Source organism: Stygiolobus sp. CP859M, assembly GCF_037389975.1.
In the GTDB taxonomy this organism is placed as follows: domain Archaea; phylum Thermoproteota; class Thermoprotei_A; order Sulfolobales; family Sulfolobaceae; genus Stygiolobus.
In genome coordinates, this window is record NZ_JBBHKS010000016.1 from 1 (window position 1) to 44007 (window position 44007).

Genomic DNA, 44007 nt, shown 5'->3' on the forward strand with positions numbered 1-44007 from the left:
TGCAGAGGCTACGGTCTCCCTAGAGTAAAACCTCGGGCTAAGGTTAATATACTCCATTAAAATTAGTATAATTTGGGTGAGCACGGGAACCTTCCACCTAGTTCCCGTAATCTCACCTCCAGGTAATACCTCCCGTGCTCACCCTAAAAAAGTATTATCATCAACGTTCTATTAATAAAGCACAAACAATTCAAATAATTCATTTTAGATTAACAAAATTGTTGTCCACACTCAGATAGCGTCGTCGTTAAGTTATTTATATTTGTATAATGAGTATTACTTATGGGTAGGAAGCCTATATTTAGGCAAGACGTTTCTTGTCCCTCTTGTGGTAGTCATCATGTTGTTAAGTGTGATAAGCCTTTGGGTAGGCAGAAGTTTTTGTGTAGGGATTGTGGTAAGTACTTCTTGGGTGATATTATTTACCATTCTAGGAAGTTAAGGGAGGAGGCTTTGAAAATGCTAATGGTATGAGTATGAGGGCTATTTCTAGGGTGCTTAACGTACCTCTTGGTACTGTTTTCACTTGGATTAAGCGTTATGGTAGGAAAAAGTATGAGAAGTTGGTTGAGTTGTGGGGTAGGGCTAAGGATTCAGTTAAGGGTAAGGTTGTTGCTAAGGTTGTTGATGAGATGTGGACTTACTTGTACAAGAATGCTAGGGCTTTTTACAAGTGGGTTTTCACTTGTTACGTGTACACGAAGCTGGGAGTATACCTCATTTACTCTGTGGGGGATAGGGATGAGAGAACTTTCCGTGAGGTCAAAAAGTATTTGCCTGAAGAGGGGGTGAGCGATGATTATAACTTGTACTTCTGGTTGAAAGACCACACGGTTGTCTCGCCGGTTAACCCGAACGAGTCCTTCCATTCCTCATTAAGGGATAGGCTAATTAGATTCAAGAGAGCAACGAAGGCAGTAAATAGGAGCATTTGTAGCATGATGTACTCCATAGCCCTAGTCTTATGGGAGAGAAGGTTAATCCCAGAATTTGTAGCTTAACGACGACACTATCTCCACACTCATAATCTCCATTAGATAATGGAGGGTTTAATAAAATACTTTCTATGTAAGCTATTGTTAGTATTTCTTTTAATATTTAATTTATAAGCTATAGGAATGGAAATTAAATTACCTAGACTACCTAAAAGAAGAATATACTCCCATCCTACATAATAGTATAATAAACCACCCAGTATAGGCCCTATGACCCAACCTAAATTAATTCCAGCTCTAAACCTGGAAAAAGATAATAAAAGATCTTTTACAGAGCAAGAACTCAGAGCACCAATGGCCGTAGAAGATGAAGTAATATATAAGAAATTAAGGAATGCTTGAATACTTAGTATTATTATCCCTTCTATGCCACTAGTTAAAAAGAAGCCTAAAAATAATACTGTGGAAGTTGAAAATAATGAGATTATAATAGTATTTCTTGACCTGATACTGTCAGTTAAATGACCGGCTAAAATGTAGGATATTACTAATATGGGATAACCAAGAGAGTAAAAATATAATAACTAATAGTGTTGATAAATGATAAAAATCATAAAGAGCTATTCCAGTATAAGTCCATATTGCTGTTAGAGATGAAAATCTTATAACATTTAAGGAAAAAATAATCTTATCTTTCTTAAAAGTTCATCTAATGGATGATTTATAAATCCACCAAAAATTTTCACTAATATATAGTTGAGCGTGATCTTGAGTAGACATATTCTAGACATTAATCGATCTCTATTTATTTGTAGGTAGGAGGCGTATTACATCAATGTTTACCAATTTTAAGTACTCACCGCTACATTCCGTGAGCGTATTAAAAATCAATAAGAAAATTTTCAACTGATAGTAAATGTTTCTGATATTTCAATTTACCCAAGTTATGGAGGTCATTTGGCTCACCGTGTGTGATGGTTCCAACGGTGGTTTTATGTTGAATAGGATTCGCGAGACTTACTAAAACTCCTCATAAACGTCTATGAATTTCTCGTACCAGTTCCTATATTCACTTTTTGTTACTATGTGGAATTCGAATGGATCTCCTATGTCTAATTCTCTCTCGATAATGACCTCAATGTTTACTTTATCCCATACGCTTTTAGCCCTATCAGTGATTATTAGTACGTCTACATCACTATCATCTCTATAATCCCCCCTTGCAACAGAGCCGAAAAGTATTACCCTACACTCGGGATCCACCTTTTTAACGCAGACCTCTTTAATTAACTTCACGTAACGCCTAGCGTTATCAAGGAATTCTTTCCTCTTATCCCACTTCCTTTTAAGATATTCCCAGCTCATTAAATATCACCTCTACAACGTTTAACGCTTTTTCAACAGCCTCTTTATCGTAATTAGTAGGTAAATATCTTGAGGCAATATAAGCTTGTTTTAACAAATCTAAGGTAGAGATTTCTGCGTTTAAGACCTCTTTAAGCTTCTTGTTCTCCGTAAGCTCTATAATTCTCTTCAATAAGTCTACTATGTCATGCGTTTTTGGGAAAGAACCCGTTAATTTGGAAATGTAGTATTTTAGACCTAGCTGTAACGCCTGCTCTAATGAAAATAATGCCAAATTATACCTACCATCACGTAGTAGAAGCTTGGCGTAATTTAAGAAATCCAGTGCATTATTTTTTAAGAACTCCATAATTTATAAAACTGTATAGGACTTATAAATCATTATCCTATTTAGGATGTGGATAACAATTCTTTATAAATCATATGAAATTTGTTTTTAACTTGTCGTTAGGTTCATGCGAGAAATCCTCTAAATCACAAGAGTTTTCTGAATTCGATACTTGTAACCCATTACTTCTCGTTTAAAACCCTCTTAGCCTCTTCCAACATTTCCTTAACTCTATTTAGATATGAGGTGATATCAGAAGTCGTTAACTTAACTCCATGAAAGCTCCACACGTGGAGGAAATACGCGCTACTCTACCCGTCCAATACTCAAATACCTAGCTTGGTTGATAAAGTACTTGAAGCCTTACCGAGCGTATAAATATACCACCTACCCTCCTTAACGGCTCGCTGATACTCAGATAAATTAAACTTCTCTGAAAGGGCCTTAACTACCTCTTCTGCTGCTTTATAAGCCTTTTCAGAAGCTTGAACCGCATCACCCTTATCTAAATACTTAAAGGCTTCAGCCATATACTTCTCAGCCAACTCAATTCTGAACTTTATGCTCTCTTTAAGGTCAACACGGGACAAAGCTGAAAGTATTAACTCCTCGACGTCAATGCCCTTTTCCTCAGCCCTCTTTATTAACTCCTCCATAAGTTAAAATCTCCCAAAGAGATTAAAAAACTACAGAATGTCAAACTTACAGAGGAAGGGTTAATAAAGCGGAAAGTCTAAAAGTATAACCAGATCCATGCCTCTTGGTCACCTAGCCCTTATTTGGCAAACTATGGGCAACGTTATAGTTAACCAGAATTATGATGCTATTAATAAATCTCTCTAGATAATGAAGTGATGCCTTTCCTCTTTTTTCGAAAAGGTTTATAAAAACCCAGAGTTACTTGCCTTTATGCGTAAAACAATTATAGCGTTAATTGCTTTAACTCTTGTAATTTTAGCTTCTCTATTCTTTTTTTTTTATATAGGTATTAAGACGGAAAAGAGTATACAGAAGAGTTTAAGTACTACTACAACTGCGAAGGCTACGGAAACACAGCCCTTAGTAATTACTTGTAATGGAATAGAGGAGAAAGTGTCCTTGGGGTTTGACGGAGAATACTATGTCTTCGTAAACTTTACTAACGTTGGTCAAAAACCCATTGTAATACATACTATCAGCCTGTTTTCACCTAATTCCACAATTACTGGATCCTCCCTCCTGGCAGTTCCATTCACAATAAAAATATTAGACTTAAACAACGGAAAAACTTACGCGTTGTTTCCTTCAGGGCTATGGTCGTTATTCGTTAAAGTCATAAACTTCACGTTTTTCCCTGGTGAGACGATTTGGTTTAAGTATATGATATATTACGTTTGCAACACGAACTTCTCTATATTTTCTCCCTTGCATACTCACATTTAGTAGTATTACCGCTAGGAGAACATAAACTCTTAATTAATTCCTCTCTTACAAACACTACAATATGCTTACCTTTTAATGTTAGTATACCTTTAGGAGATTATGTTTTTGGCAAAAATAATACAATTTACGCAATATTACCACCTAACGTATCACAAGTTGAAATAAACGGAATCATTTCGAAAGTTGTTTTTCTAGGTAATTTCACCTATGAAGTGGTAAATTCGCAAGAGATATTGAATAACCTTGGATTGAATAGCACTGGAAATTCCACCGCGGTGGTACCAATGGAGATAAACGTATGGATTAACGGTAAGGAGTACAGCCTGTATGTTATAGGTATTTCGTATACTCCTAGACTTATTTAACCGATTAAGAAGTTATGCCTTTTCAACTCATAATTCTTTTATTAATCCGATAAAACACACAATATCCTTTGAAGGGTAAACCAGTGTAGCTATAGTATCACCTATATACAGTCGCCAATTTCCGTAGACCTTTAATGAATCGTAGAGTTCTAAGCCTAGATAACGCTACGAGATACTCTCTAAAAGAACGTAAAATGTTGGGAATGCAGATGAGTTAAGAAAGGAATACTGCTAAACCGGTGACTCCTAACCCTATCGTCTGTTGCATCCCAAAAGGGATTGAAAGGTATAGTTAACGGCGTAAAAGTGGTGTAAGCTATTATGTGTTGCATCCCGCCTACTGTAAAGCTCGTAATTTTTGTAAGAAAATCGAAGATTCCGTAAGTAGTTTTTAGATGTTTTGTGGATTACTCATTAATTTCCATTAAAATTAAGCGTGAATTTAAAAGCAGTGTAATTTCTAGACAATAAACTACTCATGTTTTCGTATATATCCTTTCATCATTAGCTTTGATAAAGAGACCTGCAAAACCCTTCGGGTAAAACTTATATTAGTGGGTATCACCTAGGGTAATTATGAAGAAGGAGTTTATACTAAAGATTGACGATAGAGGTAGAATAACGATACCTAAAGAGGTTAGAGAATTATTAAAAAGCAAGAGACTTAAGTTAAAAATAGAAGATGGAAAAATAATACTGGAGCCCGTGGTATTAGATGTTAACAAGTATTATGGTATATTTAAGAAGGATATAGGAAATGAAGACATAGATGAGATATTGAATAAAGCACTAGCAGAGGTATTATTAAATGACAAACAAGGGAAAATATTTTGACGTAAATGTGTTTGTATATTACCTTACTGGGGATAAAACTTACGGCGAAAGAGCAAAAAATTGGTTAAGCATGGAAGACTATAAATATACTTCTGTTGTGACTCCATTTTTATTGACCGTCGTATTAGGTAAAATACTTGGTAGGCCATTAAAGGATTACGATTTTATCAAAACAATAAATGAAGCACTGGAGAGCCTAGGAATAGAATACTTAGAACTGCCAGAATGGAGTAAAATTGTGGATAACGTTAAAAGATATGATATAGATCTAGAAGATTCGATACATGTTACGACTGCGTTAAAAACGGGCTCGAAATCATATCTGATGATAGCGAGTTAAAAAAGAAAGTAAAGGCTGAATTTTAGTCAATGAAGATTCTTAATTTATAAAAATGATATAGAGTGTTAAACGTGCTGAGAATTAATGAAAGGAAGAAAAGGTTAATCAAAGGCTTACATAATAGACACATGTCACCCTACAGCGCTGGGCTGTGGCCAAATTAGTCTTTAGACACGTTCACCAGGTTTTCCCATTCTTTTTCCAATTCTTCATTCCAAAAATCATTAAAATATTTCTTAGCATTGTCAATGACAAACTGTACTACGTTTTTTATATCCTTCTCAACCTCTTCTTTATCTTTATAGTTAACTAAATTGGGGTCAAAACCGTTATATGAAAAAGAATGTAAAGATAGGGCTATTCTTACTACTAAACTTACGTTATAGCCTAATTTTTCAAGATCATATGAAACTCCTATAAGACCCGTTGTTGGGACAGAATAACCTATTCTCTCATACCATTCTTTTTCCTTTTCAGGCTTGTTCTGAATTATTTTATCAAAATCCTTTACAATTAATGCACTTATAAATGACTTTAAGGAGATAAAAGCCTTAGACGACGCGTTAGTTAAAAGCCCTCTTTTCAACATTTCTAACGCCGACCTACTTTCGACTAAACTTTCCATAACTTTCATGTGGATATAAGATTTGGGATTTTCTTTGTAATCTGATACCTCGTACACAATATCATTATTCTGAATCTCCTAATAATACGTTTTACTGACGTTTATGACCAGAGACTTTTAGTTATTTTTGCCTAGATGCTCAAAATAATAAAAAACGATCTAAATGAAACTCAACTTTCATATTAACATATAATTTCTTTTAGACTTTGAGTATAGTCTATTGAAAGAGACTTCAGCAGGTGTGAATTAGGAGTCCTACATTCCCTTTCGTTTTCCGGGATAAGCCATGATAGATCTATTTAAGTGACTGTACCTTCTTCATGGCTAGTTATTTCTACATCTTTAATCATAAAGAAGGAGGAGTTTGATGAAGGAATGGAGAAATTAGATGAAAAAATATCTGAACAGAAAAATTCTTAGGTTAACCTTATTATTTTTTATATAAGCTTCTCTGCTTTCTGCGTACAGCTAACTAAAGCATTCCTTAAGTCTAAACTACTACCACAAGGAAGGTAGAGACGAGAAGTGGTCTATTCTAATCTCTTGATAATCATCCTTTTTGTCTTAATAAAAACATCCATATGGGGATGAACTTTACTCCCCCTATCTCGTCTTCGTAGTCCCAAGTTATAACGACTTTTTCCCTCGCCTTTACCTTAATCAACCCCTCAATTTCCCTCTTAGGTATTTCGTCCCTCCCAGAAGCGTAAGTAACTTGAATAGCTTTATCCCCCGTCACAAAGTCTATTTCATAATTATCACCCTTCAAATAAAACAGCTTTACACCGTTCCTTACCAAATGAATTGCTACTAAGTTCTCCATTATCCTACCCGTTGAGTTATCCAACGCTAACGCAGATATGAAACCTGGGTCAACTACGTAAACCTTTTTTGGTGAAGTCATCCCCTCTCTGGGCTTTGTGGTAAACCTCTCTGAGGTGAGTATCACGTAAGCGTTGATGAGACCGTTAAACCACTCCTCAACGGTATTGTTGCTCAGCTTCAACGTTTTAGACAGTCTCGACAGCGAAATCTCATTAGAGTAGTACTTTATGACATTTACCGCGAAAGCTTTGAACATTTCTACCCTCTTAATTTTCAACCTCTGGACGACGTCCTTGTAGACTATATCTGAGAAAATAGAAAAGACAAGGTCCTCAGAGATCTTTAACACTTCCGGAAACCCGCCCACTTTGATGTATTTCTCTAATTCCCTCTTTATCAAACCCTCTGAGGGAGTCGTAAATACTCCTCCGATTTCCTCAATTTTAACACCCTTAAACCTCAAGTACTCAGAAAAAGAGAACGGGAATAATGTAAAGTCAGTATGCCTCCCTGTTAAGGCAGTTGACAGTTCGCCAGAAAGCATCTTGGAATTACTCCCGGTTACGATTACCTTTTTCCCATCCTCCCTTAACCTGTTCACGAATAGTTCCCACCCCTCGACGTTGTGTATTTCATCAAAGAGGAAGTAATTCACATCTCCGAAGAGTTCATATACGGTTTTCTCCAGCTTGTGTAAATCTTCAGTCTTTATCCCTGCTAACCTATCGTCGTCAAAGTTAACGTAACCGAAGTCCTCGTTCCTCAAGAGCATTTCAGCCAGTGTAGATTTCCCGCTCCTCCTAACGCCAAGGATAGCTAAAATGTTCGGATGGTTGAGGTACTTTTTTAAGTCCGGTACGTCCCTCTCTATTATTCTCTCCCTTTCAAATTTTCTTTCCAGCCTAACTTTTTGGTCTACTAGGACTTGTTTTATCTCGCTCATCCCGTGTATATTCTCACCCTACTTTATATAAACTTATGCAGTATAGTGAATAAGCTTAAGGCTTTACTTATGCAGTATAGCGAACAAGAAAAATTGAATAAAAGCCGTGCATATCGATTATAATACAAAAAGTGTTGAAGGTATCAGAATCCAATTTACCAATCTTACGTCGCACGTACGGAAGGCTTATCTGGAGAGGTAAATGGGTTAAGACTTGGTAGCAGATCATTGCAGGATTAACGAAATGGGACAGTTAACATCATTGGCTATGAATTAATGACAATGTAAGGAGAGAGGCACAATTTATCTTCTGTTCTAAGGGGACTCTCACACTTCGTTTCTCCGGAAAAAAGATTTGGAAAAGGCCACGGAAAATATCACCGAAGGAGTAATGATTCTCCCAGCCTCAGAATACTCCCTCAAATATAGAGAACCTACTCCATGACCATTCATTAAGGTACCGTGCGATAATAGTTGGTTTCGTAGTTGCGTCATTTGAGCACTCAGATTCTCATCAATTTTTATAGATTTTTAAAGTAATGACTGTTATTTTAGTTAACATGTAAACACTGTTCAGATTGAAAACGAAACTCGATCCTAATCTATTTATACAATTTGTACTTAATTGGCGAAATTATCACCAGTACTCCCTTATCGAATAAGGGGACTGGATATAGACAAAGCATATATTTCACCTTTTCAAAATATTAATTATGAAAGCCCCGCTAATGTTGGGGATACACACTAAGAAAGGAGATAAGTTATCCCTCTACATACAGATTATCTTTTGGCTAGGGTACGTTTTGGTTGATGTCGGGATTTTCTTGAACAAAATACTTTTATTTGGTGTATTAGCTGCAGCTTTGATGTCAATCTCAATTATCTTAGCCGTAAAGTCATACCCCTATCTACACTTCAGAATAACACCAGAACGGGTTGAGGTAGGTAAGTTGAAGATACCTTTAGACAGAGTAAGAGAGATAAGAGTATTAAGGATTAATGAATCTACAGCGGATTTGAGTATAGTTTATGAAGGAGGAGAGAGGACTATTGAGGATGTGAAAAACTGGAAAGAAGTCTTAGAGACTTTTAAAAGATATAAAGAGAGTGTGATCTGAAGTTCAGGAGGTAATTAAAATATTAACTACAACACCTTGACTTAGCTCAGAGGTACTTCCGATTAATAACGAAAGTTGGATTTTTTAACAAGCAAGGGAACGTCGAATAACTATTATGTTTGTCAACCTAGTTTATTTATCCGTCTATTGCCCTAAATGAGATTATCGAGGTTTCTCGTAGTAAGCTTAAGTGTTTATGCTGATATAAAACGACCGTGATGGTATTAAAGTGGTTAATCTAAATGAGATAAAGTCTCTGACCTTCTCCACTTTTCCTATGATAAGAAATTAGGAGTCCATCGTTAAAGAAACACTCACAGCCGGGTTGGAAGTCAGTTCCTCTTAGTTTACAATCAATAATTCTAACCTTGTAGAAATAAAAGTGAATCTTGAGGAACTATATCACTAACAGAGCCATCACTAAACTTGTTGCTAAGGTCTCGAACACAGTCAAGAGAGAGGTGGAAAAGTATATTTAGTAGAAAAGTATACTTTATCTCGTGGTAACTACAATAAAAGTCAAAGACAAGACAAAGCTCGACCTTGAAAATTTAAGGGCTGAGATTTTGCTGAAGTCAAATACTAAGCTGACTTTGGAAGAACTGCAAGACTACCTTATATCCTTTGCAATTGATAATAAGGAGTCATTTTTTGAGTATGTGATGAAAAATTTCAAAAGGAAAAATTATGAGAAAATGAAGGAAGCTATAAAGGATTGGGGTATTGATACTAGTAATATTGACGTCGACAGTGTGATATATGATAATCCTTGACACGAGTTTCCTAATAGCTTTTTACAATAAGAGGGATTCCAGACATAGAGAGGCCCTGAAGATCTTCGACGAGATAGCCAACGATAAGCTAGTTATTTCAAATTATATCTTCGACGAGGTAGTCACCTTTTTAAGGGCTAAGGTGCCATGGATAGCTCAAGAGGTAGGTGAGAATATTTTGGAGAACTTGGACGTGATAAGAGTTAATGATGAGGACTTTAAAACAGCGTGGGAACTGTTTAACAAGTTTGATGAATTAAGTTTTACTGACTGTACCACTTTGTCCCTCTCGAAGAGGCTAAAAATTAAGAGGGTAGTGACCTTTGATCAATCGCTAACAAGAGCATTTGAAAAGATTAATAAGAAATAGCTGAGTTCGAGAAAAGGCACTTTAACTTAAGACGGCGATTCGATACTGCTTCTGAAAAGGCATATAAGGTCGTTAAGGAAGTTATTAAAGCCTTATCAGAGAAGTTTGATTTGCCCCTCTTCAATTACTCCCGTCCTTAGCCATATATTTCCTAGCGAGGGTAAGTCTAAGCTTAATTCCCTCTTTAGGGTCTTTCCTTGACATCGCTGTAATTATTAAATCCTCGGCATCAATCCCCATCTCTTCAGCTCTTTTTATCAACTCTTCCATCATATAAATTACGTAGTTAAGGTCTAAAATACACCTAACCGATTTGCACAACAAGAGTTTCACGATTCATTACGTCGGCTACAAAAACTTCTCACGATTATCGTTTAGGCTATGTCCCTCGGAGTTTCCGTGAACATTGACTCTTAAGCTTTTCTAGGTCAAATGGTTTTTAATTATTGTTAACTAGTATTTCTTATGGAGGAGTTGATAAAGAAGGCAGAAGATATGGGAATTAACGTTGAAGATATACTGATAAGCTTGATTAGTAAGAACGACCCTAAAGAGGAAATAAAGCTTAGGCTTGACCTAGCCAAAAGGTATATGAGGGAATGTGAGGAGTACTTAAGTAAGGGTAACGCAATTCAGGCTTCTGAGAAGGCTTATAAAGTCGCGGAAGAGTTGATAAAAGCTTTAGCCGAGAAGTTCAACCTGGAGGAATACCAAAAGACCTTAAGGGAGGGTAGGTGGTATACATATCTCCTTGTGTCGGCTTCTAGTAAGCTCTCCCAGAAATTGGGGGACTGGGTATTGTCGGGCTGGGATGCTGGTTACTCACTTCATGTATGGGGTTTTCATGAGGCGAAGCTTACAGTAAGTGATATAATACCGAGAGTGGAAAAGGTTAGAAAAATGCTAGAGGAAAGCGAAAAAATACTTACCAACAATTAGTCTTTGACCACCTAAGTCGGGCATACCCAAAGGATGTATCTCCTTGAAGTATATGGGATTAAATCCTGATTTCTTCAAGTATTGGTAAGATTAACGTGATTCGCACCAGCTTAAGGTTAATTTTTCGTAACGTCATGAAAATGTACTTGGTAGGGTTGCTGAAATACTATGTTGGAATTTCACGTAGTTTCGTTGCTTAAACACCTAGTATTCATACATCATTATATGCCTGGATACAATTACTCTAGCTGAAACTGCATTAGAAGACCATAATCCCTAAGATTATCCGTGAGTACCTAAGTACCCATTAACTAGTGCTTATGTTTACGAAGTTTAAGGTAATAATAGTACATGATTGGAAGATGAGCCTAAAGGTGCTGTAAATACCTTAAATTTAGTAAACTTGTCTAAAAGTTAAAAAAAAATAAAGGAAATGAAATGGGATAGGATAAAGATCAACGGTTGTGTACTTTAAAATCAATATACCTAACCTATTAGCCTCCTTATTTTTATTATGGAGAGAGCAAAACACTCATATCATGATAAAAGTTAAGAGAGTTTACGATCCTTTAGAAAAGGATGATGGAATAAGGATTTTAGTAGACAGGTTGTGGCCTAGAGGTATCAGGAGAAGCCAAATAGACGTTTGGCTCAAGGACGTAGCCCCTAGTGATGAACTAAGGAGATGGTATAATCACGAACCTGATAAATGGGAGGAGTTTAAAAGGAGGTACTTTGAGGAACTCAGTAGAAATCCTAAGGTTGAAATACTCTTACAGTTAATTAAAAAGGGGAATAATGTAACCTTACTTTATGCCTCGAAATCTCCCTACAATAATGCGGTGGCGTTAAGAGAGTATTTAGAGAAGGTATTAAAGGTTTGAACTCCATTCTATAGGTCATGTATAGAACCCCCTTTGAAGTAACATTACTAGTAGAGGATCACCCTTGTGAAGTAATGAATGTAATATCATTAACGGGACTTAAGGCGAGTGTGGAGAACGTTAAGTTAGGAGAACAGACTACGGATCATATAGTTAGTTTCGAAAAGGAGATAGGGAAGAATGAAGTCCTAAAATTAAAGTCAAATAGCGTTAAAGTGCTAAAAACTCAGTGAAACTAAAGTATGGGTGAGAACTAGTGGATGTGCGGTATGCAGGATACTTTATACTTCTGATGTAGTTGTAGAAAAAATAAAAGTACTAAAAGAAAGGACTTTACTCTACACTTTACTTGTACCTGCTAGCTCATCATTTAAAGAATTTTTAACCAAATTATCGAAAGAAGGAGTAAAAGTAACAGTCTTGAACGTCTCGGAGATATCTGGCGCAGAACTAACTAAGAGGCAGATGGAAATTCTCCAATTAGCATACAAGCTAGGCTATTTTAATGACGAAAGGGGTATTACATTATCTCAGTTAGCGGATAAGTTGGGAATAAGTGCTCCGACTTTGGAGGAGATATTAAGGAGAGCTCTTAGAAAAGTTGTAAAGTATTATTTGGATAAACACTGATATAATTGAAAAATGATGACATTAACTAAAAAATCATCTATTACTATACGTACTTAACAATCCTTTCCTAACATGACCATGTAAATTACTCAGGTCTCTATTACGAGAAATAGTTCTACAGGCTGAACAAGTGACAGAATTACTATGGGAAGGAGGCAAAGAAGAAATCGTATCAAGGAAGTTATGGGGAGTTTTATTGGCTAAGTATACGAGGAATTTTGAAGCCCTCTGAACATTATGTAAACATCTGGGGACTTTACTAAGGGGGTATTCGAGAGTCTACATGCGTTTTATGGCTAAAATTTTATGGTGTCTAGGAGTTGATTGAAATGCTATGTATAACTCCCGACTATTTAAGGTCTGGATAGCCTAAAACGTTAGGTGTGTTTTATTAAAATGCCCCCGTTATAAAGGATGTTGTATGGAAGTCATCACAGTTGTATCCGTGTGCGATTCGATATCTGGCGATGAACTCGTCCCATCAGTTATTAATGCTCTTCAGAAGAGGGTCTTAATTAGACCTCCTCATGCTTCGTGTTTGATATTAAATTTAGAACAGTTGGTAAAAGTCTACATACGTTCACGGATTATCACTACCGGTTTTCCTATTATCTACATCTTTCCAAGGTATGGGATTCTATTGTTTTATACTTACTTAAAGCAGGTGATTAAATGAAAATGAGAGTGAGAAATCACGCCTTATACTTCATAGGAATCTTGTCTTATGTAGTTTCGTTAATTCCATTCTTTGGAGTTAACGTAACCAGAGCTCTACTGTTGATCCCAGTAATAGCATATACTCTGCCTATACTTGAGCACTTACAACCTAAAATCATGACTTTAAAGATTGACTATAAGGATATACTGTTAATACTTTTAGCTGCAATTCCCTATATTTTTGTGGAAATTAATAATGTAATAATGTATATAATTGTACCAATAGTGTTATTAATAGTAACATTGACTTTCTATTTTAATAAAAATACGTTGTGGGGAAACGTTCTTGGCACGACATTTGTAGCCTCATTATCCCTAGTTTGGGCTTTATTTGAGGGCAACCAGTTTCTTATACCCGATATTTATTGGATATTATATATATTCGCAGGGGCCCTATACGTAGAATATAAGATACCTTATAGGAGACTCGATAAATCAATAGTCCAAGCATCTTGGATATTATCGTTAGTAATACTTACTTTGATTAGCTTAAACACTCCCCTATTACTTGTGTCGTTGATAGAACCTTCAACGAGGTTTTTAAGACCCGGAGAAAAGTTAAAATCACCTAAAGAAATAACACTTCTCGGCTGGAAGAATTCTAAAAGGGATGTGATCTTTGTGGTCTTATTAATATTATTGTCCTTGTTATCACTTCTCCACTATTAATTAGTAATCACGAATATTGTAATACCATTCGAATACGTGAAATAGGTACCTTTCTACCCTTAAAACAGTTAAAGACAAAATAGATGATGCACAAAACATGTGAGAATCTCCTCTCCGTAAAACAAGGGAATTAGTCCCAAGTTAATCCATAATAAATATTGACACGGTAGAAATAAAAATACTTTATCTCAATATTTTTATAATGTTGAAACAATGACATAATTAAATCAAAGGAAAATTAAACATTGAGCACTTGTATTATAGTTAAAACTAACAACGATAAGAATGATAGATTAAAAGGAGAGGTGGTAACTGGTTGACGACAAGGAGTTTTACCCTTAAAGATTTTATAAGACTATATATTACTTTATATACTTTATATACTTTTCATCAAAGAATTTATAAGCTACGACAGCTAATATTTGTCGTGACAGTCATTAGCGTAGACTTAGGGGACACATTAGTCGCCTTCACGCCGAGGAGGTATGAACTTATATATGAAATCCTTAAGGACCACGGTTATACATTCTCGCTGAGGAAAGTCTATAGAGCTTATGTAAAAGTAATGGCTAAACACAATTTTCCCGACGAGAACGGAGTTAACCCCTTCGATGTAAGGGATTTCCTCTACGAACTGGGCATAAAGCCCACTGATGAAAAACTGATAATGGAAATTAATGGGATTAAGAGAGGAGACGAATATTTCCTCTTAGAGGACGCGGAGGATTTCTTAGAGTGGGCTAAGAGTAAGGGATACAAAATTGTTCTGGTGTCTAACGCTACGCCTAGGGCTAAAAAAGTAGTCGAAGAATTGGGTTTGAACAAGTACTTTACTCAAACAATCTTTTCTTTTGAAGTGGGGTTAGTGAAACCAAACCCTAAGATATTCAGTATAGTTACTAGCAGAGTAGGAATCCCGATATACCATGTGGGTGATATAATGGAAATGGATTATGCGGGGGCTGAGAGGAGCGGACTCAGAGGGGTCTTGCTAAACAGATTTGGTTTTTACGATTTCGGGGTAAAAAGCTTAAAGGATTTAACAAAAGACTAAGGTAATTTCTCTACGTATGCACGTCAGATAAATGCCAATTAAACAAGCTTGCTCAGAAATTTTATGTCTAACTATGTGCTATTATAGAATTCCTTTTTCTGATTTATACTTTACTTCTCTGAGCTCAAAACCTTAATTCTCCTATATCTTCTCCTAGAATTATCTACTAGCTCTATCGATATTCTACGTTCAATAGTTATATACTTCTAGTCTTCTTTTAAACGCTTCTTTAAAATTTAACTATAAGATTGTAGAATTTATTATTTTTACCAATACTTGAAAAGCAGACTGGAAATTAAAAATTAAAATACTAATTACTCTCCTTCTACAATGAAATCTATATCTTTCTCGGTTTCAGTGCTAACGTCTTTCATTCTCTAAAAACAGCTACCTCTTATACTTAGGATCGTCGTAAATTATTATATCCTTTAACTTATCAACGTTCTCTTTCGTCATTCTTTCAATTTTCTCCTTAAGGTTTAATCCGTCGTATAAGATCCTATAACCATAATAAAACATGTGAGTTAACTTCAGATTACGATCATTAACTTCCTCTGGTTTCATTACCACAATATCTACTGGGAAGTAGGGTCTAGTAGTTTGGTAAATTTCGATACTCTTATGCAAAGGGTTTTCACAGCTCACAAATACTATTATATCAAAATCACTGTTAGGCCTATTCTTTCCCCCTAGCTCTACTACCGAATAATACTATGGTTGAATCAGGGTAAGCACTTATTAATTTTTGGAGGAAATCGCTGAACTCCCTTTCGTATTCCTCGTTTATTCTCCTCATAAGATCTTCAACCATTCAAAATCGCCTCAGCTTTTTTCTTACAATTTAAAGCATCATTTCTGGAGTAAAAGGACAGTAAGGAATACCTAGAAGAAATGCAATGGGGGTTCATTGTACAAGTTAAAATATCGTCTGGAGGATTAAAATATTTTAATAGCTCCACCAGGTTGTGAGTATAAGGATGCTCGTTCCTAGTTATCTCTAGGAGACCTTTAATTGCTAACTCGACGGCTTGATGAAAAAGAAAGCAGGCTAACCAATAATATCCCTTATTTATTGCGTCCTCCGCTGTAGTAAAGCTTTGCTTTCCCTTTTCTATTAGCTCGCTCATGAATGAATATTTACGACTGAGTTTAAATTAATAACATCTTAATAACACCTTTATCAATACAGCAATTTTCTTGACACCTCAGCTGAAATATGGTTCTTCATTTTACTATTGTATTCACGCACTATCTTATAGAATTTTCCTACTTTACTAATAATGGGAAGGTAGGTAAAGGGATCATTTGAAGTAGAAGCTTAACATCACCATATTCGGGTGAAGCATATGTTATTAATGACGAGATTTTATTTCCAGTAGACGGTTTCGATATTATTGTAAATTCGTTAGCTAATCAAGGTTTAGCAGTGCTTTCACAAGTATACCAAAAGGTATCTTATCCCACCGGGATAAACTCATCGATAAGTACTCTATTAATTTCAATAATATCAATTATAGACAACGCCTCCTTTAATTGTTCCTGAGTCATGTTGATACACACTTACAGACTGTTGCAAAGGAATTACAGTAGCACCCATCGTACTCCCTGGAAAAGTTCCAGACCTCAATGAATCAATTACTCCTCCAAGTCCGAGTTATAACACAATGAAACCTATAGTAGTGATGTTTCCCTCGACTAGCCCCAATGAATTAAGGGTAACTGTATATGATTCCTTAAGAGAGGTGTCCGTGGCGGAATTAAAAGTAATTAAAAGTAAGGAAAAGTTACGCCACGGGTAAACACTTATGATGGCAAAAAATGTCTGACTAAAAACCTAAAGCCCACTTCCACACCTTGACTATTCTCACCCCGTTTTCCTCCACTCTCTCTTCATCATCAAAGGTAATAACATACGCTCTCACCTTTTTTCTCTTCATCACCTCCCTTATCCCTTTCATTTCCCTTTCATCGTTTAGCGTATAAGTTACTTGATAAGCTTCCGTCACCTCGTTTTGCTGTAATATTAAAAAGTCCACTTCGTTTTTGCCGTGATAATAGTAAATGGCGTCACCACCGTAACGCCTCCTCAACTCAAGATAGACCAGATTCTCAAGTAGTGAGCCCAAGTTTTGGTTCAGTCTGTAACCTACTACATTCGAGAGCCCGGTGTCAACGCTATACACCTTCCTCTCTCCCCTTACCATCTGGGATAAGGAAGGGGAAAGAGGTCTAACAAAGTGTATTAACATCGAGCTTTCAATGCAAGCCGTAAACCTCTCTACAGTCCTCAGGGGGATTTCCAAAGAGCGTGATACCCTCCTGAGGGAGATTCGGTTACCTACGTTCGAGACGTAAAACAGTGCTAAAGACTTCAGTTTATCTGACCTTTTAATTTTACACTCCTCTATTACGTCTTTGCTGATTATGTCGTCGTAGAGTTGTAACAGTAATTTCTCCTTTACGTCACTGTTAACCACCATGGGGAATCCGCCAAATTTAAGGTATTCCTGAAAAAGGGACTTTATCTCACTGCTTCTGGCTATCACGTCTAATTGTCTCTCCACTTTCACTCCCTTAAAGCTGAGGAATTCCTTAAAAGAGAGCGGTAATACTTCTAGAGAGATGTGTCTGCCCGCTAACACCTCTTTCACTCTACCTTTGTTCACTTTGGACGTTGAGCCTGAGACAGAGATAAAGGCTTCTTTTCTATCTATTAAAGACCTCACAAACCCTTCCCATCCCTTTACCCTTTGAACTTCGTCTAAGAAAATGTAAGGCTTACCTTTTACTCCGGTTTCTTCCTTGTATACGCTAAGCAGATCAAAAAGCTTTCCCCCCTCGTCAATTTCTGCCAACCTCGGATCTTCAAAGTTTATAATAAGAGTGAGAAAAGGGTTTACGCCCTTCTCTTCTACCAGTTTCTTAACCACTTGGTTAAAGATAGTGGACTTCCCGGCTCTTTTTACTCCCACTAGGTCACAAACTATACCTTCATTTAGTACTTGGATCACTTTATCAGTGTAATCTCTGGGAACACCGGTAAATTGAGATTTGTACCAGAAGTTCCAGTCTATCAATGCTTGTATTATTTTCTCTCTATTCACATGTAAAAATAAGGAGAAGAGTATTAAAAGTGAATCACTTGTGAGTCAAAAATAGCGAGAAAGTGAATCACTTGTGAGTCAAAAATAGCGAGAAAGTGAATCACTTGTGAGTCAAAAATAGCGACTTTTTTTCCCTCTTATCACGAGATACAATTAGGTAACGAAACTTCAAATAATAAATGACACGAGAGTTAAGTTATCAGAATGAGGAATACGCTAATTTATGCTTTAAAAATGAGAGTCACCTATATATATATGTACCCAGATACACCCGTCATCGACAGAAACTATCGCAAGAAAGATTGAAAATTTTATTACCTGATCTAAAAGTTACGCGTTGTTTTTACCACACTAAATCAGGATAATGGGTTTTTGACTCATCACTCTAATATTTCCCTTAATTAATCTGTATATTATTCTACTTCCCTTGCAGGAACGATTCCAGTAATTCTTATTAAAGTCTCATATAACGTATATGATGTGAATAAGTCAGTATATATAATAAACTTGGTGTTAGTCACATTATTGTACGTGTGGATAGTGTCTCTTTACCCATTTCCAAACTCATATTTCCTGCTCTATGCCGTTACAAGCGTAATTTTTCTAATAGTTTACGGTAAGAGGAGTAGACTTTCACCATTTATCCCTCTATTCACCTTCTTGTACCCCTTTCTTTATGTAATTACACAAGTAAATAACGTCGCTTACATCCACAATCTGATAACAAGTGAAGCCTATCTTTCTCTGGTTGGTCTCATATCAGGTTTATTAATTGTTTATAAGGGCAATGGAAATAGCGGAATAATTGTCAACGTGATTGGAATTTTCATAGCCTATCTTTACGCAATGATAAACATATTTATTTTTATTTACCCTCCTAATAGCCCTCTACCGTCATATATAATAGAGGCGTTCTTTATAGACCCGTTATTTATAACGGCAACTTTCTCTACAGCTAGAGCCCTCGGTTACGGCATACCGAGAAGGAAAAGTGGTAATTACCAAAATCAACCTCCTCAACCTACCCCTCAAAGTAACCCGCAGACGCCCTATCAACCTATAAACCCTAGCCCTAATCAACCTCCTCAACCTACCCCTCAAAGTAACCCGCAGACGCCCTATCAACCTATAAACCCTAGCCCTCCACCACCCGTGATATTTATCTTTAGAGGACTACCACCTAACTGCTTACCCCTGATTTATGTAAACGGAAGTAAGTATTATCCTAGCGATTACAATCGAGGTGACTATATACTTTACTACCCCTTTGACTGCAATTGGAGAGCAAGCAGGGTAAGTTGCAGTAACATAACTTACATTCCCGATAGGAGAAGTGGTAACGCTACTGTGGGGACTTCAGTAATAATAACTTACAGACCGATAGTCCAACCACAAACCTCACATCAAGGAACTCCATGGTCGTCATCTCAAAATCTGCCCCAAACACCTTCTAAACCGTTAATGGGCAGGAGTTTGAGTAATTGGGATCCTAATGTGTGGATAAACCGCACTCTTTCGGTCTACAAGATAGAGAAGGTGATAGGAGAAGGCGGGAACGGTTACGTATTGAAGGGTGAGTATTCTGGCAAACCTCTGGCTATAAAAGTGCTAAAATTGTACGGAGGTAATCCAGAAGAATTTTTTAGGGATTTAGCTACTGAAGCCTCTAACTTGGTCAATCTTAGCAACCATAAGAACATCGTGAAAATCTATGCTGTTAACGTTGATACATTTGTCATTGATGGTATACTGAAAGGAAGGACTGACTTATATGTGAAAAACCCACCGATGATAGTCATGGAGTACATGGGCGGGGGTACACTAAAGGACTTGTTAGACGAGGACTTGTTCTATTACAGCTCTAAGTGGCAACGGAATGTGTTAAGAGCTATATGCGGAGTTGCAGAAGCCTTGGGTTACATACACTCTCAGGGTTTCGTCCATATGGACGTCAAACCCCAAAACATCTTTCTGAGCGAGAGACCTAAAGACCCGTCTGAACTGAACAAAGTGACATTTAAGCTAGGTGACCTCGGGAGTGCTGTAAGGATTAACGGTAAAGTCAAGCAAATCACTCCTGAGTATTCTCCACCTGAAGTCTTTCTGGAGCCGGCAAGACCTTACTTTGATATTTACGCGTTGGGAATGACAGCTTACGTACTACTTACAAGAAAAATAGATAGACCTGACCTGAACGAGATGAAAAATGCTACAGACTGTTACATAAAGAGAGACACCAACTGTGTGAGGAGCGAGGTTGAAAACGCGAGGATGAAATTAATGTATTGGAATGTAAATGTAGACCCGAAAATAGACCCGCTCCTGAAGTCCATGCTCTCAATAGAATCCCTGAGAAGGCCTACAGCCAGAGAAGTAATTGACATGATAAAAAAGATAGATCCTACCATTTGTTCCTAGTCAATTCTAATATAAAACATTCTAGACGTGAAGACACACTCTAGAGTACAAATTGTTAACTAGGAAGGTCTGGTGAGAAAACGTAGAGTCAAGGCGAACTAGAACTCCTGCAATTGAAATAATCTTTTTAGATGATATTCTTCTCTCTCTACAAAGCTGACAATGAAGAAAATATGGATTATTTAATAGATGAAAATAGTATTAACAAGGTAAAATATTTGCTAAATATAAGTAATATACTACAATCTGATTCCTATCAATTTAAAACTTTAAATGGCTAAAGTGGATCGAGTAGGCTGAATATGATCCGCTCAGAGATCAAGGAGAGGTATATGCTAATAAACTAGCCAAAAACGGAGTCGAGACAGTTTCCACAAGATTCAACGGTATGGTCTATGGATTTCTAACTGTACCCGACATAGTAAGTCTGCTATAAGGATAATTGGCTCAACTTTAAAGGATGCTCTCTATAGTTAAGTGTGGAATGATTAAAGTTATTCTGTTTTTAGTGTTGTTTTTTAAACCCATACGTGAAACATGTAGGTTAACAAGTAACTAAAGAAATGTTAAAATCTTCATCCCTATACCAAATTTATTATCTAAAATTTCAGTAATGCCAGACAATATACATACATTTTCTACCTATAACTCAAGTGTTAACGCTTAAAGTTAATATTGTTTATGAAATCTTAATAATCTTCTCTCCTCTCTACCCTTTTTTCTTTGTCTCTTCGGTATATTAAAGAACATCTCTACCTGTTATATATTTAGCGCGTAGTATTCAGCAAAGGTATTTGGTCTTCACACAAAAGTCACGAGAACCCTAACAAAATTTTTTATCTGATATGAATTTTAAAACTTTTAATGAAGATAAAAATAATCTCACTGGACTTAGGCGACACTTTAATATACAACAGACCGTGGGGTTACGAAGTAATATCACAAGCACTCAAGGACTTAGGCTACGATATACCTGCAAAAAAGCTCTTCAGAGTTTCAGCTAAGATAAGAGGCAAAAAATTAGAACCTAACCCTAACGGAAATAACACACCTTCGTTAAGGGAGATATTTAACGAATTAGGGCTTAAACTGAGTGACAAAGACATAGAGAAAATTGAGGAAGCGAGGAAGAACGCTGAAAAAGAAGTTCTGATGTACGATGATGTTATAGAGTTTTTAGAGGCCGTTAAGTCTTTAGGGTTAAAGACCGTACTCATAAGCAATGCTGCAAATAACGGCAAGGCTAAGAAATACCTAGAGACGTTCGGTCTAAGGAAATACTTTGACAAGGCAGTCTTTTCCTTTGAAGTAGGAAAAGTAAAACCTAATCCTGATATATTCAAGCTAGCCATACCTGAGGGTAGAGGCAGAGCTCTTCATTTAGGAGACATTTATGAAGTGGATGTGATAGGAGCGATTAATGCGGGACTTCGAGGTGCTCTATTAGATAGAAGAGACGCCTACGATGAAATTAGTGAAAAGTACTCTAACTTAAGGAAAGTCCTTAAGGAAATAGAAAAAGAGAGTGTCTTGGTAGAGAAAGAAAGATGAATAGACTTTACATGTAGATAACATTGTCAAAGTCCTAAAGAAAAAGGTCTTAAAACTATGCAATCCGTGATCATACCGTATCTGACTCCTCACTACCTTGGAAGAGCAGGGGTTCCCCTCTCATCGTTCCTATCATTGATTCGGGTTTACATTTGGTGGGCAGTCGAGATAGCCATAACTCCCCCACATGAAAAGAGGGATCTTATCCATAACGTCCAGTACCTCAAAGAGATACTAAATGCCCCTCTCACAGTCTCATTAAGCCCTAACTGAGGAGCTTCCGGTATAAAAACTTTCCTTAAAAATTGAGCATAGTCTACACTACTTACGCCATGAAACCTGCTTTACTCACTAGCGTTAAACTGCTTATTTTAGTACAACTAATTTATCTTTTGATACGTCTATTCCCGAACTGGGGGCCTCCACTTACACTCACCCTTATGTTTTATTCGGGCTTTTTGCCCAACTTCCGGTCCGAGTTGGAGGCGGCCAAGCTCCCCATCGGGCTTTAAGCCCAAGGAGCGTCACGGCCTGAACCCCAGTCAGATCTGTATTACCCAGATCTGACTAATATGTTTTATATAAGGAGTGTCGTTAGCGTCACCGAGAGAAATTCTGACAAAAAAGTATTTAAACTTTCTATAAGGGTACTATCTGTCCCCTTGGTGAGGCCTTCCTCCCCCTTAACCCCTTTCTTAGTAAGGCTTTTATACGCTGTGGCAAGGCTCTAGTCCGCATCTTAGTGTACTCTCTATTCGCCTGAACAAGAAAATTTTGTGATAATTAATTTTCGTTTCAAGTTAAAAAACTGTATATCTAATAAACTTTACATGATTTTTAATATTATGTACATAAATTTTTACTTATGATAAAGTCTTATCTAAGGAGAGGAAATATAGTAAGTCTGATTGCCTCCCTTATAATTCTAGCTGGATTAGTACTATTAGACTTAAACGGAATTACCTACGCCTTATCCTTACCTTTCTTAGTAATCATGTGGATAGTATGGTTTTTAGCAATACCTTCTTTCCTCTCGTATCATAAATCGCAGTTAGAAAAGCCAAAATTGATGGACTACTTCGCAATCCCAGCAATAATTATTACCTTTTTAGGGTTAATATTGGCTTCTCTGGGTAAATTCCTCGGTATAGAGATAATCCTGGCAGGATATACGTTAGAGCCTATAGCTGGAATCTCCATATACCTCACTACTAAGAAGTTCAATTACGGCTACTCTTCATTGTTCTTTTGGGGAGCTGTGATATTTACTGCGGGTTTACCGTTATATCTTGTGAATCTAGGAATAGTGGCAATATTGGGAGACGTGGTGAAAATGGTAGGAATAGTAGGGCTTCTAATGAACGCTAATCTATTAGGAGATACAAAGTCACTAAATATTCGATGATGGTGTAAGAAACTTAAGTTAAGTAACATGATAGTTCATAAAGAAATTTCCTATACAAATGATTGTTTTATGCTAGCTCACAATAACTTGATACTATTTTGGAAAATTGACTAAAAGAAGGGTAAAATATCAAGAATTTCTGGTAATTCTTAAACAATAAGTTACTGATGTAATTTCAGTAATATAGCTGAGTATTCTTTAATCCTAATGTAAAACTACGTACATAAAAATAATTTAGTATCGTCATATCTTAACAAGTGAGTAGCTTATAAATGGAAAAAGAAATGACTAACCTTGACCCCATTTTTTGTAAAACCTCTGAAAAGAGGGCTCTTCATTATCACGTCGTTGAGTTAAAGTACAAAAACCATCTATACAATTCATAACCCAATTTAGCATTTCCCTGAGGGTCATTGTTAAATTCCATGCCAACTTGTATAGCGTTTAGATAGTATTGACTTGAGGAAAGAGAAGGAAAGACTTTGCTAGCAAAGTTAACAGACTGCTATATCAAGTAAGATAACGGTAAGGATATGTTGCCCTCTAGCTCCTTTTGTGACACATAGTATACGCCTATCCATCCGTTAGCAGAACCTGTATGAGGTAAAACGTATAGAGTAAAAGTCTCATTTTCAAGACTACCGTTAATAAAGGCTGTACCAGTCACATTCCTTCTCTGATAAAATATGAACTAGAAATGTTCTCCTTATGATACATCTAGATCATGACCTCTATACGGGGATATTGTAAGACGGTCACGTCAGGATTTTGAGTTAACCAAATATCGTAAGAGAAGTCGTCTATTCCTTGAAGAACCTCTCATCCTAACTGAAGAATAAAGAAGTGTAAACGAAACAACCACTTGTAAATAGCCCTAGTATAAGTAAGTCCACATCTCATCAACAACCTTAGCCTAACCCCCAAAACTCAACCTACTTCTTCCTACCATAACGCTGTGAACATAACACCTAGACATATTAAGAACAATAGAAATAGTTTGGCATACTCTACAAATCCTACTAAAATGTTTTGTATAAGGAGTCAATATCGCGAAAATGTATAGCTTAAGACCTAAGAAGCTCTACCAAATCAAGGATCTGATAACTTTTAATCTCACCCCATAAACTAAGTTTAGATGATACCGAGAAAGTATAAGGAGTTTGCCAAGGCTTATTTCTCAATCGCTATTAAGGATAACCAAAGGGCTAAACAAGCCCTTTCGTTGAAAGATTACCCAGAGTGCTTCTTTTACTCTCAACAATCTGTGGAAAAAAGCATTAAAGCAATGCTTGAGGTTAAGCTAGTGTATAAGAAGGAACACGATTTAATTGCTGATGCCTCCAACAATTTACAAGAATTAGGAAAAGATTTAGACATAGTCCTTGAAGCTTTGGATTATTTGTCGGGTGGTTGGAGTATATCTAGGTATCCCGTAATAAACGGGCAAGATATAAAAACACCGGAAGAAATAATTACTGAGGAGATGTGCAGACAAGGGATAGATTACTCAGAAAAGGTGTTAAAAATTGCTGAATCTTTCCTTAGAAAATATGGAATTATTTAACTTAGCAAGGGAGAAGATAATACGAGACGACGTTTTAGCCATAATATTCTTCGGCAGTAGGGTAATAGGGAAGTACAGAAAAGATTCCGACGTAGACGTGCTAATAGTGGTTAGGAAGGGCGGTAATAAGGACTTTTCTAAGGAGAGACTTTCATTCCTCAAAGAGACTGGAGTAAGGCTAGATACAACAGTTTTTGATGAAGAGGAGTTCAAGGAGAACTTAACTTTAGGCACAGTAATGATGGGTGTTAGTATTGCGTATTGCATAGCTTATGACAGAATGGGGGTCAAGGAATTACTGGAGAAGTATTGTGAGGAAGTCAAACCTTACAACGCCATACTAATATTACCTCATGGTAAATTTACAGTAGGTAGGACTATAAGGAAATGTGTGATGGAGTGAGATAGTCCTTAAAAGTATTCGAGAGTGAGAGGAGATAGGACTTTCGGTGATAGAAGCTTTTGTGCATCACCTAAGGGAGGACTTCTTTGATGGGCTGAATCCTTTTTCACGTTGATAGGAATCTTTTTGTATTTGGTTGAAACAAACATTTGTTAATTAATGATGATCTCTCACACCGATGTGGGCTATGCCCAAAAGGGTGGGAGAGATTACGGAGATGTGAGCCCCGTGCCATTGGGCTCAAAGGAGTCCCATGACCCACCTGTGGTTAAGGGCTAAGTCCCTACACTCGATCATGAATGAACATAAAATGATTGAAATGATAGTGTAGGGACAAACGGAGGTTGAGCTGGAAAGATTGCTATCCTTGAGAACGGGCATGAGAGGATGTAGTTAAGCGTTTAAATTACATTTACAACTAGGGTACATATATTCGTTATATGATTTGAAAGAAGGAAGTAATCTTTAAATTAACCCATAAGGCTATTACTAAAAAGCGTTTGTCATTAGGACATCAGCTGGTCTATATATTTCACCTTCTTTTATTAAAAATGAAGAATCGACCAGGTTTTTTATTAAATTAGTTACCTCTTTATCGTCAACGCTAATTCCCTCCTTAGCCTCAATAGCTCTTTTAACATCACTCCATCTACAACCCCTCTTACAAACCTGCATTATCATATAATATCTTTCCCTTGCCTCCTTCCTATTAGAGAGGAAGTTATTAAATTCCTCCTTAATTAACTCTACTGTAGCCGAAATAGTCTTCTCTAAAGCACTTTTATGATCCTTAAACTGCAAATAGTAAAACCCGTAATAAGTGAGCCAACCTGGAATACCTCCTAAATTATTATAAGCTTCTTCTAGCTCTTCCTCACTTACCTTTACATTAGCCTCCTTAAACCCCCTCCTTAGAAACTCTATGGCAAGGTCTTTATTAAATGGGTTTACGTAAACTTCTGTCATAGCTCTACCATATAAGGGTGACTTAGCATCGCCCAGTTTTAAAAACTTATATACCATACCTATTTCACTCCCCGTAAATATAAAACGTAATTTTAAATTATCATAAGCGTAAGCAAGAGGATAGAGCAAATTATAACCACGTAACTTCCTCAACTCTTGCGACTCATCAAATACTATAACCACCCTCTTACCCTCTTTTTCACTTATCTCTGACAACCTCTCAAACAAGTTACTCATATCAACCTTATTCTCTTTACTCCAACCGAGCCTTAGTTCTATACCAGAAATACTAACACCTTTAACCCCTTTAAACAAGTTTTTCAGTCTTTCTGGGAACGAATTTAGAACCCTCTCGAGCTCTTGCACTAAGTCTTTATAGTTCAAATAAGGCTTCCCCTCATATTTCCTCAAATCTATATAAATCCATATTGCATCCTCTTCCTTCATTAAAACTTTAACTATTGACGACTTCCCACTCCTCCTAATTCCTAAGATTAGAGTGATTGGATAGTTAAGCCCGTTTTTAACCTTCTCGAGTTCAGCCTCTCTATCAAACAAATCCTTCGGGTCTTCTTTAGGTTTTGGGTCGAATAACAGGGTATCCCCCCAGTTACTGGATATCCCCCCAGTTAATAAGAGTATTCAACATTAAGTAAGGTTAAAAAATTTCTATTACAGCAGTTATGGGAATCTTAGGGAGGTAATACCTAGAAGTCGGTATTAGCGAGAAGTTTTTAATTTTAGACGTCGTCTCACTGAAAAGATGTCAAACCGGAAGGGACAAGTCGAACTGGCTAAGGAGAGGCTGGTCAAGGCGGTCAACCAAGTTCTGGGCATAGTGAGGAGGAACGGGAGGAGCAGGAAGGTCGGGTTAACACTCGTCTTGATGGTCCTGCTAGGTGGTAGGACCAGCGTGAAGAATGCTGCTGAGACGTTCGGGTTGGACTACGCAAACCTGCTAGAGGCGTTGGGAGAACTCGAAGACGCGTGGAAGGACTACTTGAAGGTCCTGTCGGTGTTGGTGAAGGGTGAGGTAGCTGTAATCATAGACGACACCATGGACCACAAGGAGTACTCCAGAGGAAAGGACGTGAGCCCCCACGGAAACTACTGGATCTACTGCCACGCCCACCGGAGGTTCGAGAGGGTCAAGCTCCTCACGGTCGCCATAGTGGACCTCTCCACGGGCAGGGCGTTCATGGTGGGGGCTTTCCCCTACGCCGTGAGGAAGATGTTGGACTTGGAGATGGTCACCGAGTTCAAGACCAAGATCGACTTGGCCAAGGAGATGTTGGACGTGCTCAAGGGGTACTTCCGCGTGTCCATGGTCGTCTTCGACTCGTGGTACTGGTCGGAGAAGCTCGTGAAGGATAACGTGGTGTCTGAGCTCAAGTCCAACCAAGCTCAGGGTCGAGTCGGCCCGGGGGACCCTCGAGGAGGTGGAGGGACACCTCCGAGTGGGATACCCCCGGAGTCTACTACGCCTACCTAACCCTGGGAGACCGAGTGGTTACGGTAAAATTGCTAGTCCGGGAATATAAAAGTGACTCCGGGACACGCGAGAAGTACCTCTACACGACCGATCTCTCGCTTAGTGAGGAGGAGATGGAGGAGGCTTGGAGGATGAGGTGGGAGATCGAGGAGCTCCACAGGGACGTGAAGGCCTTGGGACTGGAGGACTCTTCGTTTTGGAGGAGAGAGAGGCTTCAGGGTTACCTCACGATCTTCACCATCATGGTCAACGTCGTCAGGGAGCTGGTGGGGGCTCTTAACCTGAGGAGTGTGGAGGCGTTCCTCAGGTTCGTTGAACGTTATTTAGGCGGATCGCTGGGGCTGATGAAAATCTTTAAGTTACGTTAAAGTCCCATAACTGCTGAAGATTAGCTGCCCAAAATATGCTATTATAAGAGCTAGAAGAGCTAATCGGAGCTAATAAATGTTTAGTATCTATTATAATTTATTAATATAGTTATAATAAAAAATTTTTAATATTTAGATATATATCTTTTTCCTAACTCTTTTCTTCTACTTCTACCTCACTCGAACTCTCCTCTAGAGGCTTTCCCTTAGTCTCTGGAATTCCGAAGTAGGTGAGAACCGCAGCTATTAAGGCTACTATACTTAATATGCTTATAGCGACATTTAACGGTAAATATGGGAATAAGAACGACGTTATAATAGCACCGATTCGTCCAGCGGCAACTGTAGTGGACTGAACAACTCCCCTTACTTTAGTTGGGGCTAATTCAACTCCTAGCAAACCAGCACTGATTGACCCTGGTCCTGCCTGCATGAAGAAGTCCATTGATCCATAGAGCATGAAAGCTCCTATTGCTGGAAGAGATGACCTTGTTGAGGAGAACAACATTAGGCTTGCAAACATACCTAAGAAGCCCACGGTTTGTAAGGGTTTTCTTCCTATTCTATCTATTAAGAGAATAGCTACTATGCCCCCTGGGAAAGTAAACAGAAACTCTACAAGTAAATTGAAGACAGCTCCGTTCTTAATACCTACTGCAGGGGCTATTTTTGAGGGTCCGAATAAAATTCCAGCATATGCAACTATGTCGAACAAGAACCATAAAAGAGCAGCGATGATGAATACTTTGTAAAATCTTGCAAAGTAGTCTCTGAAAGTGTTTACATCCTTATACTCACCTTTGATGTTCACATCAGTTCTAGCCAAAGTTTCTACGAGTTCCTTGAATGCTTTAGAATCACCTTGAATTCTTAACAAGTACCTCGCTGTCTCTGGTATCTTCCTTCTTAAATATATTACAGCTACAGCTGGTATTGCACCTGCTGCTAAGACCACTCTCCATATTATATTGGGACTTACACCTAAGCTCGTTAATGCCAAGTCTAGTGAAGATGCAGTAACAAAACCAAATCCCCACATCATTCCAAAACCTAGTGCAATTAACTTACCTCTGTCTTTAGCGTTTGAATGTTCAGCCATTATCATAGGTGATAATACGTAGTCAGCTCCTACTCCTACGCCTAAAAGCCCTCTCACTAAAACTAACTGTAACGGTGATGTTACTACAGCTTGTAATAAAGCTCCAATTGTCATTAAGGTTACATCGATACCGTAAAACTTTTTCCTTCCCTTATCAGATAAGTAACCGAAAATTAAAGCTCCTATTGCTGATCCAGCCAAGGCTGAGCCGGTTAAAAGGGAAGTCCATAGTTTATAGTCTGCGGAACCAGTTGCTACTCCAAAATAAGATAACACAGTCGTTAGAACTAGTCCTATTGAAGACAAGTCGTATCCGTCAGTGAAGACACCCATTCCCGTGGTTATTAGGGATTTTATATGCCATACGTCAAAACTCCTTTGGTCTAGGGGTTTGAATACATCCTTTAAGGTCATACTATATACTTCTCCCTCCTTCTTATAAAAATAATCTAATTACTTTATACAGTACTATATTTTTACATCATGAATATATAGTCATATATAAACAATATATCGTTCCTATTAGAGTAGACGTTTTCAGCGTTACGATAAAAAGAGTGTAAAAGAAAAATAACTTGAGAAGAGGTATAACTCTACTGAGATATTAATAAGTAGTGTATAATCACAATATTTCAGAGGCGATATTGAGAAATAATTCCTACACTTACTGATTAAAACTTAATGATAAACTCCCTAAAAGCACAAGGATAAATACCACTCCTTTATACTATGTAGTTTATATGGGTATATTTATGCGATTTAATTGCACACTTAAAACCCTAGTTTAATAAAATAAACCATGAACTTGTATGATCTATCGAGAGAAGTAAGATCTGTATTAAAAGAAGATAAAAGAGATATAGGTGGGATAATACACAAGGATAAATTAGCTTTTGTTCTAGTAGACGGCTTAGGGTGGAATATATCCCGAGGAATAGAAACTAGCGTTGAGCCCATAAAAATACAGTCTATATTCCCTTCTATAACTGTAACTGTATTTGCCACTTTACTAACAGCTAAGAGGCCTGGAGAACATGGTATTTTAGGCTGGAGAATATATAATAGAGAGGAAGGGAGGATTGTTAACCTTATAAAAACCCTCAGAGAGCAAAGTATTGAATTGGACACATTCTTTACAAATACGGATTCTGTCTTCCTTATGCCTGAAGTAGCTACCAAGAGTCTGATGAATAAACTCCAAGTAGTTCCGTACTATACTTACTGGGATGGATTGTATAAATTCAAGGAATCACTTGAGAACAAACCGTCAAAGTTTATCTTCTTTTACATACCTTACGTAGATGCAGTATCTCATCAATACGGCCCATATCATGAAGCTACAACTGCTACTGCAAAAGATGTGATGAAGTCATTAGACTTGTTGTCCACCAGGTTCAAGGATAAATATACTTTGTTGATTACATCTGATCATGGGCACACAACTATAAACAAGAGCGTTAACTTAAGGGAAGATATAGAGTTCATGAAGGAAATGGAGTTCCCTCCATATGGAGACGCGAGAAGTCTAATGTTTAAGGGAAAAAGGCCATTATCAGTCCTCAAAAAATACGGTACGTTATACGAGAGGGAGGAAATAGAAAGACTTATAGGAGGAACTACAAATGTTCCAGACTTCTTACTAATACCAGATGAAGGTATTAACGTGGTCTACTGGGAGGACGATATGGAACACACATATAAGGGGAGCCATGGTGGTCTAACGAAAGACGAGATGGAAATCCCTCTGTACGTTTATGAATAGCTATATAGTAAATTTATTTGTATATATATTTTATACCTAAAAATTATAAATATGTTTATTATTATTTTTCATATGAAAAATCCTCTAAAGGAATGGGACGAAAAAGGAATCTCTGCATTTCACATAAAGACTACCCTCGTGGCAGGTGCGGGGACTTTTGTAGACGGTTATGATCTAACTGCTGGGTCGCTGGTCTTTCCGCTAATCGAGAAGAGTTTAGGTCAAGGACTTGTAGGATCCTCTGAAATACTATTTGTAAGTATAATACTAGGCAATTTCTTGGGGGCAATAATATTCGGTTATTTAGCCAGACACGGAAGAAAAAAATTCTACGGAATAGACGCGATGCTAATGTCACTAGGTGCATTAGCTCAAGCTTTCATTTCAACTCCCCTTCAACTAGCTGTGGTTAGATTTTTGCTGGGTCTGGGTATTGGTGCCGATTACGTATTATCTCCTTTAGTGAACGCAGAATATGCTAATAGAAAGGACAGAGGAAAACTAATGGCAATCTCTGGAGGTCTAATGTGGAACGTGGGTGCTCTGGGCTCAACCCTCATGACTTTAGCTGTAGCTAACTCTCTACCTCCAGATCTGGCATGGAGAATAGTTTTAGCGTCCGGTGCTATACCGGCATTAATCGTTATTTACGCTAGGAGAAAATTCCCTGAGACTCCTCGATATATGTTATATACAGAAAGATCCTAAGGAACTCCAAGAAAAATATGGAATAAAAGTAGATAAGACTCCTAACGTAAAAGTGGAATGGAGTAAGATTTGGCTTACTTTACTATTAGCTGCATTGACATGGTACATTTTTGATATTGCAGCTTACGCCGGAGTATTCTTCGGGCCTAACGTGATAGCTCAAAGTATAGGAGTTAACGGGATAATTTTCGAGCTGATAGTTCTACTAGCATTCGCTATTCCGGGTAATGTTATATCAACCTTCACAAACGACAAGCTAGGTAGGAAGTTTGTGCAAGCCGTAGGATTTACGGGAATGGGTATAGCAACAATATTGTTTGCTCTATACGGATTGAAATCCACAGCCTTGGTAGCGCTGTCTTTACTTGGGCTAAGCAACATTATGTCTCAAATAGGTCCAGGTACAGCGGTAGGGTTTTTAGGGATAGAATTATTCCCTACTTTGATAAGGGGAGTGACCTCAGCTATTACGGTAATGGCTGGTAGGACCGGTGTTATAACTACGACACTATTAGTACCTATTATACTTCAATCCCAAGGTTTGCAGTTTACAATGATATTATTGGGCGTGATTTCATTAATGGGTGCATTAGTAACCATGTTCTTAATAGAACCTAAGCATAAAAGTCTCGATGAGTTCGAGTATCTTAAAGGTGAAATAGAAACATAGTTACTTAGTTTTTTGATAATTTTTAAAATTTTTCGAATAAATCTTAAGAACTGAAAATTGTAACTGGAAAACTGGTAAGACTCGCTAGTTTACAATTATTTACAGCATTTACCGGAATTCTCGTGGATTGTTTAGAATGATGACATTTATTGCTCTTCAGAACTTTTAATGGGGAAACATTAAGAGGAAAACTAAACCTATTATACTCGCTACGGCTTGAATTATAAAAGGTAAGACCGGGTAAAATGATAACATTAACGCATCTAAGTAGCTTGAGGGTAGTGAAAGAACTCCAGAGACTAACAGTAGGAGACCGTAAGCGATTTCAAACCTTCCCTTATTCAAATAGTAAAATAAGGTTCAATTTTTACATATCCAGATTATTTATTACTATATTCTCGTTATCTATCTCCTTTAGTTTTTTATCTAAAGTGAGCAACTTCAAGTTGTAAGCCTTTGCAGTATAATAAATTATCATATCTATTAAGTCGCTATGTCTCCTATCATTTACAGCATTAATATACGCTGAAATAGGTATTCTTAATAGACGATACGTTTTAATCACGCTCTTCAAACCCGTTTTTACAATTTTGAAATCAACCTTAGTGCCCTCCTTTAATAACCTTCTAATTACCCACATCGCTTCAATTAGGGACAATTCAGTAAAATATATTTCGTGCTTATCGAATTCCTTTATTGTATTTAATACACTTTCTCCGACATCTATACCTAGAGGCGGTAATATGAAGCTGGTGTCAATTAGGATTTTCATGCTTATTTTGCTCCTCTTCACTGATTTTTTCTATTTCTTCTACCGACATTTTAGCAAATTTCTTACCTTTTAATGAAAGTAATATTGCGTTATCTTGCTCTAAAATTATCTTATTATCCTTTACCCTCAAAGACAGTATATCACCATCTTTTATGTTTAGCTCCTCTGCTATCGCTTTTGGAATATGAATAGTCAATTTTCTGCCTACACGTACTTTAGTCTTCACATTATTAAATAAGTCTGACTGATATAAAAAAATTCACCCTGATATTATGCACGATCCATCCAGATAATATGGAAAAACGCTGTTACGCGATAACTCATTACTCCACTTATCCACTTTACGATATTTACCATATGTTAATAACGGGTATGAAAACTGACTTCCTCCTCGCCAGCTAGAGTTTCCTCCTTATAGCTCCCACCACCGATTCGGATCTCATCTGGTAGTCAATCAAGTAGCTAAGAGTGTACCTCATTTGAAGGAATTGGAGTAGGGAACTGAGAAAGTAAGGAAAGGGGCTTTAATCCATTTTTTAGTCCCTTAAGGGAAGGGAGGTATACTTACAAGCTACTCCTTCCTCAGTTCATTAAGCTGGGTAAGAGGGGCATTGAGTCAAAACTAGAAGTAGTTTATGACGACGATGAGTTAGTAGTGATGATAACGCCAGAGGAGGACGAATTGAAGAACGTTATAATTGACCTCCTTAAGGAGAGGCCAATGGACATTAAGGAAATACATAGTGTTTTAACTAACCTCGCAAGTGATGAGAAGATAAGGAAAGCACTAAACGAATTAGTAGGTTATCGATTTATACTATATATAGTTATATAGTTAATTTACTTCTCTATATAGTTATATAGTTAATTTACTTCTCTATATAGTTATATAGTTAATTTACTTCTCTTTATTCTATTTACGTAATCTTTATAAGTTATTGAGACTATGCTCTCATATGAATTTAAAGGACGTGTTTAAGCCCTTAGACGAAAGGAACTTCGACATGTGGCACATAAAGAGTTTGATTACAACGGGGATGGGGGTATTCACTGACGGATACGATCTGTCTTCCATAGGAATAGTCCTAACAACAGTGTTAGCTTCATTCGGAATAACTAGTAAAAGCCCGTCTTACACCCTTTGGGAATCTTTAATTGCCGGTTCAGCATTCATAGGTGCAGCAATAGGAGCGATCCTTTTCGGCTTTTTATCAAACAAGGGAAGAAAGGCGTTTTATGGTGTAGATGTTGCATTATTGACCGTGGGTGCACTACTACAAGCGGTAGTACCTAACGCATTAGCTCTAGTACTCGTTAGAGGATTACTGGGTTTAGGAGTAGGGGCGGACTACGTTTTATCACCAATGATAATGGGTGAACATTCAAACGCAAAGGACAGAGGTAAATTGATAGCCTTTGGCTTCGGTATGATGTGGGGCTTTGGAGCGACTACGGCAGCTGCAATAGCTTTTGCATTAGAGGCCATCGGCGTTAGCCCGGACATTATATGGAGGGTAGTTCTTACTGCTGGTGCTATACCAGCAGCTTCAGTTATCTATTTGAGGAGGAAGATACCAGAGACATCGAGGTACTTGTTGAGGATAAAGGGCGATGCTCAAGAGTTCAGAAAAGTAGTTAAAACATTAGCTAAAAACGACGTTAACATAGATTCAAGCTATAAGGATATTAACACGTTTGGAGATTATTTCGCTAGATTTGGGAAAATATTTGTAGCGGCAGCTATACTCTGGTTCCTATTCGACATAGTGTCTTATTCTGGCATAGTCTTCGGGCCTAGCAGTATAGCTAAAAGCCTTGGGATAAATAATTCATCAATATTTCAGTTCATAGTTGAGTTCGCCTTTGTAGTTCCTGGTGGGTTAGTAGCCATTAGGACAATAGACAAAATCGGTAGAAAACCAATGCAAACAATGGGATTCATAGGAATGTTTGCCTCCCTATTGTTATTCTCGGCATTAAAAGCTTATTTACCAGCTGTAGGTGCTCTTATACTTTATGGCTTAAGCCTGTTCTTTTCGCAAACTGGTCCAGGGTCAATAAGCGCATCTGGAATGTTAGGAGTTGAATTAGCACCTACGAAAGTTAGGGGAGTTGTACAAGCAATGACAGTAGCTGCTGGGAGAATTGGTGCAGCACTAACGTCTTTCGTATTCCCCTACCTCTTCAACGTATATGGTGAAGGTTTTGCCGTAACTTTTCTAAGCATCGTAGCTTTAGTAGCCGCAATAGTCACTTGGTTCTTCATACCAGAAACTAAAGGGAAACCATTAGAGGGATCTTCAAAGGAAACAGAGGTAATAAGGGAGTAATTTTCTTTTTTTAAATCTTTTAAGACTTTAAACTGTTATTACCCGGCTGACAAAAGTTTCTATCTAACTAATTCATATTACAATTAGGGGTTAATATGAGTGTAAATGGTAAAAGGAAGGAGATAGAAGTTACCGATAGATGTCTGCGAAAAGATGTATTTGAATGTAGGGCTACCCATTCCTTAGGTGAGTTTCTCGCACTTTGAATCCTAATTTTTGTAACTTCGTAGAAAGGGTTTGTTATCTTATTTCTTTCCTATTCTAGATTAAGTGTAAATTAAAGCACTACGCACTTCAGCTCAGAAAACCTTAGTGACTTATATTGCACGAACCACTCACATAACATTTACAGCAGTTATGAGAATCTTAGGGAGGTAATACTAAGAAGTCGGTATTAACGAGAAGTTTTTAATTTTAGACGTCTTCCTGCTGAAAAGATGAAAATGTCAAAGCGCAAGGGACAGGTCGAACTGGCTAAGGAGAGGCTGGTCAAGGCGGTCAACCAAGTTCTGGGCGTGATCAGGAGGAACGGGAGGAGCAGGAAGGTCGAGTTAGCACTAGTCCTCATGACCCTGCTAGGTGGGAGGTCCAGCGTGAAGAATGCTGCTGAGACGTTCGGGTTAGACTACGCAAACCTGCTGGAGGCGTTGGGAGAGCTCCACGACGCGTGGAAGGACTACTTGAAGGTCCTGTCGGGGCTGGTGAAGGGTGAGGTTGTTGTCATCATAGACGACACCGTGGACCACAAGGAGTACTCCAGAGGAAAGGACGTGAGCCCCCACGGAAACTACTGGATCTACTGCCACGCCCACGGGAGGTTTGAGAGGGGTGTGCAGCTCCTCACGGTAGCCATAGTAGACCTCTCCACGGGCAGGGCGTTCATGGTAGGAGCCTTCCCCTACGTCGTGAGGAAGATGTTGGACTTGGGGATTGTCACCGAGTTCAAGACCAAGATCGACTTGGCCAGGGAGATGTTGGACGTGCTCAAGGGGTACTTCCGCGTGTCCAAGGTAGTCTTCGACTCGTGGTACTGGTCGGAGAAGCTCGTGAAGGACAACGTGGTGTCTGAGCTCAAGTCCAACCAAGCTCAGGGTCGAGTCGGCCCGGGGGACCCTCGAGGAGGTGGAGGGACACCTCCGAGTGGGAGACCCCCGGAGTCTACTACGCCGACCTAACCTTGGGAGACCGAGTGACTACAGTGAAGTTGCTAGTCCAAGAATATAAAGGTGACTCCGGGACACACGTTAGGTATCTCTACACGACCGATCTCTCGCTTAGTGAGGAGGAGATCGAGGAGGCATGGAGGATGAGGTGGGAGATCGAGAAGCTTCACAGGGACGTGAAGGCCTTGGGACTGGAGGACTCTTCGTTCTGGAGGAGAGAGAGGCTTCAGGGTTACCTCACGATCTTCACCATCATGGTCAACGTCGTCAGGGAGCTGGTGGGGGCTCTTAACCTGAGGAGTGTGGAGGCGTTCCTCAGGTTCGTTGAACGTTATTTAGGTGGACCACCTGGACTGATGAAAATCTTTAAGTTACGTTAAAGTCCCATAACTGCTGACATTTAAATCCTTTATAAGGACTTAGTATTGTGAAGCCCAGCCGAAACGTGTTAATTATTTCTCTAACCTCGGAGATTCCGACGTTCTTTTCTGCAAGTTGGATTGTTTACAAAGAAAGGGGTTAAGGGGGCGGAAAACCTCGCCAGCGGGGATTGATAGCCCCGTGTTTAAATACCTCTTTGTCAAAATTTCCTTAATAGCTGGGGGAAGGGTAATAAAGCTATCAGAGCTACAGATTCAATGGAGAACGCCCTCTCAAACTCCCTCCTAGCCCTCGTGAACAACTACGTTAAGGCAATACGTTTCATCTTATTTTGGCTGAGAGAAAATGTTCCAAACCCGGAAGAGAAGGGAGTGATTTCAACAACCCACAAGGGGTTGTACACGAGGTTAAGAGAAGAGTACAACCTACCTTCAAAGGTTGCTGAGGATTGTTACCGTGATGCCCTCTCAGTGTACAAGGCTTGGTATAATAATCCTAGAAAAGGACGTTTTCCAAGATACTCTTCAGTCTCTTGCCTAAAATGCGGTCAAAGGGTGATCGAGGTTTCCCACCGTTGGTTTAAGTGTTCATGTGGTTATGAGAACGATCATGACGTTATCGCAATCATGAATCTTAATGGGAGGGGGTCTCTGACCCTCTCGACTGCCCCTCAAATGAGAGATGTAAACCCGAATCGATGAGGGGAATCCTCGCTGGCGGAGAGGAAGTCAGGCGGTTAATTTGGATGAAGTCTTGGTGTTGAGGCTCGAAAAATATGTACTCGTTAATACTACTCAAGGATTCAGCTCTCACTGGAGAACATATCACATTCGCTTCCCGCCGCCACGCTTACCTCACCCTTCTTCTCCCTTCTCAACTCCTAAAGTCGTGACCATTCAAGTTGTGAAGCTTGGGACGTAATGCATAACCCGGCACGGAATGGTCCTGCAAAGATCCAGGCTAAGCTTAGCTTGAAGACATAACCAAGAGGGAGGACAGCAAAGCCCAGCACGGATTAAGCAAGACAAAATACTCGGGTGAATAGGCAGGCGAAAAGCTTGGCATAGTCGTTGACCGGTGCGGGATCTTAGAATGCTGACTTTCCCTTTCGCCCCTAGAAGGGGCGAAGTTTTGTGGTTCGTTCTTATTATATAAACTTAAATTATTATCTAAAGCGAGAAAATTTTATATACGGGGATTTTATAATTATAAATTATGACTACCAGCTTGGCTGAAGAAATAGAGATAAATGATGGGGAGTCTGGCATTACTTGGTTTTACGACAAGAAGAACGTAATTGACAGCATTCCTAACTTAATTGGCTTCACGGAGAAAAAAGTAAAGCTCAGGATCAAGAGGTTCCTATTCTTAGAAAAGACTTTGGAATACGAGCTCACTAGCACCCTTGGGGAAGGATATGTAGAATATAAATTCGAAAACAAAGACTCTTCTTTAACCTTACTTGTAACATTAAATAAATATAAAAAACGCCTACTACTGAACCTTATACATTCTGGGAAGTACGAAAACCTAAAGGACAAATATCTCAAGGAATTTTTGAAAAATTTAATGACAAAATACCTAGAGCAAAAGATGGTAAGTAAGACAAGTGAAACTATTTCTTCAAAGTTATCCTCCCTATCTTATATTGCAAAGCTCGTTTCCACTTCTATGTTAGTATACTCCGATAAATTAGATCTTAGTAAAAATGACATTAGTCTCTTCATCGAAGAAACCCTGCGTAAGTTCTCGCGCTACCCAGTAATTTACATATTAGGGTTTAACGACGAAACGGTTTTTCGTTTACTGTTCGTTAACGGAGAGCTCAAAGGAGTGTACATAAAAATTTCTGGCAAGGAATTCTATTCCGAGGAAGCTCTATCGAAACTTAAAGAATTATTTAACGTCTCCGTTTATACAAGTCTGTTAAGGCCCGAGATGGTGATTTAGGCATGATAGACCCAATCGTATTGGCTGAAGAAAAAGGAAACAAGTTCATTTGGCTATCAATAGATCAAGCAGAAATGGAGAAGGGAATAATAACGAACCAATATTTGCTTATCGTAAAAGATAAAGGTGTAGTATTGGACCCCGGAGGACCATTAGTTTTCGAAAGAGTTTATATTACAATGCAGAAGTTCATCAAACCTGAAGACATCGAATACATATTTCTATCTCATGAAGATCCAGACATAATTTCCGGACTCTCATTATGGTTGACATATTGCCCCAACGCGAAAATACTGGTATCAGACCTATGGGATAGGTTCTTACCGCATGTCGGAGTCGACATAAAGATGAACGTAATAAGAATACCCCTACAAGGGATGCGGATTAACCTGAACGGGGACGATTTAAGGATAGTTCCCGCTCATTTCCTACATTCCCCTGGCAACTTCCACCTTTACGATCCAATAACCAAAGTTTACTTCTCTGGGGATCTCGGAGCAGCGGTTTACCCCAAAGATACATGGTACATAATGGTTGATAACTTCGACGAGCACAAGAAGTACATGGAGGGCTTTCACAGAGTATATATGGCTAATAAGAAAGCGATAGAACTGTGGTTAAGGCAGATTCAAGGACTGGACATTAGTGTCATAGCTCCGCAACACGGTGCTGTATTCGAAGGAGAAAACGCGAAAAAGTTCATCGATTGGATAAAGAGCCTAGACAAAGTAGGGATTGATTATCTGGAAGAAGTGCTCAGTAATAACGCTTAATCCTTACGTACATTGATCCTTCTTTTTTGGTTGTATAAGCGGTCGATTAACCCTAACTTCTCATCTACCTCTTATCAATGAAACTACACAATAAATTAAATTATACTAATCTCCAGACCAAAACGAGTCCGGGTAGAGAGTAATGAGAACAGCAGTAGAAACGGATATACACATGAAACTTCCAGAACTATCAGAATAGTTAAGCTAAGTAAATGACTCATTAATAAATTATCCATTCCCGCCGTAAATGACTAGGCCTCTACAAACTCCCTAATTTTATAAGCGTTCGTAGTTCACCAATCTGAAACTTCAGCGAATGCGGAATAAGTCAGTTTTAAACAGTTTCTGGTAGCCCTAATACTGTTCAGATGATACCGCCGCTGAACCTCAGCGAGATCCTAAACCAGTCCTCTGGCCTACCGTTTGTCCCTACACTTTCATCAATAGATTATGCACACTATAAATTAGCTAAAAGGATAATGAAGTTTGGAGGGAATAAATAGAAACGAAGTGATAGTATGACTAACACACTCCTTTTAACCTTAGTTTGTAACGACAATAGAGAATGTTAAAGCGTACTCTTTACTTATATATAAATTAATGTAATTATTTTTTAAAACCTAATAATTTAATTATTTATATTCTTGATGTTCAAAAACTTTCTGAATAAAAACTTTAATTATTTATGTAACGTTTTTATAGTTATCTAGTTCGTAGATATTAATATTCGTCCGTCTCTGCTTGGCGAGAACAGTTCCTTTAAAGCTTCTACACCATCTTGAAGTTTAAACTTTTTCCAGATCTTCACTTTACAATCCCTGCATAGATCTAGTAATTCTAAGAAATCCTTTCTATTACCCCTATTAACGCCTAGTATACTAATGTGCTTAGAATATATTTGGTTAAGGTTGATCTTAACTTCGGCACCTAATAGTGTTCCGAAGGTAACTATCTTACCCTTAACTCCTACCACAGCAAGGCCCTTGTCCCAAAATTTTTCTCCTAAAGAGTTTATTACAACATCAGCCATTTTTCCATTTGTAAACTCTCTAACTTTCTCCTCAACTTCCTCATAGTCGACAATTAAGTCAGCACCAAAATCTTTCAGCCAGGGTTTTCTAGTTACGGCTATGACCTTAGCTCCGAACTTTTTAGCTAACTGTACAATGAACATTCCCGTATTTCCCGAAGCACCAAAAACGACTACAGTCTGAGATGGTTTTAAATCTGCTTCTTTTAAGGAATGATATGCTGTTAATCCGGCAACAGTTAAGCTCGAAGCTAATTCCCAACTGTAATCTTCTGGCAGTTTAAACACATACTTCTCCTCTAATGATGCATATTCAGCCCATCCACCGTTAGTGTCTATACCTATCCTACCTCCGTTTCTGCATAGAGTTTCATATCCTATCATACACATATCACAAGTTCCGTCAAATATTCTACCATAAATTACCACCTAATCACCCACTTTCAAGTTCTTTACTTTTTCACCAGTCTTAACTACCTCACCTGCAAATTCGACTCCCGGTATATGAGGTATAGGATTAACTTTCAAACCATTTACCGTATAGTGATCTACTGGGTTAACCCCTGCCATTACTACCTTTACTAAAACCTTGTCGGGACCTACTTCAGGGTCAGGATAAGTTGTATATCTTAGGTTTTCTAAGCCGTTTCTTTCGAAAACTAACGCTTTCATTAGGGAATTTTAGGTTATAAGACTAAAATTAATTTTGGGTATATCTTAAACTATTCTATATTTATTACAAATAATTAAAACAAATTCAAACAATTTTAAATTAATTTGTAGATAATGTATTAATTATGCAGACTTTTAGTGCTTATAAAGCCTAAACTAACTTCTTTTCTTATTTTGTAAGGTTTAGTTCCTAATGTTTGTTAGACTTATGAGTTTTTACTAATCTACTCAATTAAGTTAGTCAAGGTAAATATTAAGTAACCATATACGTCATCGATCTCACTTTTTATGAAGTAAGTAACGTAATCTGAAAGGGTTTTATCTAATGTGAGAAGATCAAAAACCGAATCAGTATAGTAGATCTTTTCCTTAAGTTCCCAAAAAGTTCAACCCGATATGAAACCCATCCATGGTAAATACAATAAAGATCGTTGAAGAGAAGGAGTGTCTCATTGTAACGTCTCTTACATGTGCATCTATTTTCAATGAGGCTAACTTTAATGTTGGAAAAAAGAACTAATTTCAGAGGAAGATGCTTTATTGTTTTGTCATAAATAATAAAGTTATAAAAAAGGAGGAAAAAGTCTACAAAATAGGATTTAAAACACCAACGAAAGGAAATCTCCTTCTAATTTCTTCTCTTTTTTAAGAAGATTATGGATATTACGGGTATAATAACAATTAAAGCAACGACGATCAGAATGTTAATCCAGTTGTAACTGCTATACACTAAGATAGTCCGTGTGACGGTTATACCTAATGAATCCTTCATTACCACGGTAATATTATTTTCACCCAAGTTAAGAGGAACGTTTAATGATAAATCACTACCAGTGTAATATTCATTTCCATTTACATAAACAGTATACGTGTAGGGTGGTGTACCTTCACTTCCCTCACCTGATAGGGTCATTGACGTAATTGTAACGAAGAAATTACCTTGAGTCACGTTACTAACTGCTAGGATAGGATCTTTGTTAAATCTTAGTATAATGCCTTTGCTAACTTGATAGCCTACGGAGTCAGTTAACGTTACTCTAACTAGATAAATGCCAGAGGAAAGATTAAGCGGTAACTTCACTCCAGTGTTTATAATGGACGAATTTATTATTGTTCCGTTTATATAAACCTTGACCAAATAGGGAGAAATTCCGTAATTTCCTGTTACATTAAGTTCTATCGGTATACCTTGATCAGTCTCAGTCTTATTAGTACTGACTATCAATGTAGGATCCTTATGCACTTCAACCATTACTGACTTTTCCACTGTGAAGTTTACGGAGTCAGTAATTTTTAGAGATACATTATAAACTCCAGATGAAGAAAACGTGTAATTGAGGGCTCCATTATTGGACACGGGCATGCCGTTGATATACCAAGTTTCAGTATAAGGAGGTGTTCCTCCTTGTGCATTAGCATTAAGGAATATCGGTATTCCTACGTCTGTATTATTTCTTGAGATTATTATGCTTATGGTGGGGTCGGGATTTACTTTTAATGAGTAGTTCAAACTCCTAGTCTCACCGTATAAGTCTTCTACTGTGATAGGGTAAGTTATGTTTCCTGTCCTGCTAGGTGTTATAGAGTAGTAAGTATTTCCTAGAAACAGATCCACATAAGTTTTGTTACCTATTTCTATTAAGTAAGGAGGTGTTCCTCCAGTAACGTTGAGCTCTACCTCGCTTGTTTGCCCTAGATCTATTACACTTGACCCGTTTACTATTTTCGCTTTGAGAGGAAAACTCGTGTTCGAGATGACTACCTCATTGTCGTTACCTATCTCTACTTTATAAGCACCTTGGTATGGGATTGTAAATAAGTTATCAGAGGCCTCAGCAGTATCCAGACCGAAGGGGAACAAGGATTTGGGAGTAAATATACTGTTGTTATTTATGTAAAACATATAGATTAATGCATTGATTAGGTTAAAGCTAGTTATCTCACCTCCGCATGGACCTCCAAACACAAATTCAGTATCGTAAGCGTTTCCGCTACCAGTTGTGTTATAACCGTCTACTAAGAGATAAGCTGAGGTAATACCAGAAACTTTAATAGTAACATTATCGTAGATTGTAAATGACGTATGATTAAGATAGCCAAAGAGTACTTCTATACCTTGCGGTAAATTAATTGTCTTGATAAGTAAAGCTGTATATAAAGGATATGTTAACAGCAGTTATGGGACTTTAACGTAACTTAAAGATTTTCATCAGCCCCGGCGGTCCACCTAAATAACGTTCAACGAACCTGAGGAACGCCTCCACGCTCCTCAGGTTCAGCTCCCCTATCA

Annotated in this window: 44 protein-coding genes and 9 pseudogenes; 32 read left to right on the forward strand and 21 right to left on the reverse strand. The window is 37.9% G+C overall.

The features are described 5' to 3' along the window. Window positions 1–111: pseudogene (locus WIW72_RS06685) on the reverse strand (IS6 family transposase); the annotation flags it as partial. Window positions 112–282: 171 nt separating this feature from the next. Here WIW72_RS06685 and WIW72_RS06690 point away from each other — a divergent pair. Further along, window positions 283–1001, forward strand: a protein-coding gene (locus WIW72_RS06690; RefSeq protein WP_443294894.1) for an IS1/IS1595 family N-terminal zinc-binding domain-containing protein whose coding sequence is annotated in 2 segments — window positions 283–465 and window positions 468–1001 — 717 coding nt in all. The coding sequence is not laid out codon by codon here. Window positions 1002–1033: 32 nt separating this feature from the next. Here the strand turns inward: WIW72_RS06690 and WIW72_RS06695 are convergent. The 4 genes and pseudogenes from WIW72_RS06695 to WIW72_RS06710 all read right to left on the reverse strand — a co-directional run bounded on the left by WIW72_RS06695 (window position 1034) and on the right by WIW72_RS06710 (window position 3284). Then, window positions 1034–1489 (reverse strand): MFS transporter, encoded by a 456-nt coding sequence (locus WIW72_RS06695; RefSeq protein WP_337702653.1) that lies wholly within the window; start codon window positions 1487–1489, stop codon window positions 1034–1036. 466 nt (window positions 1490–1955) lie between these two features. Next, window positions 1956–2300: a nucleotidyltransferase domain-containing protein gene (locus WIW72_RS06700; RefSeq protein WP_337702605.1), complete on the reverse strand. Its 345-nt coding sequence runs from the start codon at window positions 2298–2300 to the stop codon at window positions 1956–1958. Further along, window positions 2281–2649, reverse strand: coding sequence for a HEPN domain-containing protein (locus WIW72_RS06705; RefSeq protein WP_337702607.1), 369 nt, complete (start codon window positions 2647–2649; stop codon window positions 2281–2283). Before WIW72_RS06705 ends, WIW72_RS06700 begins: the two co-directional genes overlap by 20 nt. Before the next feature lie 161 nt (window positions 2650–2810). Next, window positions 2811–3284, reverse strand: a pseudogene (locus tag WIW72_RS06710) (PaREP1 family protein). A gap of 253 nt (window positions 3285–3537) precedes the next feature. Between WIW72_RS06710 and WIW72_RS06715 the strand changes: the two are divergent. From WIW72_RS06715 to WIW72_RS06730, 4 genes are all read left to right on the forward strand, one after another. Then, a complete protein-coding gene (locus WIW72_RS06715) occupies window positions 3538–4050 on the forward strand; it encodes a hypothetical protein (protein ID WP_337721308.1) in 513 nt (170 codons plus the stop codon). After that, window positions 4002–4415 (forward strand): hypothetical protein, encoded by a 414-nt coding sequence (locus WIW72_RS06720; protein WP_337721309.1) that lies wholly within the window; start codon window positions 4002–4004, stop codon window positions 4413–4415. The genes WIW72_RS06715 and WIW72_RS06720 overlap by 49 nt, the downstream gene beginning before the upstream one ends. A 576-nt stretch (window positions 4416–4991) precedes the next feature. Continuing rightward, a complete protein-coding gene (locus WIW72_RS06725; RefSeq protein ID WP_337721310.1) occupies window positions 4992–5249 on the forward strand; it encodes an AbrB/MazE/SpoVT family DNA-binding domain-containing protein in 258 nt (85 codons plus the stop codon). Beyond that, window positions 5224–5589, forward strand: a complete 366-nt coding sequence (locus tag WIW72_RS06730) for a type II toxin-antitoxin system VapC family toxin (RefSeq protein WP_337721311.1) — start codon at window positions 5224–5226, stop codon at window positions 5587–5589. The genes WIW72_RS06725 and WIW72_RS06730 overlap by 26 nt, the downstream gene beginning before the upstream one ends. A gap of 160 nt (window positions 5590–5749) precedes the next feature. Here the strand turns inward: WIW72_RS06730 and WIW72_RS06735 are convergent, their stop codons facing one another. Both WIW72_RS06735 and WIW72_RS06740 read right to left on the reverse strand, forming a co-directional pair. Continuing rightward, on the reverse strand, window positions 5750–6271 hold the full coding sequence (locus WIW72_RS06735; RefSeq protein ID WP_337721312.1) for a PaREP1 family protein: 522 nt from the start codon (window positions 6269–6271) through the stop codon (window positions 5750–5752). 493 nt (window positions 6272–6764) lie between these two features. Then, window positions 6765–7982 (reverse strand): ATP-binding protein, encoded by a 1218-nt coding sequence (locus WIW72_RS06740; RefSeq protein WP_337721313.1) that lies wholly within the window; start codon window positions 7980–7982, stop codon window positions 6765–6767. Window positions 7983–8695: 713 nt separating this feature from the next. Between WIW72_RS06740 and WIW72_RS06745 the strand changes: the two genes are divergently transcribed. The 4 genes from WIW72_RS06745 to WIW72_RS13255 all read left to right on the forward strand — a co-directional run bounded on the left by WIW72_RS06745 (window position 8696) and on the right by WIW72_RS13255 (window position 10383). After that, the gene (locus tag WIW72_RS06745) at window positions 8696–9100 is read left to right on the forward strand and encodes a DUF3093 domain-containing protein (protein WP_337721314.1); all 405 of its coding nucleotides are present in this window, start codon (window positions 8696–8698) and stop codon (window positions 9098–9100) included. A 500-nt stretch (window positions 9101–9600) separates the two neighbouring features. Continuing rightward, window positions 9601–9873, forward strand: a complete 273-nt coding sequence (locus WIW72_RS06750; protein WP_337702620.1) for a hypothetical protein — start codon at window positions 9601–9603, stop codon at window positions 9871–9873. After that, the gene (locus WIW72_RS06755; protein ID WP_337721315.1) at window positions 9860–10243 is read left to right on the forward strand and encodes a type II toxin-antitoxin system VapC family toxin; all 384 of its coding nucleotides are present in this window, start codon (window positions 9860–9862) and stop codon (window positions 10241–10243) included. The genes WIW72_RS06750 and WIW72_RS06755 overlap by 14 nt, the downstream gene beginning before the upstream one ends. Continuing rightward, a complete protein-coding gene (locus WIW72_RS13255; protein ID WP_443294901.1) occupies window positions 10240–10383 on the forward strand; it encodes a PaREP1 family protein in 144 nt (47 codons plus the stop codon). Before WIW72_RS06755 ends, WIW72_RS13255 begins: the two co-directional genes overlap by 4 nt. Here WIW72_RS13255 and WIW72_RS06760 read toward each other — a convergent pair. Further along, window positions 10379–10516: pseudogene (locus tag WIW72_RS06760) on the reverse strand (PaREP1 family protein); the annotation flags it as partial. The gene WIW72_RS13255 and the pseudogene WIW72_RS06760 sit on opposite strands and share 5 nt — an antisense overlap. A gap of 192 nt (window positions 10517–10708) precedes the next feature. Between WIW72_RS06760 and WIW72_RS06765 the strand changes: the two are divergent. The 5 genes and pseudogenes from WIW72_RS06765 to WIW72_RS06785 all read left to right on the forward strand — a co-directional run bounded on the left by WIW72_RS06765 (window position 10709) and on the right by WIW72_RS06785 (window position 15136). Continuing rightward, complete coding sequence (locus tag WIW72_RS06765) at window positions 10709–11182, forward strand: PaREP1 family protein (RefSeq protein WP_337721316.1); 474 nt, start codon at window positions 10709–10711, stop codon at window positions 11180–11182. A gap of 539 nt (window positions 11183–11721) precedes the next feature. Further along, on the forward strand, window positions 11722–12066 hold the full coding sequence (locus WIW72_RS06770) for a DUF488 domain-containing protein (protein WP_337702627.1): 345 nt from the start codon (window positions 11722–11724) through the stop codon (window positions 12064–12066). A 17-nt stretch (window positions 12067–12083) separates the two neighbouring features. Continuing rightward, window positions 12084–12696, forward strand: a pseudogene (locus WIW72_RS06775) (helix-turn-helix domain-containing protein). A 672-nt stretch (window positions 12697–13368) separates the two neighbouring features. After that, window positions 13369–14082: a hypothetical protein gene (locus WIW72_RS06780; RefSeq protein ID WP_337721317.1), complete on the forward strand. Its 714-nt coding sequence runs from the start codon at window positions 13369–13371 to the stop codon at window positions 14080–14082. A 427-nt stretch (window positions 14083–14509) separates the two neighbouring features. Then, complete coding sequence (locus tag WIW72_RS06785) at window positions 14510–15136, forward strand: HAD family hydrolase (RefSeq protein ID WP_337721318.1); 627 nt, start codon at window positions 14510–14512, stop codon at window positions 15134–15136. A gap of 387 nt (window positions 15137–15523) precedes the next feature. On the opposite strand, the gene WIW72_RS06790 is transcribed toward WIW72_RS06785, so the two are convergent. The 4 genes from WIW72_RS06790 to WIW72_RS06805 all read right to left on the reverse strand — a co-directional run bounded on the left by WIW72_RS06790 (window position 15524) and on the right by WIW72_RS06805 (window position 18240). Further along, entirely contained in the window at window positions 15524–15763 is a 240-nt protein-coding gene (locus WIW72_RS06790; RefSeq protein WP_337702631.1) for a hypothetical protein, read from the reverse strand. A 49-nt stretch (window positions 15764–15812) separates the two neighbouring features. Next, window positions 15813–15947, reverse strand: a complete 135-nt coding sequence (locus WIW72_RS06795) for a hypothetical protein (RefSeq protein WP_337702632.1) — start codon at window positions 15945–15947, stop codon at window positions 15813–15815. Continuing rightward, the gene (locus WIW72_RS06800) at window positions 15940–16263 is read right to left on the reverse strand and encodes a HEPN domain-containing protein (RefSeq protein ID WP_337702633.1); all 324 of its coding nucleotides are present in this window, start codon (window positions 16261–16263) and stop codon (window positions 15940–15942) included. Before WIW72_RS06800 ends, WIW72_RS06795 begins: the two co-directional genes overlap by 8 nt. A gap of 699 nt (window positions 16264–16962) precedes the next feature. Continuing rightward, entirely contained in the window at window positions 16963–18240 is a 1278-nt protein-coding gene (locus WIW72_RS06805; RefSeq protein ID WP_337702635.1) for an ATP-binding protein, read from the reverse strand. 480 nt (window positions 18241–18720) lie between these two features. On the opposite strand from WIW72_RS06805, the gene WIW72_RS06810 reads away from it, so the two are divergent. The 5 genes and pseudogenes from WIW72_RS06810 (at window position 18721) to WIW72_RS06830 (ending at window position 23614) form a co-directional block, all read left to right on the forward strand. After that, window positions 18721–20658 (forward strand): protein kinase domain-containing protein, encoded by a 1938-nt coding sequence (locus WIW72_RS06810; protein WP_337702637.1) that lies wholly within the window; start codon window positions 18721–18723, stop codon window positions 20656–20658. A gap of 295 nt (window positions 20659–20953) precedes the next feature. Beyond that, window positions 20954–21135, forward strand: a pseudogene (locus WIW72_RS06815) (alpha/beta hydrolase fold domain-containing protein); the annotation flags it as partial. 387 nt (window positions 21136–21522) lie between these two features. Continuing rightward, complete coding sequence (locus WIW72_RS06820; RefSeq protein ID WP_337702640.1) at window positions 21523–22209, forward strand: HAD family hydrolase; 687 nt, start codon at window positions 21523–21525, stop codon at window positions 22207–22209. A gap of 57 nt (window positions 22210–22266) precedes the next feature. Further along, window positions 22267–22482: a hypothetical protein gene (locus WIW72_RS06825; RefSeq protein ID WP_337702642.1), complete on the forward strand. Its 216-nt coding sequence runs from the start codon at window positions 22267–22269 to the stop codon at window positions 22480–22482. Between the two features lie 592 nt (window positions 22483–23074). After that, on the forward strand, window positions 23075–23614 hold the full coding sequence (locus tag WIW72_RS06830; RefSeq protein WP_337702644.1) for a hypothetical protein: 540 nt from the start codon (window positions 23075–23077) through the stop codon (window positions 23612–23614). Between the two features lie 505 nt (window positions 23615–24119). On the opposite strand, the gene WIW72_RS06835 is transcribed toward WIW72_RS06830, so the two are convergent. Further along, a complete protein-coding gene (locus WIW72_RS06835) occupies window positions 24120–24281 on the reverse strand; it encodes a hypothetical protein (RefSeq protein ID WP_337702645.1) in 162 nt (53 codons plus the stop codon). A gap of 468 nt (window positions 24282–24749) precedes the next feature. Between WIW72_RS06835 and WIW72_RS06840 the strand changes: the two genes are divergently transcribed. Together WIW72_RS06840 and WIW72_RS06845 are read left to right on the forward strand one after the other, a co-directional pair. Next, entirely contained in the window at window positions 24750–25178 is a 429-nt protein-coding gene (locus WIW72_RS06840) for a HEPN domain-containing protein (RefSeq protein WP_337702647.1), read from the forward strand. Next, window positions 25141–25581: a nucleotidyltransferase domain-containing protein gene (locus WIW72_RS06845; RefSeq protein ID WP_337702649.1), complete on the forward strand. Its 441-nt coding sequence runs from the start codon at window positions 25141–25143 to the stop codon at window positions 25579–25581. Before WIW72_RS06840 ends, WIW72_RS06845 begins: the two co-directional genes overlap by 38 nt. A gap of 489 nt (window positions 25582–26070) precedes the next feature. Here WIW72_RS06845 and WIW72_RS06850 read toward each other — a convergent pair whose 3' ends face one another. Continuing rightward, window positions 26071–27105 (reverse strand): AAA family ATPase, encoded by a 1035-nt coding sequence (locus tag WIW72_RS06850; RefSeq protein WP_337702651.1) that lies wholly within the window; start codon window positions 27103–27105, stop codon window positions 26071–26073. A gap of 205 nt (window positions 27106–27310) precedes the next feature. Between WIW72_RS06850 and WIW72_RS06855 the strand changes: the two are divergent. Continuing rightward, window positions 27311–28407: pseudogene (locus WIW72_RS06855) on the forward strand (transposase). Between the two features lie 151 nt (window positions 28408–28558). Here the strand turns inward: WIW72_RS06855 and WIW72_RS06860 are convergent. Next, entirely contained in the window at window positions 28559–29920 is a 1362-nt protein-coding gene (locus WIW72_RS06860) for an MFS transporter (RefSeq protein ID WP_337721319.1), read from the reverse strand. A gap of 385 nt (window positions 29921–30305) precedes the next feature. Here WIW72_RS06860 and WIW72_RS06865 point away from each other — a divergent pair, with 385 nt between their 5' ends. The 3 genes from WIW72_RS06865 (at window position 30306) to WIW72_RS06875 (ending at window position 32646) form a co-directional block, all read left to right on the forward strand. Continuing rightward, window positions 30306–31268, forward strand: a complete 963-nt coding sequence (locus WIW72_RS06865) for an alkaline phosphatase family protein (RefSeq protein ID WP_337721320.1) — start codon at window positions 30306–30308, stop codon at window positions 31266–31268. Window positions 31269–31340: 72 nt separating this feature from the next. Then, window positions 31341–31976 carry an MFS transporter gene (locus WIW72_RS06870; protein ID WP_337721321.1) on the forward strand — a complete coding sequence of 212 codons (636 nt, stop codon included), beginning with the start codon at window positions 31341–31343 and terminating at the stop codon, window positions 31974–31976. A 52-nt stretch (window positions 31977–32028) separates the two neighbouring features. After that, window positions 32029–32646, forward strand: coding sequence for an MFS transporter (locus tag WIW72_RS06875; protein ID WP_337721322.1), 618 nt, complete (start codon window positions 32029–32031; stop codon window positions 32644–32646). 165 nt (window positions 32647–32811) lie between these two features. On the opposite strand, the gene WIW72_RS06880 is transcribed toward WIW72_RS06875, so the two are convergent. Genes WIW72_RS06880 through WIW72_RS06890 form a run of 3 tightly spaced genes read right to left on the reverse strand, consistent with a single transcriptional unit; the run spans window position 32812 to window position 33644 of the window. Further along, entirely contained in the window at window positions 32812–32991 is a 180-nt protein-coding gene (locus WIW72_RS06880) for a hypothetical protein (protein WP_337721323.1), read from the reverse strand. 22 nt (window positions 32992–33013) lie between these two features. Continuing rightward, window positions 33014–33418, reverse strand: a complete 405-nt coding sequence (locus WIW72_RS06885; protein WP_337721324.1) for a PIN domain-containing protein — start codon at window positions 33416–33418, stop codon at window positions 33014–33016. After that, on the reverse strand, window positions 33402–33644 hold the full coding sequence (locus tag WIW72_RS06890; protein WP_337702261.1) for an AbrB/MazE/SpoVT family DNA-binding domain-containing protein: 243 nt from the start codon (window positions 33642–33644) through the stop codon (window positions 33402–33404). Before WIW72_RS06890 ends, WIW72_RS06885 begins: the two co-directional genes overlap by 17 nt. Window positions 33645–34076: 432 nt before the next feature. On the opposite strand from WIW72_RS06890, the gene WIW72_RS06895 reads away from it, so the two are divergent. From WIW72_RS06895 to WIW72_RS06925, 7 genes and pseudogenes are all read left to right on the forward strand, one after another. Then, window positions 34077–34253 carry a hypothetical protein gene (locus WIW72_RS06895; protein ID WP_337721325.1) on the forward strand — a complete coding sequence of 59 codons (177 nt, stop codon included), beginning with the start codon at window positions 34077–34079 and terminating at the stop codon, window positions 34251–34253. 121 nt (window positions 34254–34374) lie between these two features. Next, window positions 34375–35748, forward strand: coding sequence for an MFS transporter (locus WIW72_RS06900; RefSeq protein WP_337721326.1), 1374 nt, complete (start codon window positions 34375–34377; stop codon window positions 35746–35748). A gap of 443 nt (window positions 35749–36191) precedes the next feature. After that, window positions 36192–37291: pseudogene (locus WIW72_RS06905) on the forward strand (transposase). A gap of 258 nt (window positions 37292–37549) precedes the next feature. Further along, the gene (locus WIW72_RS06910) at window positions 37550–37993 is read left to right on the forward strand and encodes a zinc ribbon domain-containing protein (RefSeq protein ID WP_337721327.1); all 444 of its coding nucleotides are present in this window, start codon (window positions 37550–37552) and stop codon (window positions 37991–37993) included. 514 nt (window positions 37994–38507) lie between these two features. Next, window positions 38508–39242 (forward strand): hypothetical protein, encoded by a 735-nt coding sequence (locus WIW72_RS06915; protein ID WP_337721328.1) that lies wholly within the window; start codon window positions 38508–38510, stop codon window positions 39240–39242. A 2-nt stretch (window positions 39243–39244) separates the two neighbouring features. Continuing rightward, on the forward strand, window positions 39245–40015 hold the full coding sequence (locus WIW72_RS06920) for an MBL fold metallo-hydrolase (RefSeq protein WP_337721329.1): 771 nt from the start codon (window positions 39245–39247) through the stop codon (window positions 40013–40015). Between the two features lie 368 nt (window positions 40016–40383). Beyond that, complete coding sequence (locus WIW72_RS06925; protein WP_337721330.1) at window positions 40384–40518, forward strand: hypothetical protein; 135 nt, start codon at window positions 40384–40386, stop codon at window positions 40516–40518. Between the two features lie 203 nt (window positions 40519–40721). Here the strand turns inward: WIW72_RS06925 and WIW72_RS06930 are convergent. The 3 genes and pseudogenes from WIW72_RS06930 to WIW72_RS06940 form a co-directional block, all read right to left on the reverse strand. Further along, window positions 40722–41717 (reverse strand): annotated as a pseudogene (locus WIW72_RS06930) (alcohol dehydrogenase catalytic domain-containing protein). Between the two features lie 628 nt (window positions 41718–42345). After that, on the reverse strand, window positions 42346–43893 hold the full coding sequence (locus WIW72_RS06935; RefSeq protein WP_337721331.1) for a thermopsin family protease: 1548 nt from the start codon (window positions 43891–43893) through the stop codon (window positions 42346–42348). Window positions 43894–43903: 10 nt separating this feature from the next. After that, window positions 43904–44007 (reverse strand): annotated as a pseudogene (locus tag WIW72_RS06940) (transposase); the annotation flags it as partial.

What these genes read in the sequence shown, in the direction of transcription:
- WIW72_RS06920 (WP_337721329.1), top strand. Translation starts at nt 39,245, where the DNA reads ATGATAGACCCAATCGTATTGGCTGAAGAAAAAGGAAACAAGTTCATT.
- WIW72_RS06900 (WP_337721326.1), top strand. Translation starts at nt 34,375, where the DNA reads ATGAATTTAAAGGACGTGTTTAAGCCCTTAGACGAAAGGAACTTCGAC.
- WIW72_RS06765 (WP_337721316.1), top strand. Translation starts at nt 10,709, where the DNA reads ATGGAGGAGTTGATAAAGAAGGCAGAAGATATGGGAATTAACGTTGAA.
- WIW72_RS06715 (WP_337721308.1), top strand. Translation starts at nt 3,538, where the DNA reads ATGCGTAAAACAATTATAGCGTTAATTGCTTTAACTCTTGTAATTTTA.
- WIW72_RS06700 (WP_337702605.1), bottom strand. Translation starts at nt 2,300, where the DNA reads ATGAGCTGGGAATATCTTAAAAGGAAGTGGGATAAGAGGAAAGAATTC.
- WIW72_RS06865 (WP_337721320.1), top strand. Translation starts at nt 30,306, where the DNA reads ATGAACTTGTATGATCTATCGAGAGAAGTAAGATCTGTATTAAAAGAA.
- WIW72_RS06745 (WP_337721314.1), top strand. Translation starts at nt 8,696, where the DNA reads ATGAAAGCCCCGCTAATGTTGGGGATACACACTAAGAAAGGAGATAAG.
- WIW72_RS06795 (WP_337702632.1), bottom strand. Translation starts at nt 15,947, where the DNA reads ATGGTTGAAGATCTTATGAGGAGAATAAACGAGGAATACGAAAGGGAG.
- WIW72_RS06800 (WP_337702633.1), bottom strand. Translation starts at nt 16,263, where the DNA reads ATGAGCGAGCTAATAGAAAAGGGAAAGCAAAGCTTTACTACAGCGGAG.
- WIW72_RS06910 (WP_337721327.1), top strand. Translation starts at nt 37,550, where the DNA reads ATGGAGAACGCCCTCTCAAACTCCCTCCTAGCCCTCGTGAACAACTAC.
- WIW72_RS06780 (WP_337721317.1), top strand. Translation starts at nt 13,369, where the DNA reads ATGAAAATGAGAGTGAGAAATCACGCCTTATACTTCATAGGAATCTTG.
- WIW72_RS06820 (WP_337702640.1), top strand. Translation starts at nt 21,523, where the DNA reads ATGAAGATAAAAATAATCTCACTGGACTTAGGCGACACTTTAATATAC.
- WIW72_RS06830 (WP_337702644.1), top strand. Translation starts at nt 23,075, where the DNA reads ATGATAAAGTCTTATCTAAGGAGAGGAAATATAGTAAGTCTGATTGCC.
- WIW72_RS06885 (WP_337721324.1), bottom strand. Translation starts at nt 33,418, where the DNA reads ATGAAAATCCTAATTGACACCAGCTTCATATTACCGCCTCTAGGTATA.
- WIW72_RS06730 (WP_337721311.1), top strand. Translation starts at nt 5,224, where the DNA reads ATGACAAACAAGGGAAAATATTTTGACGTAAATGTGTTTGTATATTAC.
- WIW72_RS06925 (WP_337721330.1), top strand. Translation starts at nt 40,384, where the DNA reads ATGATACCGCCGCTGAACCTCAGCGAGATCCTAAACCAGTCCTCTGGC.
- WIW72_RS06755 (WP_337721315.1), top strand. Translation starts at nt 9,860, where the DNA reads ATGATAATCCTTGACACGAGTTTCCTAATAGCTTTTTACAATAAGAGG.
- WIW72_RS06770 (WP_337702627.1), top strand. Translation starts at nt 11,722, where the DNA reads ATGATAAAAGTTAAGAGAGTTTACGATCCTTTAGAAAAGGATGATGGA.
- WIW72_RS06825 (WP_337702642.1), top strand. Translation starts at nt 22,267, where the DNA reads ATGCAATCCGTGATCATACCGTATCTGACTCCTCACTACCTTGGAAGA.
- WIW72_RS06840 (WP_337702647.1), top strand. Translation starts at nt 24,750, where the DNA reads ATGATACCGAGAAAGTATAAGGAGTTTGCCAAGGCTTATTTCTCAATC.
- WIW72_RS06860 (WP_337721319.1), bottom strand. Translation starts at nt 29,920, where the DNA reads ATGACCTTAAAGGATGTATTCAAACCCCTAGACCAAAGGAGTTTTGAC.
- WIW72_RS06705 (WP_337702607.1), bottom strand. Translation starts at nt 2,649, where the DNA reads ATGGAGTTCTTAAAAAATAATGCACTGGATTTCTTAAATTACGCCAAG.
- WIW72_RS06915 (WP_337721328.1), top strand. Translation starts at nt 38,508, where the DNA reads ATGACTACCAGCTTGGCTGAAGAAATAGAGATAAATGATGGGGAGTCT.
- WIW72_RS06725 (WP_337721310.1), top strand. Translation starts at nt 4,992, where the DNA reads ATGAAGAAGGAGTTTATACTAAAGATTGACGATAGAGGTAGAATAACG.
- WIW72_RS06895 (WP_337721325.1), top strand. Translation starts at nt 34,077, where the DNA reads ATGATAACGCCAGAGGAGGACGAATTGAAGAACGTTATAATTGACCTC.
- WIW72_RS06870 (WP_337721321.1), top strand. Translation starts at nt 31,341, where the DNA reads ATGAAAAATCCTCTAAAGGAATGGGACGAAAAAGGAATCTCTGCATTT.
- WIW72_RS06740 (WP_337721313.1), bottom strand. Translation starts at nt 7,982, where the DNA reads ATGAGCGAGATAAAACAAGTCCTAGTAGACCAAAAAGTTAGGCTGGAA.